Annotated in this window: 40 protein-coding genes and 1 pseudogene (1 of these 41 running past the window's edge); 25 read left to right on the top strand and 16 right to left on the bottom strand. The window is 72.1% G+C overall.

The window, feature by feature from the left end; genetic code table 11:
- The 12 genes from AB0H21_RS19470 to AB0H21_RS19525 all read left to right on the top strand — a co-directional run.
- A partial coding sequence (locus AB0H21_RS19470) for an SDR family NAD(P)-dependent oxidoreductase (RefSeq protein ID WP_358518120.1) occupies positions 1–4,014 on the top strand: 4,014 nt, incomplete at its 5' end.
- 33 nt (positions 4,015–4,047) lie between these two features.
- Positions 4,048–11,409 (top strand): beta-ketoacyl synthase N-terminal-like domain-containing protein, encoded by a 7,362-nt coding sequence (locus tag AB0H21_RS19475; RefSeq protein WP_358518123.1) that lies wholly within the window; start codon positions 4,048–4,050, stop codon positions 11,407–11,409.
- Positions 11,410–11,414: 5 nt separating this feature from the next.
- On the top strand, positions 11,415–13,016 hold the full coding sequence (locus tag AB0H21_RS19480) for a PfaD family polyunsaturated fatty acid/polyketide biosynthesis protein (protein ID WP_358518125.1): 1,602 nt from the start codon (positions 11,415–11,417) through the stop codon (positions 13,014–13,016).
- Positions 13,013–14,839, top strand: coding sequence for an acyl-CoA dehydrogenase (locus tag AB0H21_RS19485; protein WP_358518127.1), 1,827 nt, complete (start codon positions 13,013–13,015; stop codon positions 14,837–14,839). Before AB0H21_RS19480 ends, AB0H21_RS19485 begins: the two co-directional genes overlap by 4 nt.
- On the top strand, positions 14,836–16,605 hold the full coding sequence (locus tag AB0H21_RS19490; RefSeq protein WP_358518130.1) for an acyl-CoA dehydrogenase family protein: 1,770 nt from the start codon (positions 14,836–14,838) through the stop codon (positions 16,603–16,605). The genes AB0H21_RS19485 and AB0H21_RS19490 overlap by 4 nt, the downstream gene beginning before the upstream one ends.
- Entirely contained in the window at positions 16,605–17,384 is a 780-nt protein-coding gene (locus tag AB0H21_RS19495; RefSeq protein ID WP_358518133.1) for a 4'-phosphopantetheinyl transferase superfamily protein, read from the top strand. Before AB0H21_RS19490 ends, AB0H21_RS19495 begins: the two co-directional genes overlap by 1 nt.
- The gene (locus AB0H21_RS19500; protein WP_358518136.1) at positions 17,381–18,853 is read left to right on the top strand and encodes a DHA2 family efflux MFS transporter permease subunit; all 1,473 of its coding nucleotides are present in this window, start codon (positions 17,381–17,383) and stop codon (positions 18,851–18,853) included. Before AB0H21_RS19495 ends, AB0H21_RS19500 begins: the two co-directional genes overlap by 4 nt.
- Positions 18,854–18,949: 96 nt before the next feature.
- Entirely contained in the window at positions 18,950–19,501 is a 552-nt protein-coding gene (locus AB0H21_RS19505; protein ID WP_358518138.1) for a DUF4188 domain-containing protein, read from the top strand.
- Between the two features lie 40 nt (positions 19,502–19,541).
- Positions 19,542–21,275 carry an acetyl-CoA carboxylase carboxyltransferase subunit alpha gene (locus tag AB0H21_RS19510; RefSeq protein WP_358518140.1) on the top strand — a complete coding sequence of 578 codons (1,734 nt, stop codon included), beginning with the start codon at positions 19,542–19,544 and terminating at the stop codon, positions 21,273–21,275.
- Positions 21,276–21,277: 2 nt separating this feature from the next.
- Positions 21,278–21,808, top strand: a complete 531-nt coding sequence (gene accB / locus AB0H21_RS19515) for an acetyl-CoA carboxylase biotin carboxyl carrier protein (RefSeq protein ID WP_358518144.1) — start codon at positions 21,278–21,280, stop codon at positions 21,806–21,808.
- Positions 21,809–21,818: 10 nt separating this feature from the next.
- Complete coding sequence (gene accC, locus AB0H21_RS19520) at positions 21,819–23,183, top strand: acetyl-CoA carboxylase biotin carboxylase subunit (protein ID WP_358518146.1); 1,365 nt, start codon at positions 21,819–21,821, stop codon at positions 23,181–23,183.
- Between the two features lie 113 nt (positions 23,184–23,296).
- Positions 23,297–23,470, top strand: coding sequence for a hypothetical protein (locus AB0H21_RS19525; RefSeq protein WP_358518148.1), 174 nt, complete (start codon positions 23,297–23,299; stop codon positions 23,468–23,470).
- A 125-nt stretch (positions 23,471–23,595) separates the two neighbouring features.
- On the opposite strand, the gene AB0H21_RS19530 is transcribed toward AB0H21_RS19525, so the two are convergent.
- Complete coding sequence (locus AB0H21_RS19530) at positions 23,596–25,245, bottom strand: hypothetical protein (protein ID WP_358518151.1); 1,650 nt, start codon at positions 25,243–25,245, stop codon at positions 23,596–23,598.
- Between the two features lie 124 nt (positions 25,246–25,369).
- Positions 25,370–26,722 carry a glutamine synthetase family protein gene (locus tag AB0H21_RS19535; protein WP_358518154.1) on the bottom strand — a complete coding sequence of 451 codons (1,353 nt, stop codon included), beginning with the start codon at positions 26,720–26,722 and terminating at the stop codon, positions 25,370–25,372.
- A gap of 389 nt (positions 26,723–27,111) precedes the next feature.
- Between AB0H21_RS19535 and AB0H21_RS19540 the strand changes: the two genes are divergently transcribed.
- On the top strand, positions 27,112–27,480 hold the full coding sequence (locus AB0H21_RS19540; RefSeq protein ID WP_358518156.1) for a hypothetical protein: 369 nt from the start codon (positions 27,112–27,114) through the stop codon (positions 27,478–27,480).
- A gap of 279 nt (positions 27,481–27,759) precedes the next feature.
- Positions 27,760–28,683: a DUF4429 domain-containing protein gene (locus AB0H21_RS19545; RefSeq protein WP_358518159.1), complete on the top strand. Its 924-nt coding sequence runs from the start codon at positions 27,760–27,762 to the stop codon at positions 28,681–28,683.
- 98 nt (positions 28,684–28,781) lie between these two features.
- On the opposite strand, the gene AB0H21_RS19550 is transcribed toward AB0H21_RS19545, so the two are convergent.
- The 9 genes from AB0H21_RS19550 to AB0H21_RS19590 all read right to left on the bottom strand — a co-directional run bounded on the left by AB0H21_RS19550 (position 28,782) and on the right by AB0H21_RS19590 (position 39,522).
- Positions 28,782–29,585, bottom strand: coding sequence for a polysaccharide deacetylase family protein (locus AB0H21_RS19550; RefSeq protein ID WP_358518162.1), 804 nt, complete (start codon positions 29,583–29,585; stop codon positions 28,782–28,784).
- 228 nt (positions 29,586–29,813) lie between these two features.
- Positions 29,814–30,506: an ATP-binding cassette domain-containing protein gene (locus tag AB0H21_RS19555; RefSeq protein WP_358518165.1), complete on the bottom strand. Its 693-nt coding sequence runs from the start codon at positions 30,504–30,506 to the stop codon at positions 29,814–29,816.
- Entirely contained in the window at positions 30,506–32,347 is a 1,842-nt protein-coding gene (locus AB0H21_RS19560) for a dipeptide/oligopeptide/nickel ABC transporter permease/ATP-binding protein (protein ID WP_358518167.1), read from the bottom strand. The genes AB0H21_RS19555 and AB0H21_RS19560 overlap by 1 nt, the downstream gene beginning before the upstream one ends.
- A complete protein-coding gene (locus tag AB0H21_RS19565) occupies positions 32,347–33,345 on the bottom strand; it encodes an ABC transporter permease (RefSeq protein WP_358518170.1) in 999 nt (332 codons plus the stop codon). The genes AB0H21_RS19560 and AB0H21_RS19565 overlap by 1 nt, the downstream gene beginning before the upstream one ends.
- The gene (locus AB0H21_RS19570) at positions 33,346–34,932 is read right to left on the bottom strand and encodes an ABC transporter substrate-binding protein (RefSeq protein ID WP_358518173.1); all 1,587 of its coding nucleotides are present in this window, start codon (positions 34,930–34,932) and stop codon (positions 33,346–33,348) included.
- A 94-nt stretch (positions 34,933–35,026) separates the two neighbouring features.
- Positions 35,027–36,610 carry a helix-turn-helix domain-containing protein gene (locus AB0H21_RS19575; RefSeq protein WP_358518176.1) on the bottom strand — a complete coding sequence of 528 codons (1,584 nt, stop codon included), beginning with the start codon at positions 36,608–36,610 and terminating at the stop codon, positions 35,027–35,029.
- A 111-nt stretch (positions 36,611–36,721) separates the two neighbouring features.
- The gene (locus AB0H21_RS19580; protein ID WP_358518179.1) at positions 36,722–38,047 is read right to left on the bottom strand and encodes a serine hydrolase; all 1,326 of its coding nucleotides are present in this window, start codon (positions 38,045–38,047) and stop codon (positions 36,722–36,724) included.
- Positions 37,996–38,421: a prolyl oligopeptidase family serine peptidase gene (locus AB0H21_RS19585; RefSeq protein WP_358518182.1), complete on the bottom strand. Its 426-nt coding sequence runs from the start codon at positions 38,419–38,421 to the stop codon at positions 37,996–37,998. Before AB0H21_RS19585 ends, AB0H21_RS19580 begins: the two co-directional genes overlap by 52 nt.
- 309 nt (positions 38,422–38,730) lie before the next feature.
- On the bottom strand, positions 38,731–39,522 hold the full coding sequence (locus AB0H21_RS19590; RefSeq protein ID WP_358518185.1) for a CPBP family intramembrane glutamic endopeptidase: 792 nt from the start codon (positions 39,520–39,522) through the stop codon (positions 38,731–38,733).
- A gap of 187 nt (positions 39,523–39,709) precedes the next feature.
- On the opposite strand from AB0H21_RS19590, the gene AB0H21_RS19595 reads away from it, so the two are divergent.
- Both AB0H21_RS19595 and AB0H21_RS19600 read left to right on the top strand, forming a co-directional pair.
- A complete protein-coding gene (locus tag AB0H21_RS19595) occupies positions 39,710–40,024 on the top strand; it encodes a hypothetical protein (protein WP_358518188.1) in 315 nt (104 codons plus the stop codon).
- Between the two features lie 206 nt (positions 40,025–40,230).
- Complete coding sequence (locus AB0H21_RS19600; RefSeq protein ID WP_358518190.1) at positions 40,231–40,581, top strand: hypothetical protein; 351 nt, start codon at positions 40,231–40,233, stop codon at positions 40,579–40,581.
- 25 nt (positions 40,582–40,606) lie between these two features.
- On the opposite strand, the gene AB0H21_RS19605 is transcribed toward AB0H21_RS19600, so the two are convergent.
- Both AB0H21_RS19605 and AB0H21_RS19610 read right to left on the bottom strand, forming a co-directional pair.
- Positions 40,607–43,504 carry a BTAD domain-containing putative transcriptional regulator gene (locus AB0H21_RS19605; RefSeq protein WP_358518193.1) on the bottom strand — a complete coding sequence of 966 codons (2,898 nt, stop codon included), beginning with the start codon at positions 43,502–43,504 and terminating at the stop codon, positions 40,607–40,609.
- Between the two features lie 521 nt (positions 43,505–44,025).
- A complete protein-coding gene (locus tag AB0H21_RS19610; protein WP_358518195.1) occupies positions 44,026–44,937 on the bottom strand; it encodes a hypothetical protein in 912 nt (303 codons plus the stop codon).
- A gap of 487 nt (positions 44,938–45,424) precedes the next feature.
- On the opposite strand from AB0H21_RS19610, the gene AB0H21_RS19615 reads away from it, so the two are divergent.
- Positions 45,425–45,799, top strand: coding sequence for an RICIN domain-containing protein (locus AB0H21_RS19615; RefSeq protein WP_358518197.1), 375 nt, complete (start codon positions 45,425–45,427; stop codon positions 45,797–45,799).
- Here AB0H21_RS19615 and AB0H21_RS19620 read toward each other — a convergent pair.
- Entirely contained in the window at positions 45,796–46,215 is a 420-nt protein-coding gene (locus tag AB0H21_RS19620) for a hypothetical protein (RefSeq protein ID WP_358518200.1), read from the bottom strand. The genes AB0H21_RS19615 and AB0H21_RS19620 overlap by 4 nt on opposite strands.
- A gap of 216 nt (positions 46,216–46,431) precedes the next feature.
- On the opposite strand from AB0H21_RS19620, the gene AB0H21_RS19625 reads away from it, so the two are divergent.
- The 3 genes from AB0H21_RS19625 to AB0H21_RS19635 all read left to right on the top strand — a co-directional run bounded on the left by AB0H21_RS19625 (position 46,432) and on the right by AB0H21_RS19635 (position 51,886).
- On the top strand, positions 46,432–46,653 hold the full coding sequence (locus AB0H21_RS19625; RefSeq protein ID WP_358518203.1) for a hypothetical protein: 222 nt from the start codon (positions 46,432–46,434) through the stop codon (positions 46,651–46,653).
- Positions 46,654–46,954: 301 nt separating this feature from the next.
- On the top strand, positions 46,955–49,036 hold the full coding sequence (locus AB0H21_RS19630; RefSeq protein ID WP_358518206.1) for an alkaline phosphatase family protein: 2,082 nt from the start codon (positions 46,955–46,957) through the stop codon (positions 49,034–49,036).
- Positions 49,037–49,042: 6 nt separating this feature from the next.
- Positions 49,043–51,886 (top strand): InlB B-repeat-containing protein, encoded by a 2,844-nt coding sequence (locus AB0H21_RS19635; protein ID WP_358518209.1) that lies wholly within the window; start codon positions 49,043–49,045, stop codon positions 51,884–51,886.
- A 137-nt stretch (positions 51,887–52,023) separates the two neighbouring features.
- Here AB0H21_RS19635 and AB0H21_RS19640 read toward each other — a convergent pair.
- Positions 52,024–52,295 (bottom strand): annotated as a pseudogene (locus tag AB0H21_RS19640) (transposase); the annotation flags it as partial.
- A gap of 112 nt (positions 52,296–52,407) precedes the next feature.
- Between AB0H21_RS19640 and AB0H21_RS19645 the strand changes: the two are divergent.
- Positions 52,408–52,752 carry a hypothetical protein gene (locus tag AB0H21_RS19645; protein ID WP_358519028.1) on the top strand — a complete coding sequence of 115 codons (345 nt, stop codon included), beginning with the start codon at positions 52,408–52,410 and terminating at the stop codon, positions 52,750–52,752.
- On the opposite strand, the gene AB0H21_RS19650 is transcribed toward AB0H21_RS19645, so the two are convergent.
- The gene (locus tag AB0H21_RS19650) at positions 52,637–53,587 is read right to left on the bottom strand and encodes an ATP-binding protein (RefSeq protein ID WP_358518211.1); all 951 of its coding nucleotides are present in this window, start codon (positions 53,585–53,587) and stop codon (positions 52,637–52,639) included. The genes AB0H21_RS19645 and AB0H21_RS19650 overlap by 116 nt on opposite strands.
- A 296-nt stretch (positions 53,588–53,883) precedes the next feature.
- Here AB0H21_RS19650 and AB0H21_RS19655 point away from each other — a divergent pair, with 296 nt between their 5' ends.
- From AB0H21_RS19655 to AB0H21_RS19670, 4 genes are all read left to right on the top strand, one after another.
- Positions 53,884–54,096: a hypothetical protein gene (locus AB0H21_RS19655; protein WP_358518214.1), complete on the top strand. Its 213-nt coding sequence runs from the start codon at positions 53,884–53,886 to the stop codon at positions 54,094–54,096.
- Between the two features lie 295 nt (positions 54,097–54,391).
- On the top strand, positions 54,392–55,432 hold the full coding sequence (locus tag AB0H21_RS19660) for a YcaO-like family protein (protein ID WP_358518216.1): 1,041 nt from the start codon (positions 54,392–54,394) through the stop codon (positions 55,430–55,432).
- Between the two features lie 9 nt (positions 55,433–55,441).
- Complete coding sequence (locus AB0H21_RS19665; protein WP_358518219.1) at positions 55,442–56,665, top strand: hypothetical protein; 1,224 nt, start codon at positions 55,442–55,444, stop codon at positions 56,663–56,665.
- Positions 56,666–56,679: 14 nt separating this feature from the next.
- Positions 56,680–57,671, top strand: partial view of a cupin domain-containing protein gene (locus AB0H21_RS19670; RefSeq protein WP_358518221.1) — the 5' portion only. Its footprint extends 349 nt past the window's final position; 992 of the gene's 1,341 nt are visible here — the first part of the coding sequence; the start codon lies at positions 56,680–56,682; its stop codon lies off the right edge, out of view.

Raw genomic sequence — 57,671 nt, forward strand, 5'->3', positions numbered from 1 at the left:
GGGCACAGCACGAACGGGCACAGCACGAACGGGCACAGCACGAACGGGCACAGCACGAACGGGCACAGCACGAACGGGCACAGCACGAACGGGCACAGCACGAACGGGCACGGCAACGGCCACGCGAACGGCCACAACGGCAACGGCCACGGCACCAACGGGCACGGCGCCAACGGGCACAACGGCAACGGGCAGCTCGTCCCGAGCGTCGGCGCCATCGCGGCCAGCCACCTCGCCATGCACGGCGAGTACCTGCACAGCCAGCTCCGCCTCTCCGAGCGGCTCACCAACCTCGTCGAGGAGGGCAGCCGCCAGGACGCCGGGCCGTCCGAGAACATGATCGCCGGCATCACCGCCGTCACCGAGCACAGCCTCGCCATCGGGCAGAGCCACGTCTGGGCCAGCGAGGTCCTGCGCAGCTTCGCCCAGCTCGAGAACACCATGATCGCTCCCGGCCGTACGGTCGGCGGCGACGGCCCGGCGCCGAGCCTGCCCCAGGCAGTCGCGCCGTCCTACGAGATGCGGGCCATCGGCACCCTGACCCGCCCGGGCTGGACCGAGGAGACGGAGGCCGGTTTCGCGGTCACCCCCGCCGCTCCGGCGACCTTCGCGGGTCCCACCCAGGCGCCCGCTCCCGTCCCCGCGCCGGCCCCCGTCGCTCCGGCGCCCGTCGCCGAGCCCGCCGTCACGGTCGCCGTCGCCGTCGCCCCCCCGGCTCCGGCTCCGGTCCAGGCTCCGGTCCAGGCCGCCCCGGCCGGGAACGACGCGGACACCGTCCGGACCACCCTGCTCACCATCGTCGCCGAGAAGACCGGCTACCCCACCGACATGCTCGACCCGTCGATGGACGTCGAAGCCGACCTCGGCATCGACTCCATCAAGCGCGTCGAGATCATGGGCGCCCTGCGGGAATCCTTCCCCGGCTCCCCGTCGGTCAGCCCCGAGCGCCTCGCCGAACTGCGAACGCTCGACGACATCATCGGTTTCGTCGCCGGAGCCGCCGTCGCCGCCCCGGCCCCCGCGCCCGTCGCCGCCCCTGCTCCGGCTCCGGCTCCGGCTCCGGCTCCGGTCCAGGCTCCCGTCCAGGCCGCCCCGGCCGGGAACGACGCCGAGACCGTCCGGACCACCCTGCTCACCATCGTCGCCGAGAAGACCGGCTACCCCACCGACATGCTCGACCCGTCGATGGACGTCGAAGCCGACCTCGGCATCGACTCCATCAAGCGCGTCGAGATCATGGGCGCCCTGCGGGAATCCTTCCCCGGCTCGCCGTCGGTCAGCCCGGAGCGCCTCGCCGAACTGCGGACGCTCGACGACATCATCGGTTTCGTCGCCGGAGCCGCCGCCGCCCCGGCCCCCGCGCCCGTCGCCGCCCCTGCTCCGGCTCCGGCTCCGGCTCCGGTCCAGGCTCCCGTCCAGGCCGCCCCGGCCGGGAACGACGCCGAGACCGTCAGGACCACCCTGCTCACCATCGTCGCCGAGAAGACCGGCTACCCCACCGACATGCTCGACCCGTCGATGGACGTCGAAGCCGACCTCGGCATCGACTCCATCAAGCGCGTCGAGATCATGGGCGCCCTGCGGGAATCCTTCCCCGGCTCCCCGTCGGTCAGCCCCGAGCGCCTCGCCGAACTGCGAACGCTCGACGACATCATCGGTTTCGTCGCCGGATCGGCTTCCGCGCCGAACGGGGCGGAGGTGGTGAACGGCCCAAAAGCTGAAACCCTGCCGCGGATCGACCGCTGGCAGGCCGGGCTGACCCTCCTGCCGGTCGCCGGCCGGCAGGAGAACGCCTACCGTCACGCTCCGGTCGCCCTGGTGGCCGGGGCGGGCGGCCCGCTCGCCGACGCGATCACCGGCGCCCTCCACGGGGCCGGGTGGCGCACCGCCGAGCCCGGCGCCGCCCTCGACGAGGGGCTGGACCTGGTGCTGTACGTGACCCCCGAGCAGGTGGACGGCACCGCCACCGCCCTCACCGCGCTGCGCGACGCGGCCATGCTGGCCCGCGACACCCAGCGCGCGCTGGAGGCGTCGGCCAAGAACGGCCGCGCCGCCTTCGTGACCGTGTCCCGCCTGGACGGACGCCTCGGCGTCACCCCGTCCGGCGGCGCCACGGACGAGGCGGGCCTGGCGTCCGTCACGGTCGGCGGTGTCTCCGGTCTGGTGAAGACCCTGGCCGTCGAGGCTCCCACGGTGTTCTGCCGGGCGATCGACGTCGCCGCCGAGCTGCCGTACGACCGGGTGGGCGAGATCGTCCTGTCCGAGCTGTACGACGCCCGGGTCGCGCTGCGGGAGGTGGGCCACACCTCCGACGGCGCCCGCTGGACGACCACCCTGAGCGAGAGCGTCCCCGCCGGTGAGGCGCGGATCGCCCCGCCCGGCGTGGACGACCTGCTCGTGGTGACCGGCGGCGGTCGCGGCGTCACCGCCGCGTGCGTGATCGACCTCGCCAAGCGGCACCGCACGGGCCTGCTGCTGCTCGGCCGCACCCCGCTGGTGGACGAGCCGGCGTGGGCGCGGGACGTGCCGCTGGACAAGCTGAAGCCGGCCATCGCCGCGGCCCTCAAGGCCGAGGGGCTGAAGGTGACCCCGCGCGACATCGAGCCCCGCTTCCGGGAGCTCAAGGCGCAGCGGGAGATCCGCCAGACCCTGGCGGAGGTGACCGGGGCCGGGGCGCACGCGACGTACGTGCCAGCCGACGTCACCGACCCGGCGGCGCTGCGGACGGCGCTGGCCCCCTACCGCGACCGCGTCGTCGGTGTGGTGCACGGCGCCGGCGTCCTGGCCGACCAGCTCATCGTGGACAAGCGTCCGCAGGACGTGGACCGCGTGCTCGGCACCAAGCTCGCCGGCCTGGCCGGTGTGCTCGCCGCGCTGGACCCCGCCAGGCTGCGCCACGTCGTGCTCTTCTCCTCGGTCGCCGGATTCTTCGGCAACCAGGGGCAGGCCGACTACGCCATGGCCAACGAGGCGCTCAACCGGATCGCGGCCCGGCTGCGGGGGGCCAACCCCGGCGCCCGGGTCACCTCGATCAACTGGGGCGCCTGGGACGGCGGCATGGTCACTCCGGAGCTCGCCCGGCTCTTCAAGGAGCGCGGCGTGGACCTGATCCCGCTGCGCACCGGGGCGCGGATGTTCGCCGAGCAGTTCGACGCCGAGCGTTCGGCCGACCTGGTCTGCGTCATCGGGCCGGACAAGCCGCTGTCGGAGGCCGAGCCGCCCGCGCTGCCCGCCACCGGGGTCACCGTGACCCGGGACCTCGGCGCGGTGGCCGGGGAGCCGGTCCTCGCCGACCACCGGATCGGGGAGCACGCGGTGCTGCCCGCGACGGCGGCCCTCGGCGGGATCCTCGCCGCGGCGCAGGAGGTGACCGGAACGCCGTCGGGCGGCGCGCGGGACTTCACCGTCCTCAAGGGCGTCGTCTTCGACGCCGGCGCGCCCGGCACGCTGCGGTTCACCCTGACGCCGCACGCGACCGGCACCAAGGTCGAGGTGCACGACGAGAACGGCCGTCCCCGCTACCGGGGGGTCGTGGAGGCCGCGGGCCCCGCGCCGGCACGGCTGACCGGGCTGCCCGGTCTCGACGGCGGCGAGCCCTGCACCGCGTACGAGGACGGCACCCTGTTCCACGGCGACGGCCTGCGCGGCCTGAGCCGGGTGCTGGACCCGGGCCGGCGCATGGTCCTGCGGGCCGAGCTGCCCGCCACCTCGTTCGCCGCCGGGGCGTACGGCACCGGCCACTACGACCCCGTCCTGGCCGACCTGCTCCTGCAGGCCGTCCTGGTCTGGGTGCGCCGGCACACCGGCCAGGCCAGCCTTCCCGCCGGCATCGGCCACGCCGAGGCGCACGCGCCGATCCCCGCGGGCGAGCCCTTCCTCATCGTGGTCGACGAGGTGACCGTCAGCGGCCCCATGGTGCGCTGCACGGTCAGCGCCTGCGACGGCGACGGACGGGTCTACCTCCGGTTCGCCGGGGTCCAGGCGATCTGCCGCGACAGCGGCGGCGCGCAGTAACCACGCACCGACACACCCCGCGGATGGAGAGTCATGTCCACGCCAGAGCATGTTGCGGATCCCACTGGACAGGAACCCGTAGCGATAGTCGGGATCGCCTGCCTGCTGCCAGGCGCCGACACCCCCGAGCAGTTCTGGGCCAATCTGCGGTCCGGGGTGGATCTGCGTCGCCCCGGTGGCCGCGAGATGTTCGGCACGGACGAGACCGTCCCCGGCGGGTGGGGTGACCCGGACCACCGGGTCACCGCCACCCGGGGCGGGTTCGTCACCGAGCCGCCCATCGACCTGACCGGCCTGCGCATCCCGGCGGAGACGCTGCACGGGCTGGACAAGGTCGTCCGGTGGCCGCTGCACACCGTCCGCCGCGCGCTGGCCGACGCCGGCATCGCCGAGGACTCGGCGGTCCTGGCGCGGACCGGCGTGATCCTGGGCAACTACGCCTTCCCCACCGAGACGTCGGTGCGCTCCTGCGTGCCGCTGGTCCGGCGGGCGGTGAGCGCCGGGCTCCGCCGTGCGGGCCTGGAGCTCCCCGGCCCCTTGACCGACGCGGCCGAGGCGGCCGGAGGGGAGGAACCGGCCGAGCTGTGGCCGTTCGGCCTTCCGGCCACGGTGGTGGCGGACGCCTTCGGTCTCGGCGGCGCCCGGCTGACGCTGGACGCCGCCTGCTCCTCCGCGCTCTACTCGCTGGCCCTGGCCCGCAGGTACCTGTCGACGGGCCGGGCCGACGTGATGCTGGCGGGCGCGGTGTGCGCGCCGGACCCGCTGCTGATCCACCTGTCCTTCTCCGACCTCAAGGCCTTCCCCGCCGACGGGATGAGCCAGCCGTTCGACGGCCGCTCGCAGGGCATCGTGACCGGCCAGGGCGCCGGGATCTTCGTCCTGAAGCGGCTGTCGGACGCCCGGCGCGACGGCGACCGGATCCACGCGGTGCTCGGCCCGATCGGGCTGAGCAACGACGGCGCGGGCGGGCACCTGCTCACCCCGCGCAAGGACGGCCAGGTCGAGGCGTACCACCGGGTCTACACCGACCACGGCATCGACCCGGCCGAGGTCGACTACATCGAGTGCCACGCCACCGGCACGCCGCTCGGCGACTCGACCGAGCTGCGCGGCCTCGCGGAGTTCTTCGACGGGCGGGGCGGCGTGCCGCCGCTGGGCTCGGTGAAGGCCAACGTGGGCCACCTGCTGACCGTGGCGGGCTTCACCAGCATGCTGAAGGCGATCCTGGCGCTGCGGCACGGGACGGTCCCGGCGACGCCGGGCGTCGGCGAGCCGCTGCGTCCCGCCGAGGCGCTGACGGCGGCCGACCGGGTCGTGCTGACCGAGCGTCCCTGGCCGGCGCCCCGGGTCGCGCGTGACCCGGAGCACCGGGTGGCCGCGGTGTCCGCGTTCGGCTTCGGCGGCACCAACGCCCACGCGATCCTCACCACCGATCAGGCCGCGGACGTCCTCCCCTCGGGGCAGACCACGGACACCACCATGGGCGCGGACCCGGCGGACGGGCGGATGGCGCTGGTCGGGCTGGGCCTGCGGGCCGGGCCGCTGGCCGGCGTCCCGGACTGGCAGCGCGCGGCCCGCACGGGCACGCCCGCCCTGGTCGACCGTCCCGAGCACCGCTGGTACGGCCTGGCCGACGCGGAGCCCGCGCCGGTCACCGCCGAGCAGGCCGAGCGGGCGGGGTACGCGGACACGATCGACGTGGACGCGCGCACCTACCGCATCCCGCCGGGCGAGCTCGGCCACGCCAACCCGCAGCACCTGCTGCTGTTCGAGGCGGCCGAGCAGGCGCTCGCCGACGCGGGGTACGCCGCGCGGCCGTCCGGGCGGCGCGCGAGCCGGCTTCCCGAGCGCCGCGTCGCGGTGGTCGTCTCAATGGAGCTGGAGCCGCGCACCCACACCCACCGCGCCCGGTTCGACATCGGCGCCCACGTGCGGGCCGAGGTCGAGAGGGCCGGGGTGAAGCTGGGCGAGGAGGCCCTGGCCAAGCTGGAGACCGCCGTGCGCGGCGCCGTGCACGACCCGATCGGCGCCAACGAGGTCCTCAGCTACATCGGCAACATCATGGCCAGCCGCATCTCGTCCTCCCGCAACCTGACCGGCCCGTCGTTCACGGTCGCGGCCGACGCCACGGGCGGCGCCCGCGCGCTGGAGGTCGCCTCGCTGCTGCTGCTCGACCCGACCATCGAGGCGGTCCTGGTCGGCGGCGTGGACCTGGCGGCGGGAATCGAGAACGTCGCCGCCCGCACGGCGCTGGCCGAGCTGACCGGCGGGCTGCCGCCCGTGCCCGGCGACGCCGCCGCGGCGGTCGTGGTCACCCGCCCGGGTGACGCGGGCGACCGCACGGTGTACGCGACCATCGAGGCGATGGCGGTGCGCTCCGACGCCGCCGGTCCGGGTGCCGCGCTGGCCGCGGCGGCGGGCGCGAGCCTGTCGGCCGCCGGTCTCGGCGCCGGCGACGTGGACTACCTGGAGCTGGCCTCGGCGTCCCCCGCCGAGGTGGCCGCCGAGCTTGCCGGGGCGTACCCGGCGGGCGAGGACGGCGAGGGCTGCCTGGTGGGCGGCGCCGCCGCGCTCGCCGGCGACAGCCAGCAGGCCTCCGTGCTGACCGCGCTGGTCAGCGCGGCCGGCTGGCTGCACCGGGCGGAGTTTCCCGCGACGCCGGAGCCGCTGCGCGAGGTGCTGGACGGCCTGCCGCCGACCCGGCTGGAGGTCTCCGGCGAGCCGATGCCGTTCCTGCGCCGCAAGCGGGACCGGCCCCGGATCGCCGCCGTCGCCGCCTGGGACGGCCGGAGGCTCGCGGGCGGCAACGCCGCCGCCCACATCGTCCTGGCCGGCGCCGCCACGCGCGGCGAGACCGTCGAGACCGACTGGCGCGAGGCCCCCGGGCACCTGATGCTCGCGATCAGCGCCGACGACGCGGGCACCATGACCGACCTGGTCCGCCAGTACCGCTCGGCGCTCGACCACGGGCGCGACCCGTGGGAGCTGGTCCGCGAGGCGGCACCGCGCAGCGGGTCCCGGCGCTACACGGCGGTGCTGGTCGCCCCCGACGGGGACCGGCTGCGCCGCGAGCTGGACGCCGCCGAGCGCGACCTGCCGGGCGTGCTCGCGGGCGGCGGCGAGTGGGCGACCCCGGCGGGCAGCTACTGCACCGGCCGCCCGGTCGGCGATGGGCGCGTGGCCTTCGTCTACCCCGGCGCCTTCACCGGCTACCCGGGAATGGACCGCGACCTGTTCCGCCTCTTCCCCGGCCTGCTCGAACGCTTCGAGCAGGAGGCCGACCGCCCGCGCGACCGGTTCAAGCACCGCTGGCTGTACCCGCGCGGCTCCCGGCCGTTGCAACGGCGCGACCTGATGCGGCACGAGGAGCGCCTGATCGACGAGATCCCGGTGCTGCTCGCCGCCGGCACCAACACGGCGGTGCTGCGCACCCAGCTCCTGCGCGACGTGCTCGGGATCACCCCGGACGGCGGGTTCGGTTACAGCCTCGGGGAGAGCAGCATGCTCTTCGCGATGGACGTCTGGGCCTCCGCGGCCCGCGACGACGCCAAACTGGCCGCCACGCCCCTGTTCCGCGACCGCCTGCGCGGCCCCAAGCACATGGTCCGCGAGACGTGGGGCCTGCCCGAGGGCACCCCGGACTCCGCCGTCTGGGCGAGCTACCTTCTGCTCGCCGGGCCCGAGGCGGTGGGCGAGGCCATGAAGGGCCTGGACCGGGTCTTCCTCACCCACATCAACACCCCGAACGAGGTGGTCGTCGGCGGCGACCCGGAGCAGGTCCGCGAGCTGATCCGGCGGACCGGCTGCCAGGCCGCCAAAGCCCCGGCCAACCACGTCATGCACTGCCCGATGGTCGACCCGGGCCTGGCCGAGCTGGCCGAGCTCAACCGCTACACGCCCGGCGCGCCCGACCCGCGCCTGGAACTGCTCTCCGCCTTCGACTACGACACCGTCGACCCGTCCGACCTGGAGACGGTGGCCGAGCGCATCGCCTGGACGCTGCGCAGCACCATCGACTTCTCGCAGCTCACCCGGGTCGCCCACGACCGCGGCTTCCGTTTCTTCATCGAGATGGGCCCCGGCGCGACCTGCACCCGCTGGATCGGCGAGACCCTCGCCGACAGCCCGCACGTGGCCGTGTCGGTGGACCGCCGGCACACCTCGGTGAGCGGCGCGCTGGCGCAGGCGCTGGCGCGGCTGGCCAGCCACGGCCTGCCGGTCGACCTGGGACGCCTGCTGGGCGCCGCCGAGCACGCGGGCACGGCGTCCGCCGAGCGGAAGCTGATCCGCACGGTGCAGTGCGGCGGCGAGTCGATCGTCGAGCGCGTCGCCCGCCAGGCAGCCCCCGTCCTCGCGCCGGCCGAGCCGGACGCGGCCATCGCCGTCACGGACGGCCCCAAGGAGGTGACCACCGTCATGGCCGACCCCATCGAATACCGGCCCGAGGACATGACCGTCTGGGACATCGAAGCCGAGGAAGTCATCACGCTGGACGGCGACCCGTTCGTCTTCCTGCCCGACACCACCGGCCACGCCGAACTGCACCACACCGGCTACGACCAGGCGGGACCCCAGGGCGCCACGCCCGCACGTCCCGCCGGAGCGGCCGGGTCCGCCCCGGGCGCGCCGTCGCCGCGCCAGCACGGCGCCGGCCTGCCGGTACGCCGGGTTCGTCCCCTTCGCGGGGCGAGTCAGCGGCCGCGCCGCCTCGCCGGCCCGGCGACCGACGCCCTGTCCGGCAACGTGGCCTCGATGGCCGACTGGGTCGCCGAGGCGCACCGCGCCGCGATACGCGCCCACCACGCGATCCTGGACGGCGCCGTCGCGCGGCTGGAGCAGGCCTCGTCCGGCGGCACCGTGACGGCCTTCCCTGCTCCCCCCTCCGGTGGCCAGACGCCGCCGGCCCAGCCCCAGCCGACCCAGCCCCAGCCGACCCAGCCTCAGCCCGTTGCGAACCAGCCGGTTGCGAACCAGCCGGGCGATAACCGTCCGATCATGGACGAGAAGGACCTGCTGGAGTTCGCCTCTGGCAAGATCGCCAACGTCTTCGGACCGGCGTTCGCCGAGGTCGACACGTACCCGGCCCGGACCCGCCTGCCCGAGCCGCCGTACCACTTCGTCACCCGGGTGACCGCCCTGAAGGGCGAGACGGGCGTGTTCGAGCCGTCGTCCATCACCACCGAGTACGACGTGCCCACCGGCGCCTGGTACAGCGTCGACGGGCTGGTCCCCTGCGCGGTGACCATCGAGGCCGGCCAGTGCGACCTGCTGCTGATCAGCTACCTCGGCATCGACCTGAAGCACAAGGGCGACCGCGTCTACCGCCTGCTGGACAGCACGCTGGTCTTCCACGGCCCGCTGCCCCGCGAGGGCCAGACGCTGCGCTACGACATCACCATCAAGCGCTTCGTCTGGAACGGTGACGCGCTGCTGTTCTTCTTCGGCTACAAGTGCTACGCCGACGGGGAGCTGATCCTGGAGCTGCTGGACGCCTGCGCCGGCTACTTCACCCAGGCCGAGCTGGACAACCCGCTCGGCGTGGTGCTCTCGGAGGGGGACAAGGCCCGGCGCGCGGCGCTGGAGAAGACCTGGTTCAAGCCGCTGGCCCGCACCGACCGCACGTCGCTGACCTCCAAGGACCTGGCGCTGCTCGCGGAGGGACGCCGCGGCGAGGTCTTCGGCCCGACCTACGACCAGGGCGACGCGAACCGCTCCCTGCGCCTGCCCGGCGAGATGCTGCGCATGATCGACGAGATCCCGTCGATCGACCGCCTGGGCGGCCCGTGCGGGCTCGGCGAGCTGAGCGCGGTCAAGAACCTGGAGCCGGACGGCTGGTACTTCACCTGCCACTTCCCCGGCGACCCGGTGCTGGCCGGCTCGCTGGTCGCCGAGGGCGGGGTGCAGCTCCTCCAGACGTACGCGATGTACCTGGGCATGCACCTGGTCCTGCCGGACGCCGAGTTCCAGTCGGTGCCCGGGCTGCGCACGGAGGTCAAGGTGCGCGGCCAGATCACCCCAGGTACCCGGAACATCCGCTACCAGGCGGAGATCATCGGGCTGACCCTGCTCCCCCGGCCCACCGTGATCGCCGACCTGACCGTCTACGACGGCGACAAGCCGATCGTGTCGATGCGCAACTTCGGCGTGCAGCTCCGGGAGAAGCCGGGCACGCGGTACCGTCCGGGCCCCGGCGGCGTGCCGGAGTACCTCGGCCGGCACAACGCCAAGGGCGAGATCGCGTTCATCAACGAGCTGCACCTCGCGCACGCGGCCAAGGGCGACCTCGGCACCGCGATGGGCCCCGAGTTCGACGTCTACCGCGACCGCCGGGCGCCGCACATCCCCAACGGCGACTTCCAGTTCGTCGACCGGATCATGGCGCTGGAGGGCACCCGCGGCAAGCTGACCGCCGGGTCGAAGATGGAGACCGAGTACGACTCTCCGCCGGAGGCCTGGTACTACTCCGACAGCCCGACCGGCAACATGCCGAACTGCGTGCTCATGGAGACCTCGCTGCAGGCCGCGATCCTGTGCGGGTACTACCTGGGCGCCACGCTGGCGAGCCCGCAGGACGAGTTCGCGATCCGCAACCTCGACGGCAAGGCCGCCCTGGTCAAGGACGTCGACCTGCGGGGCAAGACCATCCGGCAGAAGACGACCATGCTGTCCAGCCAGGCGGTCATCGGGGCGACGCTGCAGAACTTCCGCTACGAGCTGTTCGCCGACGACGAGCTGTTCTACGCCGGCGAGTCGCTGTTCGGGTACTTCACCGAGGCGGCGCTGAGCAACCAGGTCGGCCTGGACGCCGGCAAGTACGTCGCGCCGTGGCTGGAGGAGCAGACCGCCCTGGACCCGGCCCGGGTTCGCCGCCTGGCGCTCCCGTCGAGCGACCCGCGCCGCGCGCCGAGGGACGCCGACGGCCTGCGCCTCGGCGACGGGCACCTGGGCAGCCTGGTGGACGAGATCACGCTGGTCGCCGACGGCGGCGCGCACGGCAAGGGCTACCTGCTCGGCCGCCGCGTCATCGACCCGGCCGAGTGGTACTTCAGCTGCCACTTCCACCGCGACCCGGTGATGCCCGGATCGCTCGGCGTGGAGGCGGTGATCCAGGGGCTCCAGACCTTCGTGATGGAGACCGGCCTCGCCGACGGCATCCCGGACGCCCGGTTCGCCGCCCCCGTGGACGTCGCCATGGGCTGGAAGTACCGCGGCCAGATCCTGCGCGAGGACAAGGAGATGACCTTCGACCTGCACGTGAAGGAGATCCGCCGGGAGGACGACCGCCTGGTCGTCATCGCCGACGCCAGCGTGTGGAAGCCCGGGCTGCGCATCTACGAGCTCACCGATGTGGCCATCGAGGTCCGCGCCGGCGGCACCGCCGGCCGGGAGGAGTGAACGCAATGACCGTCACCGTCCAGCCGACCGGCGCCGGCCTTCTCCCCGGCCCGCGCCCGGTCCGCACCGACCCCGCCGGAATCTACGAGGCACTGTCCCGGCTCGAGGAACCCGTCTTCGTGGTCCGGAGCGGCTCCGGGATCGGCGTCAGCAACACCCGTCCCCAGGGCACCGCGGCGGTCGTCGCCGCGGTCGGGCCCCTCACGCCCGAGCGCCTCGGCGACGCGGGCTTCCGGGCCCGGCACGGCCTGCGCTACGCCTACATGGGCGGCGCGATGGCCGGCGGCATCGCCTCGGAGGACCTGGTGATCGAGCTGGCCAAGGCCGGCTACCTGGGCTCCTTCGGCGCCGCCGGGCTGCTGCCCGAGCGCATCGAGCGGGCGCTGGACCGCTTCGCCATGGAGATCCCGGCCCTTCCGTACGCCGTCAACCTGATCCACGCCCCCAGCGAGGAGGGCCTGGAGCGCAATGGTGTGGAGCTGTTCCTGAGGTACGGGGTGCGCTGCGTGGAGGCGTCCGCCTTCATGGACCTCACCCCGCACATCGTCCGCTACCGGGTCGCGGGGCTCACCCGCGACCGCCAGGGCCGTCCGGTCGCGGTGAACCGGGTGATCGCCAAGGTCTCCCGGCCCGAGGTCGCCGAGCGGTTCCTGCGCCCGGCCCCCGAGACGATGGTCGCGGACCTGCTGGCCCGCGGCCTGGTCACCGCCGAGCAGGCGGAGCTGGCCCGGGTGGTGCCGATGGCCGACGACATCACCGTCGAGGGCGACTCGGGCGGGCACACCGACCGGCGTCCGCTGGTCGCGCTGTTCCCGGTCATCGCGGCGCTGCGCGACGAGGCGCAGCGCCGGTGGGGGTACCCGGTGCGGCTCGGCGCCGCGGGCGGGCTCGGCACGCCCGCGTCCATCGCCGCCGCGTACGGCCTCGGCGCCGACTACGTCGTGATCGGCTCGGTCCACCAGGCGTGCCTGGAGTCGGGCACCTCGGACCCGGTGCGCAGGATGCTCGCGGCGGCCGGGGTGGCCGACTGCGACATGGCCCCGGCGGCCGACATGTTCGAGCTCGGCGTGGACCTGCAGGTTCTGCGCAAGGGCAGCATGTTCCCGATGCGGGCCCGCCGCCTGTACGAGCTGTACAAGCAGTACGACGGCGTCGAGGCGCTGCCGGCCGACGAGCGGCGCAAGCTGGAGACCCAGATCTTCCGCCGCCCGCTGGACGACATCTGGGCCGACGTGCAGGAGTACTTCACCCGGCGCGACCCCGAGCAGCTCGAGCGCGCCGGCCGGGAGCCGCGCCGCAAGATGGCCCTCATCTTCCGCTGGTACCTCGGGATGGCGTCGCGGTGGGCGAGCGTCGGCGAGGCCGACCGGGGCGCCGACTACCAGATCTGGTGCGGTCCGGCGATGGGCGCGTTCAACGCCTGGACCGCCGGGACGCCCCTGTCGGCGGTCGAGAACCGGACGGTGGCCCGGGTGGCGTCCGAGCTGATGCGCGGCGCGGCCTTCACCGGTCGCGTCCAGCAGCTCGCGCTCGGCGGCGTCCGCCTGCCCGCCGCAGTCCGCTCCTACCGGCCGGTGCCGCTGGTCAGGGAGGACGTGGCGGCGTGAACGGCGTACTTCGCACGGAGCCGCTGCCCCGCTTCCGGGCGGCGTCCGAACTGGACCGGTCGCTCGGCGACCCGGCCTCCGAGGAGAACCCGTACGGCTTCGCGGGCGCGCTCGCCCGCGACCAGGCGGCGGCGTTCCCGTCCGACCTGGCCGCCGCGGCGGGACCGCTGCTGCGCCTGTCCTACGTGCCGGCGGCCGACGGCGGCACCATGGAGGCCGCGGACGAGACGCTGGTCACCGTCCGGACGGCGGCCCGCAGGGACCTGGCCGTGATGCCGGCGACCATGTTCAGCATCACCGCCGCCACGTGCGTCCTGCTGGCCGGTGACGCCGGCCAGCGGGCGCGGGTGGTGGAGCTGCTGCGCCGGCGCGGCGCGGTGGGCTTCGCGCTCACCGAGGACGGCCACGGCGGCGACCTGCTGGCCAACGAGTGCCGGCTGGAGCCCGACGGCGAGGGCGGGTACCGGCTGTTCGGCCGCAAGTGGCTGGTGGGCCTCGGCGACCGGGCCGGCGCCCTGGTGGTGTGCGCCCGCACCGGGCGGCGCGGGCCGGGGGCGTTCACGCTGGTCCTGCTGGAAGGCCCGGTGGTCGAGGAGTGCCGCACCGCGATCCGCCCGAGCAGCGGGATGCGCGGCATCGGCCTGGCCGGGTTCGAGTTCGACGGCGTCCCGGTGCCGGCGAGCGCCCTGGTCGGCCGCGAGGGACGCGGCCTGGACATCGCGATGCGGGCCATGCAGTACGTGCGGGTGATGAGCACCGGGGCGAACCTGGCCGCATCCGACACGGCGCTGCGCATGGCGATGGACTTCGCCGCCCGCCGCCGCGTCGGCGACCGGCCGCTCGTCGGCCTGCCTCCGGCGCGGCGCGAGATCGCCACCGCGGTCACCGCGCTGCTGGCCGTCGAGGCCGGCGCGCTCGGCGCGGCCCGGGCGCTGCACCTGGCCCCCGAGGCGCAGGCCCTGTGGTCCAGCGTGGTCAAGCACGTGTCGATCGACGCGGCGGAGGAGGTCTTCGCGCGTAGCGGCGACCTGCTGGGCACCCAGGGGTTGCTGCGCAGGGGTGCGACCGCCGCGTTCGACACCTTCCGCCGGGACAACGCGGTGGTGCGGCACATCGACACCGGCCCGCTGGCCAACCTGCGCCTGGTCACGACGTCGCTCACCCAGGCGGCACTGTCCCGTCCGGCGCAGGGCGGCCGGGAGGGCGCCGCGGACCCCGCGGTCGCCGCCGGGCTGTTCGACCTCTCCGCGGCCCCGCCGCCCGCCCGGCTGGACGGGCTGACGGTGGCCGGGCGCGGCGAGCCCGTGACCGGCGGCCTGCCCGAGGTCGCCGACCTGGTCCGCGCGGAGCTGACCGCCACCGGAGGCCCGCTCGCCGACGCGGCGGACCAGGCGGTGGCGCGGCTGCTCGCGGCCCTGGCGGCGCAGTCGGACCGGGTGCGCGGCCTTGTCGGTGGAAAGCTGCTCGCCGACCGGGCCGAGGGGGCGCCCGACCTGCTGGAGGAGGCCGAGCGGTTCTGCTTCCTGCACGCCGCCGCGAGCTGCGTCCACCTGTGGTGGGCCAACCGGGAGCTGCCCCTGCTCGGCGGGGACCCGGGCGACCCGACGTGGCTGGCCGCCACGGTCGGCGTCCTGCTGGCCCGCGCGGACGGCAGGTGGCGCCTGCCCGCCTCCCTGGCCGAGCCGATGGCCGAGGTGGCGGAGCGGCTGCACCGCGAGGGCCTGCTGATGTCCGTCACCGCGCTGCCACTCGCCGAGCACGACCGTCCCGAGAAGGCGAACGAGCCCCAGACCGCGAACGAGAAGGAAGGGGAGGCGCCGTGACCGTCAAGGAGCAGGTCGCGGTGGCCGAGGAGCTGGAGCGCTATCTCGGCGACCCGCACGATCCGGCGAGCCCGATGTCGTTCGCCAAGATCCTCGATCTGGACGAGCGCGAGGAGTTCCCGTACGAGCTGGTGGGCCTGCTGCAGAGCTGGCAGGTGCACCAGTACTGCCTGCCGTCGGCCTTCGGCGGGCGGGCGGGCGACGTCGAGGTGGGCTTCAACCTGCTGCGGCTGGTGGCCCGCCGCGACCCGACCACGGCGACCGCGCTGATGCTCACCAACCTGGCGTTCATGCCGACGTGGATCGCCGGCACCGACGAGCAGAAGCGGCACTTCGTCGGGGCGATCAACCGCGGCACCCGGATGGCGTGGGGGCTGTCCGAACGCGACCACGGCAGCGACGTGCTGAGCAACGAGATGCGCGCCGAGAAGGTCGACGGCGGCTACCTGCTGACCGGCGAGAAGTGGCTGATCGGCAACGCGACCGTCGCGGACGTGGTGAGCGTGCAGGCGCGCACCAGCGAGCGCGGCGGCCCCGGCGGCTGGTCGATCTTCGCGGTGGACAAGCGCCAGTGCCCGGCCGGCTCGGTGGCCCCCCTGCCCAACGAGCGGATCCACGGGCTGCGGGCGCTGGACATGAGCGGCATCCGCCTGGACGGGGTGTTCGTCCCGGACTCGGCCCGGCTGGGCGCGGAGGGGCAGGGCCTTGAGCTCGCCCTGAAGAGCGGCCAGGTCGCCCGGACCACGATCAACGGCATGGGGCTGGGCGCCGTCGACACCGCGATGCGGGTCACGCTGGACTTCGTCACCGAGCGGGTCATCTTCGGCCAGAAGGTGATCGACGTGCCCTACACCCGGCGCCAGCTCGCCGAGTCCTTCGCCGACATGATCGTCGCGGACGCGGTCACCACCGGGGCCGTGCGCGGGCTCCAGGCCAACCCGGGCCAGGCCAGCGTCTACTCGTCGGTGGTCAAGTACTACGTGCCGACCTCGCTGGAGCGCACGCTGTCCCAGCTGTCGGTGGTGCTCGGCGCCCGTCTGTACCTGCGGTCGCACCCGCACTACGGCATCTACCAGAAGATGCTGCGCGACGCGCTCGTGGCGATCTTCGCCGACGGCAACACCGTCGTGAACCTCAAGAACGTCGCGCTCCAGCTCGACGGCCTGCTCGGCACGGTCGGCGGCCCGGTGACGCCGGAGGCGGAGGCCCGCGTCGAGGCGCAGTACGACCTGGACGCGACGCTGCCCGAGTGGAACCCCGCCGACCAGCAGCTCTTCAGCCGGGGCGCCGACGACACCGTGCTCCTGCTGCCCGACACGGTCCGGCGGCTGCGGGCGCGGGCCGAGACCCACCCGGACGCGCGGCAGCGCGACTGGCTGTCCCGGGCCGCGGACGTCGCCGGGTCGCTCGTCCAGGAGCTGGAGCGCGTGCGCGCGGAGGTCCGGCGGCTGCGCGAGACGCACGGCAAGGGGTACGCCGGCACGGCCGAGCTGTTCCGCCTGGCCGAGCAGTACTGCGCGGTCCACGCCGCCGCCGCGACGGCGCACCTGTTCACCCGCTCGGCGGAGGCGCTCGCCGAACCGTTCCCGGACGGCGCGCTGCTGCTGATGTGCCTGGAGCGGGTCGCCCGGCAGTTCCGTCCCGCCCAGCCCGTCACCGACCAGGAGGTGGTCGACCGGGTGGTGGAGATCCTGCGCGATCTGCACTCCGGACGCCAGTTGTTCTCCTTCTGGCAGTTCCAGCTCAGCGCCTCGGGCGAGCGGTGATGAGCGCTCTCACCGCCCCCGCGCGGGACCTCCTGCCGGCCGCCGCCGCCGAGGCGGGCGTGTGGCTGCTGGCGGAGTCCCAGGTGGAGCCGCTGGCCGCCGCCGCACCGCCGGAGGGGGTCCTCTCCGGCGGCGAGCGGGAGCGGGTCGCGCGGCTGCGCGGCCCCGGCGCCCGCAGGCGCGGACTCGGCGCCCGGCTGCTGTCCCGGCTGTTGCTCGGCCGGTACGCCGGGGTGCGCCCGTCGTCGCTGAAGTTCGCCACCCGCTGGCACGGCCGGCCCGAGCTGTCGCCGAACCCGTGGAGCCTGCGGTTCAACCTGTCGCACACCGAGGGGTGGATCGCCTGCGTGGTCACCTTCGAGGCGCCGTGCGGCGTGGACGTCCAGCGGCCCGTCGACGAGGACGTACTGCACCACCTGGCGATGGCGGTGTCCGAGCCGGAGGCGGCGCGGCTGTCCGTCCTGCACTCCGGGCCGCGGGCGCGGGCGCTCGTGGACACCTGGACGGTGAAGGAGGCCTACACGAAGGCGCTCGGCGTCGGCCTGCGGTACGGCTTCGAGCACCTCACCGTCGACGGCCTGCCCGACGGGCCGGTCACGCTGCACGACGCGCGTGCCCGGCACACCGGGGACCGCCCCTGGCGGTTCCACCTCCAGCACCTGCCCACCGGCCACTCCCTGGCCGTCGCCGTCCGCCGGCCGGGGCCGGCGCCTTATCCGATCGTCGTCCGGCACTTCATGGATTCGCCTGACATCTCCTTGGAAGGGGTAGCCCTGTGAACCCACGTCGTGGGCTCGCCGCCACAGTCGTGGCCAGTTCGGTACCTATGTTCCTGGTGGCGCTCAACAACCTGGTCGTCACCAACGCGCTGCCCGAGATCGGCCGCGATCTCGGGGGCGGCCTCGACGATCTGCAGTGGGTCGTCAACGCCTACGTGCTCGCGTTCGCGGGCCTGCAGCTCACCGCCGCGGCCCTCGGTGACCGGCTCGGCCGCCGCAGGCTCTTCGTGATCGGCATCCTGGTCTTCGTCGCGGCGTCTGCGGCCTGCGCCCTCGCCACGACCACCCCGGCGCTGATCGCCGCCCGCGTGGCCCAGGGCATCGGCGCGGCCGCGGTCTTCCCGCTCTCCCTCACCCTGCTCGCCGCCGGAGTCTCCGAGAAGCGCAGGAACCTGGCCGTCGGCCTCTGGGGCGCCGTCTCCGGCACCGCCGTCGCCGTGGGCCCGCTGGTCGGCGGCGCCGTCACCGAGGGCCTGAGCTGGCAGTGGATCTTCTGGGTCAACGTCCCGATCGGCCTCGCGGCCATCGGCCTCGTCTTCCGGGTGCTCGGCGAGAGCAAGGGGACGGGCCGCGGCCTGGACCTGCCCGGCATGGTGCTCGGCGGCGCCGCCATCACCACGGCGGTCTGGGCGATCGTCGAGGCGCACGGCCGCGGCTGGACCGACTCGGTCATCCTGGGCGCGTTCGGCGCCGCCGCCGTGCTGCTGGTCCTGTTCGTCCTGTGGGAGCGGCGCACCGCCGACCCGCTGCTGCCGCTGACCTTCTACCGCACCCGCCCGTTCGTCTTCAGCAACCTCGTGTCGCTGGCGATGTACTTCGGGGTGTTCGGCTCGATCTTCCTGCTCGTGCAGTACCTCCAGGGGCCGCTCGGCTACTCGCCCATGGAGGCGGGCGTGCGCACCCTGCCCTGGACGCTGATGCCGATGTTCCTGGCCCCGGTGGCCGGCATGCTCACCAGCCGGATCGGCGGCGGCCCGCTGATGGCCGCCGGGCTCGGCCTCCAGGCCATCGCCCTGTTCTGGATCGGCACGCTGGCCGACGTGGACCTCGCCTACACCTCGCTGATCCCGGCCATGGTGGTCGCGGGCATCGGCATGGGCCTGACCTTCGCGCCGAACTCGGCGGTGGTGCTGGCCTCGGTGAAACCCGAGGAACACGGCAAGGCGTCCGGCGCCAACAGCACGATCCGGGAGATCGGCGGCGCGCTCGGCGTCGCGGTCCTGGCGACGGTGTTCCAGGACAACGGCGGCGTGGTGGGCCCGTCCCCCGCGGGGCCGACGGCCTTCTTCGACGGCCTGGTGCCGGCCCTGTACGTCGGCGCGGCCGTGGTCGCGGCGGGCGCCCTGGCCGGGGCCCTGATCCCGCGCCTGAAGCGCGCCGCCAAGCCCGAGACCGAGGGCACCGCCGTCCAGCGGGACGAGGCCCCGGCCTACAGCGGCGCGGGCGAGCACACCCAGGTCACGGTCTGACCGCGGCGCGGCCCCGGTGGCGCCGACCGGCTCGGATCCGGCGCCACCGGGCCCGCCCGGCCTGACACAGACCGGACACAGAGAGGAACAACCGCCATGGCCGACTCCCCAGCGGTCGACATGTACCGGGTCAACATGTACCGGCTCACCGTCGCGGGCCCTCCGGGGACGCCGCGCGAGACCACCCCGGTGAACGGGCGGCACGCCGCCGGCACCGACGGTGACGTCACCCTCTTCCTGATCGGCCTCCGGCTCAACCGGTGGCGCTCGATCGGCGCGGGCCTGCGCGTCGTGCGCGCGATGCTGCGCCTGCTCGCCGGTCTCCAGGGCGACCACGAGTCCGGCTACCGGGGGCACCGCATCCTGTTCGGCCCGTCCCCGCGCGAGGTGATGGTCCTGCAGTACTGGGCCGGCGAGGACCGGCTGCGGGCCTTCGCCACCGATCCGGGACACCGGCATCGCGAGGCCTGGCGGATGTTCGAGCAGATGGCCCGCTCCGGCGACGGCGTCGGACTGTGGCACGAGATCTACCGGGTGCCCCCAGGCGGGGCGTCCAGCTTCTACCGGGACACTCCGCCGGTCGGCTTGGCCGCGGTGGCGGGTCTCACCCCCAAACCGCGCGGGCGGCGGGTCGAGGCGCACACCTGACCCGAGGAATCTTCGGACACCTAAGAACCCGGGAGCGAACATGACTTCGGTGCTGAGCCGGCCAGAGACCGATCGGTCCGGCGACGAGAACCAGTGGACCAAATGCCCTGCCTGCACATCTCTGCTCTACCTGCGCCGGTTGAAGCGCCAGGACTGGGTGTGCCCGGAGTGCACCCACCCCCTGCGCCTGACCGTGGACGACCGGCTGGCGTTGCTGCTCGACCCGGGCTCGTTCCGCCGCTTCGACGCGGACCTCGGGCCGATGGACGTCCTCGGTTTCACCGACTCCAAGCCCTACCCGCAGCGCATCGCGGAGGCCCAGAAGCGGACCGGCGCGCAGGAGTCGGTCATCTGGGGGACCGGCACGATCGAGGACATGCCCCTCGTCGTCGCGGTCATGGCGTTCGAGTTCATGGGCGGCAGCGTCGGGGGCGTCACCGGTGAGCTGATCGCCCGCGCCGCCCGGCACGCCCTCGCCGAGCGGCTGCCGCTCCTGCTGGTCACCGCCTCCGGCGGCGCCCGCATGCAGGAGGGCGCGATCTCGCTGATGCAGCTCGCCAAGACCAGCCAGGAGATCGGGCGGCTGCGCGAGGCCGGGCTGCTGTGCGTCAACCTGCTCACCGACCCGACCTACGGCGGCGCGACGGCCTCGTTCGCCGTCCTCGGCGACATCGTGCTCGCCGAGCCGTCGGCCCGGATCGGTTTCGCCGGGCCGGGCGTCATCAAGCAGACCATCCGCCAGGACCTGCCGAAGAACTTCCAGCGCGCGGAGTCGCTCCAGGCCTGCGGCATGGTGGACGAGGTGGTGCCGCGCGACCGGCTCCGTCCCACGCTCGGCCGGCTGCTGCGCCTGCACTCCGGCACGACGCGGACGCCGGAGACGAAGGAGACGCCGGAGACGCCGCCCGCCCGCTCGCACGAGGCGCCATACCTCACCGACCCCATCACCCTGGACCGCGTGCCCGCCACCGAGGTCGTACGCACCGCCCGCAACATCGACCGTCCCACCACGCTGGACTACTGCGGGCAGATCTTCGACGAGTTCTTCGAGCTGCACGGCGACCGCTCCTCCGCGGACGACAAGGCGATCGTCGGCGGGATCGGCCTGCTCGCCGGGCGTCCGGTGGTGGTGATCGGTCACCAGAAGGGGCACGAGACCCCCGAGCTGATCCGCCGCAACTTCGGCATGCCGCAGCCGTCGGGCTACCACAAGGCCCGGCGCCTGATGGACCACGCCGAGCGGTTCGGCATGCCGCTCGTCACCTTCGTGGACACCCCGGGCGCGTACCCGGGCGTCGAGGCCGAGGAGCGCGGCCAGGGCACGGCCATCGCCGAGTGCATCCTGCGCATGTCCCGCCTCCGCGTCCCGGTGCTCTCGGTCGTCACCGGGGAGGGCGGCAGCGGCGGCGCGCTCGCGCTGGCCACCGCCAACCGGCTGCTGATCCTCCAGAACGCCTACTTCTCGGTGATCAGCCCCGAGGGCTGCGCGACGATCCTGTTCGGCAACGCCGGGCAGGCCGACCGCGCCGCCACCGAACTGCGCATCACGCCCCGCGACCTGCTGGAGCTCGGCGTGGTCGACGGCGTGATCCCCGAGCCCTCGCAGGGCGCACACAGTGACTGGGCGGCCACGGGAACGGCCGTCCGTGAGGCGATTTTGGCCGGACTAGCCGAACTATCCCCGTTGACGGCCGACTCTCTCGTCAAGGATCGGTACAGCCGCCATACTCGCTTCGGTGATCCGGATCGTCAGCTCCCCATCGGCCGGTGGTGAGGATGAGCGAGGAGACAGTCGACGTGCACGAGCAATCGAACGGGGACGGATTAAACGGGGACGTGACGCTGGCCGACCTGCGGCATGAGGTGCGCCAGCTCATCTCGGACGTCGGCCGGCCCATCCGCCGGGTGAGCCTGCGGGCGGGCACGGCGGTCATCGAGGTCGAATGGGAATCCAGCGGCCTGGTCGCGGAGGCGCCCGCCCCCGCGCCCGCCGCGCCGGCGCGGGAGCAGCAGGCCCCCGCCGCACCGGCCGCGGAGGCCGAGCCGGCCGCCGACCGGCACCGCATCGTCGCGCCGCTGGTCGGCACCTTCTACGGCGCCCCCTCCCCGGGCGCGGAGCCGTTCGTCAGCGTCGGCGACGTCGTGCAGGCGGGCAAGCAGGTGGCCATCGTCGAGGCGATGAAGCTGATGAACGCGGTGACCGCGGACCGCGCGGGCACGGTCGTGTCGGTCGAGGTGAGCGACGGCGAGTTCGTCGAGTTCGGCCAGACGCTCATCGTGATCGAGCCCGCCGACGGTTCCGAGTAGGGGTGAGCAGATGTTCCGCAAGGTGCTCGTCGCCAACCGCGGCGAGATCGCGTTACGGGTGATCCGCGCCTGCAAGGAGCTCGGCATCCGCACGGTCGCCGTCTACTCGACCGCGGACGCCGACTCCCTGCCCGTGCGCCTGGCCGACGAGTCCGTCTGCATCGGCCCGCCCGCGTCCCGTCTCAGCTACCTCAACGTGCCGAACATCATCGGCGCCGCCCTCAAGACCGGCGCCGACGCGATCCACCCGGGGTACGGGTTCCTGTCGGAGGACCCGTACTTCGCGGAGATCTGCGCCGACAACGGGATCACCTTCGTCGGCCCGCCGCCGGAGGTCATGGAGCACCTCGGCGACAAGTCGACGGCGCGCAAGCTGATGCAGGACGCCGGGCTGCCCCTGCTGCCCGGCACGGTCAGCCCGATCGTCTCGGTCGAGGAGGCCCTCTCCCTGGCCGACGAGATCGGCTACCCCGTGGTGCTCAAGGCCTCCGCCGGGGGCGGCGGCCGGGGCATCACCGTCGTGCAGCGCCGTGAGGACCTGCCGGAGGCCGTGCGCGCGACCCGCGCCAACGCCCAGGCGCTCTTCAAGGACGCGGCGGTGTACCTGGAGAAGTACCTCACCGGCGCCCGCCACATCGAGGTGCAGGTGATGGCGGACGACTACGGCACCGTCGTGCACCTCGGCGAGCGCGACTGCTCGGTGCAACGGCGCAAGCAGAAGCTGATCGAGGAGTCGCCCTCCCCCGTCGTCGACGCGGACCTGCGGCGGCGCATCGGCCAGGCAGCCGTCGACGGCGCCCGCTTCGTCGGGTACCGGGGCGCGGGGACGATGGAGTTCCTGCTGGACGGTGAGGGCCGCTTCTGGTTCATGGAGATGAACGCCCGCATCCAGGTGGAGCACCCGGTCACCGAGATGGTGACCGGCGTGGACCTGGTCCGCGAGCAGCTGCGGGTCGCGGCCGGTGAGCCGATGTCCCTGACGCAGGACGCGATCGAGCTGCGCGGCCACGCGGTCGAGTGCCGGGTCAACGCCGAGAACGCGGGCGCCGGGTTCGCCCCGACGCCGGGACGGCTGGACCGCTTCGACGCGCCGGGCGGGCCGTGGGTGCGCCTGGACACCCACTGCCTGGCGGGCAGCCGGGTGCCGCCGTACTACGACTCCTTGATCGCCAAGCTGATAGTGTGGGGTCCCGACCGCGACGCCGCGCTCGACCGGATGGCACGGGCCCTCGACGAGTTCCAGATCGAAGGGCGCGGGGTGCACACCACGATCGAGCTGCACCGTCGGGTCCTCGAACACCCGGACTTCCGGGCCGGAAGCGTCACCACCCAGTTCCTCGACCAGTACTTGAGCACCAATGGCACGCCGCCATAGCCTGAATCATCCCCGTGAGCAGCACGGGCCTGTGGCTACGGGTTGGCGTCGGGAACTCCTCCGGAGCGGTTCGAGAGGCAGGAGGTTCCCGCAATGGCAGAAGGTGATTCCAGATGGACCGAGAGAAGTCGACCCGTGCCCACGACGGTGAGCTCGACGAGACCATGGAGTCCCTGCGAGAGTCGATCGGCAGGATGCCGCGCGATATGACCAAGCGGTTGATCGCCGACGTCGTCGGCACGCGCAACGGCCGCGAGAAGGGCTCCGGAGCCCCGGCCAAGCGCTAGAGCGTTCAGCACCACCCGCGGGTGCGGGCCGTCACGTCCCCACGGCTCGCGCCGGCGAGGCGGCGGATTCGGGGATCCGCCCACCTCAGAGCGGCGCCACTCCTGGCATGCGGGCGAGATCGACATCACAAGATTCCGGCGCGCGGGGCGAGGGCGTCGGCGGGGTTCGCACACGGTTCGGGGTCGCCCACGCCCCAGGTCTCGTACTGCGCCTGCCGCAGGGTGCACGGGTCGAACACCCAGCCGTGGGCGTAGAACCCCGGGTCCAGGTTTGTGCGGTGGACGAGGACCGCGTCGCAGGTCACCGTGAACGGGCCGTTCCCCGGCTCGGGTCCGTCCCCGCAGTACCCGACGACGTCCTGCAGCCACCGCCGGTAGTCCGTGCCGGACTCCAGGCCCGCGGTCGCCGGCGCGGACCGTCCCGGGGGCATGTACGCGCCCGCGTTGGGGCTGCCTTCGAGGTTGGAGAACTTCACCGGGTCGACCTCGTTGAACCGGAACACCGCCGGGTACTGCCGCGCGTACCGGTTGATCGAGGTGTACTTGCGCCAGTCGTTCAGCGTGTATCCGAGGTACCCGGGGTCGAAGGTGGACGGCGACATGTTGGTCACCCCGACGGCCAGGCGGGTGTTCCCGGCGATGCCGTCCTCGCTGAGGATCGCGTCCATCGCCGCAGAGGACCGCAGCGGGTCGTCGTCGGAGAGCCGTGAGACGTCCATCATGCCGACGAGCTGGGTGCGGGGGAACTGCGAGGCCATCGCGCGGAACGTGCCACGCCAGGCCGCCGCCTGCCGGAGCGGGTCGGCGTCGGGCGGCGTGCAGTCGGAGGACCAGTCGAAGTCCCCCGCGTCCAGGAAGCCGTCGCCGTTGGCGTCCCCCTGGTAGCGGCCGTCGCAGTCGATGATCGGCGGGTACCACATCTCGGGGTACCGGGGCGTGCCCGCGCCGCCGACGTAGATCGCGGCGAGGTTCGGGTGCTCGTCGAACTCCGCCGCCACCCGGGCGGTCGCGTTGTTGAACATGTCCCCGGCAAGCGTGTCCCACGGGGTGAAGCCGATGGACGCGCCGCCCGGGCCGTCCAGGTACCGCATCAGCGGCTCGGCGAACCCGTCCGCGGGATCCTGGACGTACCACAGGGGTGTGGCGTTCCCGCCCACCTCGATGATGACGACGACCGGCAGCGTCCGCCCGGGGGCGTGGGTCGCGGCGTAGGACAGGGCCGCCCTGATGCGCGAGGTGTCCAGGCTGCCCGGCCCGGACGGCTGGAGCTGCCGCCAGGCCAGCACCACCGCGATGCCCCGTACCCAGGACGGGATCTCGCCGCCGGACTCGATGTAGGCGTAGGCGCCGTCCATCGGCGTGTCCGCCCAGCCGCCGGTGACGTACACGCCGCGGGTGAGCGTCTTGACCGAGGTCACGGGCGGGTTGTGCGGGGTGAACCCGACCGGCGCGGACCTGAGGCCCGTCTCGTCCACCATCACCGCGGTGTACGGCACGCCGCCGCCGAGTTCCCGGGTGTCGACCACCTGCCGCAGCCGGCCGTCCTCGCAGGCGGGGGTGAGGCGGGGCGCGGGGGCGGTCGCGCGGGCGGGGATGAGCAGCAGCCGCGCGGGGCAGCCGTCCGCCCGCAGGGTGATGATCCCGGACACCTTGCCGTGGCCGCCGAAGTCGCTGAGAAAGGACAGGCCGGGGGCGCCGCACCTGTAGCCGAGCGCCTCGGCGAGCATCACGACGACCAGACCGAGCGCCCGCAGCTTCGTCAGCATCTGACTCATGCCCCTACTCAGGTTTTCGGCGTCCTGTGTCGGCCAAAAACTAAACTCCGATCGGTTGGATCGGGTGAATGCCGGTGGTACGGCGGAGGGACGGCGAGCGAAGTGATCAGCCCCGCCGGCGGGGTCAGTGCTTCCAGCGCAGGCGGGCGGCGACCTCCTCGGGGCTCGCGTCCGCGAACAGGGCGATCTCGCCGCGGCGGACGGCGGCGACGGTGTCGATCAGCGGCTCGCCGAGCGCGTCCTTCAGCACGGGGTCGGCCTCGAACGCCGCCACGGCCGCGCCGAGGGACGACGGCAGCGGCGTGACCCCCTCGACGGTGACGGGGTCGGCCTCGACCGGGTCGGGCAGCGTCTCGCCGGCGATGCCCGCGCGACCGGCGGCCAGCAGTGCGGCCAGGGCGAGGTACGGGTTGGCCGCCGCGTCGAAGCACTTGACCTCGACGTTGGCCGCCCGCGCGCGCTCGCCGATCGACCCGGTGACGAACCGCAGCGCGGCCTCGCGGTTCTCCAGCCCCCAGCAGGCGTACGCGCCGGCCCAGTGGGAGGGCACGAGCCGCAGGTAGCTCGCCACGGACGGCGCGCCCACGGCGAGCAGCGCGGGAAGGCGGGACAGGATGCCCGCCGCGAAGCCCTCGCCCTCGGCGGTCATGCCGTAGCGGCGGTCGCCGCCCGCCATCAGGTCGGCGCCGTCGCGCCAGAGGCTGAGGTGGACGTGCCCGCCGTTGCCCACGCCCCCGGCCAGCACCTTCGGCGAGAAGCTGGCGCGCAGGCCGTGGTCCAGGCTGACGGCGCGGATCGTCTCGCGGACCAGCACGGCGGTGTCGGCGGCCCCGACCGGGTCCTCGGCCGCGACCGAGACCTCGTACTGCCCGGCGGCGTACTCGGGGTGGATCTGCTCGACCACCGCCCCGGCCACCGCCAGCGCCTCGACGATGTCGCGCAGGTAGCCGGCGCGTTCGGTGAGCCGCGTCATGCCGTACGCGGGGCCGGCGCAGGCGGGGACGAACTCGTCGCCCGCTCCGACGGAGGCGGCCCACTCGACCTCGAACGCCGCCTTGACGGTGAACCCCTCGGCCGCCAGGCGTTCGGTCTCGCGGCGGGCGAGGTGGCGGCCGTCCAGCGGATGGGGGTCGCCCTGCTGGTCGTACCGGTCGGCGGGGGCCCACGCCCAGCCGGGAAGCGGGGTGAGCACGGCCAGGCGGTGCAGGTCCGGGTACAGGCGCAGGTCGCCGACGGGGCCGCCGGTGAAGCGGCCGGTGACGATCGAGTCGTCCACGAGGAAGGCGTCGAACACCGGCGAGGCGCCGATGCCCCAGGCGGCGGCGTGCTCCAGCCGCGCGAGGGGCACGGCCTTGACCCTGGTCAGGCCGCTGGTGTCCACCCACGTCACGGCGACCGCGGTGACGCCGCTCGCGGCGAGCCCTCCGGCGGCCTTCTGCGCGAGCTCACCCCGTCGCGTGCGCTCTGGCTGGTCCATGCCGCCATCTTCTCCCGCCGCGCCCGGCCGGCGTCGACACGTTCGGCGCGCCGCGCGGTGACCGATCGGGGCAGGTGCGGTGACGAAACTCACAATCCACCTGTGGGGCGGTGAATACCGGCATAGGGGCAGCTCGTGGGGGTCATTCAAGATCGATGAAATCGGCGCGAATTTTCACGATCGTTCTCCCCGCCAAATGTGGCTTTTACCCCGTACCGTTGGACCCGGGGGGTTTCCACTGCGCTAATCCGGGCAGTCCGGTCGAGTTCACGCCGACCGTTGACCGTCCGAATGGAAGGCCGTGCCCGCCGGGGGGACCGGGACACGCCTTCCGAGTGACGGCGGCAGACCTGGCCGAATGACGGATGGCACCACGGAAGAGAGTCGTGATGACGAACGAGATCGCCGACAACACCGGCAGCGCCGGTAGCGCGGACAGCGCCGCGGACAGCGCCGCCAACAAAGCGGCGGCGCGCACGCTGGCGGCGCGGCTGCCCGGATGGACCGTCTGGTACGGCGAGCACACCCGGCGCTTCTGGGCGATGCCACGCTCGGCCGTGCCCGCCGGGACGCGGATGCCCGAAGGCGGCACCATCGAGGAGCTGGAGGCCGCGGTCCACCACATGCTGGGGACGGCGCCGCGTACGGAAGGCGCGCCCGCGTCGTGGCCGGAGCCTCCGGCCCAGGACCCCCTCAGGGCCGCTCCGGGCCACCTGGACCCGCAGCTGCACCGTCAGCCGGTCGGCGCCAACGGCTGACGCGAGGCGACCCCACCCCGCGACGCCTGACGACGGGCGTCGCGGCCGGTTACGTACCGGACGACGGCCGAGGCGATCCAGCTCGCGATCGAGTACGACCCGCAGCCGCCGTTCGACGCCGGATCGGTCGCCAAAGCACCGCAAAAGGCACGAGACTTCCTCGCCTCGGGCGCGCTGCGTCGCCGTCCGGCATCCGGCTGAGGGTAGGGCCACCCGACGCCGGAAAAACGCGGGGTCTCCACGCGCCCGGAGGGGCGGGGTGGCTCGTAAGATCCCGGTATGGCGGAGGTTTTGGTGCGCGACGGGACGTGGGCGTTCGACGGCGACACCATCAGGATCGTCCCGTCCCGCGACCGGCACGTGCACAAGCTGCGGCAACTCGTGGGCGAGCGGTCGGTGCCGCTCATGGCCGTGGCGGGCATCGCCTACGAGCCCGGCCGCAAGGGGGGACGGCTGAGGTTGCGGCTGCGCGAGGGCGCCGACCCCTTCGAGCAGGCCGCGCGCGGGCGCATCCCCGACTCCGCCGACCCCTACCAGCTCGCCGTCGACCAGGACCGCACGGGCGTCGCCGAGTACTTCGCCGACGAGGTGCGCAACGCGCTGGTGATCGAGCGGGTGCCGGAGGGCCCCTGCGACCACTACCTGCTGCCCGGACCGGCGGTGCCGCTGACGGCCTCGGCGGGCGACGGCACCGCGACGTTCGACGGCGCGTCGATCCGCCTGGACTGGAACTGGACGACCGAGACGGGCAAGCGGTCGGCCGGCCCGCAGATCTTCTCGCTGAAGGACCTGGCCGGCGTGGACTGGACGCCCGCCGCCGGGCTGGAGAACGGGCACGTCCGCTTCCGCGTCGCCGGCGTGAACACCCGGATGCCGCCCAAGCACGACCCGTCGTGCCTGGTCCTGTGGGGCATGGACAAGGAGACGCGGACGTTCGCGATGCTGCTCGCGGCGATCGCCGCGCGGCTGCCGCACCCGCTGGCCCCCTCGGACGCGCCCGTGCACGACGCGGCCGCGGTGGAGGCCGTCCCGTCCGACGCTCCCGCGCCCGGACCGGCCGGGTCCGGCGACACGACCGCCGGCGGGAGCGACGCGGACGCGCTGCTGCGCCGTCTGCGCGAGCTGGGCGAGCTGCGCCGCGAGGGCGTGCTCACCGAGGAGGAGTTCACGACCGCGAAGCAGGCGCTGCTCCGCCGGTTGTGAGCGGCGTGACCGGTGTGCGCGTCAGCAGCTCGTGCAGCCGCTCGCCGAACGCCGCCTAGTCGGCGTGAACGGGCGCCGTCCGGGCCAGGGGGAACGCGTCAGAGCGCGACGAACGTGAGCCCGCGCCGCTTCAGCCGCGGGATCACCGTGCGCAGGGCCTTCAGCGTCTCCGAACGGTCGCCGCCGCCGTCGTGGCACAGCAGGATCGCGCCCGGCCGGCAGGCCAGCATGCTCTTGGTGATGTGCCGCGTGCCCGGACGCGACCAGTCGCGGGGGTCGACGTTCCAGTCGATCGGGATCATGCCGTGGTCGTCCGCCGTGTGGACCACCCGGCGCGACCACGAGCCGCCCGGCGAGCGGAAGAACCGCGCGGCGACGCCCGTGGCGTCCGAGATGCGCTCCTGCGCCTCCACGATCTCGGACGTGATGCGCTTGGCCGGCAGCCGGTTGAACGGGATCGGGTGGTGCATGGTGTGGTTGCAGAGCTGGTGCCCGGCCTGGACGATGCGCTCGGCCAGCCGCGGATACCGCTTCACCTGGATGCCGATGAGCGAGAACGTCGCCCGAACGTCGTGCTCGTCCAGCAGGTCGAGCATCTTCGGCGTCCACTCCGGGTGGGGGCCGTCGTCGATGGTGAGCGCGATGGCGTTGCCCGGCGCGGCGGGCGTGAGGTCGATCAGGCTGTGCACGGGCTGGTGGCGGGCCTTCAGGTGCGACGGCGTCCACTCCGAGGGCGGCTTGGCGGGGCGCGGGCGTTTCGCCGCGGGCTTGCGCGCCAAGGTGTGCCCGGCGACGGGCGGGACGGCGGGCGTCGTCACAGCGTCACCCACGATCAGGGAAGCGAGCGTCAGCGCACCGAGAGCCTGCAGGGCACGGCGACGGCCGAGCTCGCTATCCTCCACGGTCACACAGTACCCACCTATCGCGGGAATTGCCCTGACTGACAGGACCGGTCAGGGTAACCGTGAGGTAGAGGTCACTACGCCGGAGAGCAAGCATGGCTTGACGGTTTCCCGCCGCTCTCAGGAGCCCGCCGGACGGGCAGGGGCCGAACACGCCGGCGACCGGCCCCGGAACTCCAGGACCGGCCGCCGGCGCACATGCGGGCCGGGTGGCCGCCCGGCGCCGCCTCAGCTTCGGCCGAGGCGGGGAACCGCGTCGATGAGGGAGCGGGTGTAGTCGTCCTTGGGCGTGCCCACCACGTCCTCGGTCGGCCCCATCTCGACCAGCCTGCCCTGGTGCATCACCGCGACGACGTCGGAGACGTACCGGACCACGGCGAGGTTGTGGGAGATGAACAGCATCGAGAACCCCAGTTCCTCGCGCAGCGAGCGGACCAGGTTGAGCACCGCGCCCTGGACGGACACGTCCAGGGCCGAGGTGATCTCGTCGGCGACCAGCACCTCGGGCCGGGCGCAGAGCGCCCGTGCGATCGCCACCCGCTGGCGCTGGCCTCCGGACAGCTCGCGAGGGTAGCGCCCCGCCAGCGCGGCGGGCAGCGATACCAGCGACAGCAGCCGCTCCACCTCCGCCTGGCGGGCGGCCCTCGGCAGGCGCAGCCCCTCGGCCACCGACGCGCCCACGGTCATGCGCGGGTCGAGGGAGGCCTGGGGGTCCTGGAAGACCATCTGCACCCGCCGCTGATCGCATCCCTCGACGGCGCCGGTGTACGGCACAAGGCCGGCCACCGCCCTCGCGAGTGTGGACTTGCCCGACCCCGACTCCCCCACCAGGCCGACGATCACCCCGGAGGGGATCTCCAGTGTGACGTCGTCGACGGCGGTGAACGCGCCGAACCGTACGGTCAGGTTCTTGATGATCATCAAGCCTCCCAGCAGGCGACGCGGTGCGCCTTGCCGTGATCGACCAGGGGTGGGCGCTGCGCGCACCGGGCGGTGGCCAGCTCGCAGCGGGCCGCGAAGGCGCAGCCCCCGGCGGTCCCGTCTGCCTCGGCGATCTCGGCGGGCGACGGCTGGCGGCCCGGGATGCTCGCCAGCGGCCGTGACCTGTCGGTCTCCATGTCGGGCAGCGAGGCGACCAGCGCGCGGGTGTAGGGGTGCGCGGCTCCGGAGGCCAGCTCCTTCACGGGCAGTTCCTCGACCACGCGCCCCGCGTACATCACCACGACCCGGTCGCACAGCTCTCCGACCACGGCGATGTCATGGGAGATGAACAGGGTCGCCGCGCCGGTCTCGTCGGTCACCTCGCGCAGCAGCCGGAGTATCTGCCGCTGCACGGTCACGTCGAGGGCGGTGGTCGGCTCGTCGGCGATGATCAGCCGGGGCGAGCCCATCAGGCCCATCGCGATCACCACGCGCTGCCGCATGCCGCCGGACAGCTCGTGCGGGTGCTGGCGGGCCCTCTTGGCGGGCTCCGGGATGTGGACGTGCCCGAGCCGGTCCAGCGCTCTGCTCCTGGCCTCGGCACGGCTCGCGCCCTGGTGGACCGTCGCCACCTCGGCGAGCTGCCCGCCGACTTTCAGCGCCGGGTTGAGCGAGGCCATCGGGTCCTGGAAGACCATCGCCAGCGACGTTCCGAGCAGCTTGCGGCGCTCGGCCTCCGGCAGCTCGCGCACATCGGCTCCGCACAGCCGCAGCCGTCCCGCGCTCACCTCGCCCGGGTACGGGACCAGCCCGCCGATCGCCGAGGCGGTCAGGCTCTTCCCGCTGCCCGACTCGCCCACCAGGCCGACGATCTCGCCGGGGGCGATGGTCAGCGACAGGCCGCGCACCGGCGTCACGCCGCCGGGGAAGGCGACGGTCAGGTCCCGCACCTCCAGCACCGCCTCGGGGGCGGGTTCGCCGAGGCCGGTGGTATCGGGAGCGGCCCGGAGCCGGGCCTTGCGCGCCGGGGTCGGTTTGCGCGACGCCGCGTTCGCCAGGGCGTCCCCGAGCAGGTTGAACCCGATGCCCGCGAGGGCGACCGCGACGGCGGGGCCGAGGGCGACGGCCGGGGTGGCGTAGATCCGGCTGAAGCCGTCGAAGAGCAGCCGTCCCCAGTCGAACGACGGCGGCTGCACGCCGAGGCCGAGGAAGGACATCCCGGCGAGCGCGAGGAGCGCGCCGCCCAGCGCCTGGGTGAGGTTGAGTATCAGGGGTTCGGCGATGTTGGGCAGGATGTGCCGTGTCATGACGCGCCGGCGTGGGACGCGGAGCATGCGGGCGGCGGCCACGTAGTCGGCCTTGGCGACCGAGGCCGCGAGCGTCTGGGTGAGCCGGGCGAAGCCGGGGGCGATGGCGGCGCCGATGCCGAGCACCGCCCCTCGCGCGCCGAGCCCGGTGACCACCGCGATGAACATCGAGAGCAGCAGGCCGGGGAAGGCGACCAGCGCGTTGACCGTGCCGGTGATCAGGCGTCCCAAGCGGCGGGGCAGCACCGAGGGGAGCGCGCCGAGCACGGTGCCCGCCCCCGCGCCGATGAGCGTGGCCAGCAGGGCGAGGGTGAGCGAGAGCCGTCCCGCGACGAGCACCCGGGCGAGGATGTCGCGGCCCAGGTTGTCGGTGCCGAGCGGGTGCGCGGCCGATGCCCCCTGGAGGATGGCCGCGGAGTCGATGCGCTCGGCGGTGGCGCCCCAGATCGGCGGCCCGATGATCGCGAAGATCACCATGAGCGCGACCAGGACGGCCCCGGCGAGCCCGGCCGGGTTCCGCAGCGGGTGCCGCATCAGGTCTCCTTCAGCGCGGAGGTGGGGTCGAGCAGGCCGAGCAGCAGATCGACGAGGAGGTTCACCACCAGCACGATCGCGCCGTAGACGAGGATCACGCCCTGGGCGACCGGATAGTCCTTCTGGGTGATGGACTCCACGACCCGGAGCCCGAGGCCCGGCCAGGCGAAGACGTACTCCACCAGCACGCTCCCGGCGATCAGGCCGGTCAGCAGCAGCCCGCCCACGGTCAGGGTCGCGGTGAGCGTGTTGGGCAGCACGTGCCTGAGGTAGAGACGGGCGGTCGGCAGTCGCTTGGCACGCGCGAGCCTGATGTAGTCGGTGCCGAGCTCGCGCAGGGTTTCCACGCGGGAGATCCTGGCGATCATCGCCATGGGCGCGATGGCCAGGGCGGCGATCGGCAGGAGGTAGGACTCGGGCCCTGCCTTGCCCGCGGGCGGGAGCCAGCCGAGCCCGATCGCGAACACCGTCACCAGGGCGATCGAGTAGAGGAACTCCGGCACCGCGACGGTCGCGCCGGTCGCCGAGGTGAACGTCACCTCGGTGCCCCTGTTGCGGCCGTTCTCGGTGCGGATCGCGGCCCACATGCCGAGCGGCACCGCCGCGAGAAGTGCCACGACGGTCGCGCTCAGGGCGAGCGCGAGGGTGTTGGGCAGCCGGGCGGCGATGACGTCGCCGACCGGCTCCCCGCTGAGGAACGACGTGCCGAAGTCCCCGCCGAGCACGTGGCGGACGTAGGACACGAGCTGGGACAGGATCGGCTGGTCGAGCCCGAGCGCCTCGCGCCTGGCCTCGACCAGCTCGACCGGCGCGGCCGGGCCGAGCGAGGCGCGCACGGGGTCGCCGGGGATCAGGTGGATCATCCCGAAGGACGCGACGAGGAGCACGGCGAGCGAGATGGCGAACCGGACGACGCGCCGCAGCACGAGCCCGCCGCGCACCCGTCCGGCGAGCGCCCGCCGCGGGCCCGCGGCGGGCGGGCGGGTCGGCTCGGCCATTCAGCCTCCCTCGGCCAGCCGGATCGAGGTGGGCGCGAACAGGCCCGCCGTCATGTCGAACGTGGCGTTCTTGGCCGCGATCAGCGCGGTGTTCTCCACGACCGGGATCAGGTCGGCGTTTTCGAACAGCGCCGACTCCGACTCCAGCCAGAGCTTGCAGCCCTCCGCGGCCGGCTTGAGCGCGGCCTCGGCCACGAGCTTCTCGTAGCGGGCGTTGGCCAGGTGGGCGAAGTTGGCGCCCTTCGGCGCGGCCGGTCCCGACAGGAACCCGACGAGCTGGGAGGGCAGCGTGACACCGATCGGCAGCCAGACGACGTCCCAGTCCTGGGTGACGTTGAGCGACTCCGCCATCTTGGTGTCGATGACGCCGTTCAGCGTGACGTCTACGCCCGCCTTCTTCCACGCCGCCGCCAGGTACTCGGCCGCGGCCTGCACGCCCGCGCCTCTGGTGGTGGCGTACAGCAGGCGCAGGGTGAGCTTGTGACCGTCCTTGACGCGGACGCCGTCGGGACCGGCCTTCCAGCCGGCGGCGTCCAGCGCCGCGGACGCGGCGGCTTCGTCGAAGGCGGGGACGTGACCGGCGACGGTGTCGCCTTGGCAGGGCCGTGGTTCCTGCACCAGCCCGGTAGCGGGGCGGCCGGTGCCGCTCGAGGAGATCCCGGCGAGCTCCTTGAGGTTGACCGCCTGGGTGAGCGCCTTGCGCACCGCCGGGTCCTTGGCGGGACGGTCGTCGCCCTGATGGTAGAAGAACTGCCCGTTACCGGCAGATATGACGGTCTTGCCGATGCCCGGAAGGGCCTCCAGTCGCGCGCGGTCGGGGCCGTAGACGACCCCGCCGTTGAGGCCGCCGGAGATCAGCAGGTTGGCCGTGGTCTGCTCGTTCGGCACGACCTTCAGCACGACCTTGGCCGGCTGGCCGGGGTTCTTGGTGGTGGCGCCGCCGGGCCCCCAGGCGTAGTCCTCGCGCACCTGGAACGTGTAGTGGTCGCTCGGCACCGCCTCGGTGAGCTTGTAGGCCCCGGAGCCGGAGGTGCCGTGGGCCAGCACCGAGCGGTCCTTGACCCCTTTACCGCAGACGACGAAGATCACAGGCGCGCTCTCCAGGATGAAGCTGAACGGCTTCGGGGTGGACAGCGTCACCGTTCCCGCCGCCTCGTCCGCCTCGGCCTTCATCCCGATTGGGACGAACACGCCGTAGAGGGGCGACTTGGTGGCCGGGTCGGCGATGTGGTTGACGTTCTCGGCCACGTCGGCGGGGGTGAGCTTCGAGCCGTCGGAGCAGGTGACGTCCTTGCGAAGCGTGAAGGTGACCGAGTCGGGCTTGACGTCCCACTTCTCGGCCAGTCCGGGGACGATCTTCCCATCGGGCCCGTAGTGGACGAGGGTGTCGTAGGCCATCGACAGCACGGTGTTGGTGACCGACAGCACGCCCATGGCCGGGTCGAGCGCACCGGGGTCGGCGCCGATCGCGAAGGTGAAGGTGCCGCCTTCGGCGGGGCCGCCTGACCGGGTGCCCTCCGCACCTCCGCACGCGGCCGCGAACAGACTGAGGGCGCCGAGCATGGCCGCCGCTCCTGTGTTTCTCATCAAGACTCCAGGGAGCTGGGGTGATGCCCCACATTCGCCGGTTCCCGGCGATCCTTCTTCGTCCCCGCCGACGAAAAGTGGAGGGCTCATCGTGCTATCGCCCGAAGATCCGCATCTGGAGCATCGCGGCCAGCCGTGCGTCGGGGTCGGCCATGTCCAGGCCGCTGATCTCGATGAGCCGCTTCAACCGGTAGCGGAAGGTGTTGGAGTGGACGTGCACCGTCGCCGAGGCGGCGTTGACGTCGCCGAAGGCGTCCAGGTACGCCCGGAGGGTGGCGGCCAGCTCGCTGCCGTGCTCGGCGTCGTAGGCGAGCAGCCGCTCGTACGGCCCCGTGGGCGTCTGTTCCTCGGCCTGCACCAGGTCTGCGAGCTGAAGCAGCAGCGACTCGAAGTGGACGCCGGTGTATCCGGCGACCGCGCCGGACGCCTCGCGGGCGCGCAGCACCCGCAACGCGCGGTCGGCGTCGGCCCGGGACCTCGCCACCTCCGCCAGGTTGCGCGCCATCCGCCCCACGCCGATGTTGGCCGCGTGGCGGGGACCGACGCGGGTGAGGAAGCTTTCGGCGACCCACACGGCCCGCGCCTCCTCCTCTCCGCTCCCGTGCATGGGCAGGATGGCGTAGGCCACCGAGCCGACCACCGCGGCGGCCGCCTTGGGATGGATGGCGCCGACGTGCAGGGCGAGCGCGTCGCAGAACCGCTGCCCGTCGCTTTCCCTGCGTGCGGCGTCGAGGTCGCCGTCGCCGCTGAGCTGGGCGGCGAGCACGCAGAGCCGCTCGCTCGCGACGCCGAGCCTGCCCGCGGCCTCGGCGGCGTCCGCGCCGCCCGCGAGAACGGTCGACAGCAGGTCGGCCCGCAGCCGCCGCCGGGTGTCGGCTCCGGCCCGCTGCCGCAGCAGGTGCAGCGCGACGATCGCGGCGGCGTCGGCGAGCGCCTGCCGGCGCTGCGGGCTCAGCGGCTCCCGCACCGCGGCCCAGATGGAGCCGAGGATCTCGTCGCCCGAGCGCACGGCGACCGCCGCCCGGTTGAGGATGTCGTCGTTCAGCTCTATGTAGATCGGCTCTCGGCTCCGGTAGAGCTGCCGGAAGAAGCCGCGCTCCTCCAGCATCCGCCGGTACCGTACCGGCACCTGGCGGCGGAGCACGGTCTCGACCCTGCTCGCATCGGCCTCGTCCTGCCGCCCGGAGTACGCCAGCACCCGTGAGGACCGGTCCTCGATGGTGATCGGGGCGTCGAGCAGCGCGCACACGGCGTTGGCCAGCGCGAACAGGTCGTCGATCGGGGCCTCCCCCGAGCCTGTGACGTCGCCCTCGGCCAGCAGGGAGCGCAGCAGCGCGGCCACCTGCGCCCACGACGCGGCCCTGGTGAGGCCCAGCACCGCCACCCCGGTCTGGCGGACCTTCGCGCGGACGCGGTCGTCGGCGTCGAACGGCTGCTTGACGATGACGCCCGCCGCCGGGCCGGCCGCGTCGAGCAGAGCGCAGACCTGATCGGGGCGGTCGACCCCGACGGCGAGCAGGATGCCCCCCGCGGGCAGGAGCAGCTCGTCGAGGGGGTCGTAGATGTGTACGCCGGTGACCTCGGTGTCGAGTTCCCCGGGCGAGGCGGCCACGTCGAGCACGGTGCTCCCCAGGTCCTCAAGGATGCGCCGGAGGCTGGCACGCGGCCGATCGCTCATCTGCGTACGATACTGGACAGAGATTGACATTATTCGCTCAGGCGACCAATCGCCGCCGTGTCAGGCACTCGGCAGCGCCCGGCAGTCTGGTGCCCGCCCTCCTCCGGCTCCTCAGGCGATCTTGGGTGTGGCACGCACGCCGAGGTGGATGTACGGCGAGCCGTCGGCGAGCTCGTAGAAGACGGCAGACATCCACTGCGGCTCCCCCTCCGGGCGGCCGACGAAGGTGGTGTCGTCCACGGGAACGAGGTCGAACTCCACGGGCGGGTGCAACCCGGCGAGGGCGCCGGTGGCCTCGCTGAGAAGCGAGAGCCTGCCGTCGCGGACCGTCAGCGTCATCCGGCTGCCCGCCCGCTCGTACACCCCCGCGTACCGCTCGACGTCGGTCTCGAACGGCTCGGCGGGCGGTCCGAGCACGGGAGGCACGGCCAGGCCGATGAGCTGGTCGAAGAGCTCGGTGGCGACCGCGTGCTGGAAGGCGGCGGTGTGGCCGCCGTTGGCCAGCAGGCAGACCACCGTCTCGGTCTCGGGGACCATCCAGAGCATGGCGGCCTGGCCGATGGTGTTGCCGCCGTGAGAGACGACGCGGCGGCCCTGCCACTCGTCCAGGATCCAGCCGATGCCCCACTGCTTGCCCAGGGTGTGCGGGTTCGGGATGTCCACCTGGGGCTCCCACATCGCCCGGGGGTCGGCGAGCAGCCCGGTGCCGAGGTGGGCGCGGGCGAAGGCCACCACATCGGCGGGCCGGGCGCAGATCAGCCCGGCCGGGCCGCAGGAGCGCATCAGGCCCCAGGCGGGGGCGGGCCTGCCGTCGAGGTGCCCCATCGCGCCGCGGAAGCGCAGGACGTCCTCCGGCAGGGTCCAGGTGTGGGTCAGGCCGAGCGGCTCGATGATCTGCTCACGCAGCGCCGCGTCCCAGACCTTGCCGGTGAGGCGCTCCACGACGCGCCCGGCGATGATGAATCCCGAGTTGCAGTACGACTGGGTGACGCCGAGGGGGTGGTTCTGCGCGAGGTCGGCGCACGCCTGCACGTACTTCTCCACGCAGTCGTCACCCCTGCCGGTGTCGAGGAACAGGTCCCCGTCGATGCCGGAGGTGTGCGAGAGAAGGTGCCTGATCGTGACGGTCTTGGTCACCTCCGGGTCGGCGACCTTGAACTCCGGCAGCACCTCGACGACCGGGGTGTCGAGCGTCAGACGCCCCGCCTCGACCATGAGCATGATCTGGGTGGCCGTCCAGACCTTGCTGACCGAGCCGATCTGGAAGAGGGAGTCGGTGGTCACCTCCACCCCGGTGTCCACGTTGAGCACGCCGGCGGCGAACTCGTGCACCTCTCCCCCGTGCAGGAAGGCGAGGTTCGCGCCCGGAACCTCGTATTCGGCGATCAGCTCCGCGAGGCGGGCGTGCCACCGACCGGAATCCACTGCTCCAGCCACTCGACGATCCTTTCGTTGTAGTCCACCCGATGGGACGGGCGGCCGTTGAGAATGAACAGGTGGGACGCGCCCGGATAGCGGACCATCCGGACCGGCACGCCCTGCGCGCGCAACGCGGTGAACCACTGCTCGGCCTGGCCGACGGGGCACAGGTCGTCGTCCTCGCCGTGGAGGAGCAGCGTCGGCGTGGTCACCCGGGCCACGTGCGTCAGCGGGGACTGCCCCGCTATGTCGTCGCGGCACTCATACGTCTTCAGGAAGTGTCCGAGCTCGGAGGTGGCGACCGTGTAGGCCACGGTGCTCCCGTCGGGGCACAGCCGGGGGTCTCCTGGCACCGCGATCCGGTAGAGGTCGCTGAGGGAGAGGTGAGGCATGACCGAACACTAGGCACCGTCCGGCGCGGCAACTTCGGTCTCCGCGACGAATCCGATCCGATCCATTGTGCTTCCATACAACCCACGACCGACCGACGGAACGGGCGAACCCACCCCGCCGCGCCCCTCAGGACGTGAGGACGGCTCGCCGCGCCACCACCCGACCCACGGCCGATCCCACGCCGTCCTGGCCCTCAGCACGCGAGGACCGGCTTGGACGTGCTTTGCGCCACACCCCTCGCTCCTCTGCGCCGTCCGCCGCCCCCTCGCCCACGGGGCCTTTACGGCAAGCGGGAGAGACGACCGCCTTTACGGCAGCCAGGAGACACGGCCCCGCAGGATGCCATAGCCGACGAAGGCGACGGCGTCGATCAGTGTGTGCGCGACGACCAGCGGCATCGCCCGCCCCCACTTCTGGTACAGGCGCCCGAACAACAGCCCCATCGCGACGTTGCCGATGAAACCGCCGAAGCCCTGGTACAGGTGGTAGGACCCGCGGATCAGCGACGACACCGCGACCGCGTGCCACGGCCGCCAGCGCAGCTCGGCCAGCCGGTGCAGCAGGTATCCGGCGACGATCACCTCCTCCAGCACGCCGTTCTGCGCGGCGGCGAGCAGCAGGACGGGGACGCGCCACCACGTGTCGGGGAGCGCGTCCGGCACGACGTCGAGGTTGACGCCCGCGCCGAAGGCGATGAGGTAGAAGACCAGCCCGGTGCCGCCGACCACGGCCGCGAGGGCGGCGCCGCGCAGCGCGTCCCTGCCCGGTTCGCGGGCGTCCACGCCGATGGTCCGCAGCGACCCGGCGGAGCGGGCGAGCAGATAGGCGACAAGGGCGACGGGCGCCAGGTCGAGGGCGAGGTCGACGAGCTGGAGTGCGAGGTCGAACCACGGCCGGCCGGGGGCCCGCGTGCCGACGAGGACGGCCTGCTGCCCGCTCAGCGCCCGCGGGGCGGTCAGCGAGCCGATCAGGGACACCAGCGCGCGCAGGCCGCTGGCGCCCAGCGACACCGCGAAGACCACGATGATCTCCATGCGGATCAGCCGGGGCGAGAACGCCGGCGCGACGACGGCGGCCGGGGGCGGCGGAGAGGCGTGCATGCCCGCAGCGTAGCCGTGACCGCATAAGCCCATCGACAGCATCGACAGCACCATGATTCGAACGCATCTTCGAAGAAATGGCCATCTGCCGCTTGTCCGCGTTGCGAGGCGGCCGAGAAGTTGATACTGCTTGCGCTAGCGAGCCCGCCGATCGATCAATTGATCTTTTTGGTGGGAGGTGGGCCGCGTGGCGAGGTCGAAGCGGTACAAACTGGTGCGCGGGCTGGAGGACGCCTCCACGGTCGTCCGGGCGACGACCGGCCTGCTCCGGCACACGTCCAGCCTGCTGCGCCAGCTCGTGATGATCGTCGGCTGGCTGGTCCTGCTGGCGGGCTCGATCCGCCTGCTGCTCGACCCGCCGTCCACGCTGTCCCCCGAGCACTTCCTGGCTCCGCTGGCGGGCGCGGCGGCCGTCTTCCAGGGCGTGATCAGACCGCCCCTGGGGGCGGGAAAGTCACGGCGATGTGAACCGCCGGGAAACAATGGGGAATCGGAAGAATGACCTTTCCGGATTTATCCGTATATGGCAACATGCTGAATCACCCATTGGCGTCCGGCACGGTTGCCGACGGACGGCGCCGCGACATTCAGCGTAGCGGACAATGGGCGGCAAACCACCCGGATAAAGACTGCGGTGATATGCACCGATTTTCGGTTTATATCGGACCGAAGACGGCCGGAATTTCGGATGACCGAGGAGATGGACGCGTGAATGAGACCTCCCGCCCACCGGGGCCGGCGCCCGCCGGGCGGCACCGCACGGCGACGTACCGGCTCGTCGACCACGGGCTGGTGACGACGAGGTTCACCGTCACACCGTCCGAGGACGGGAGGTGGATCGAGCTCAGCGGGACCTGCCCAGGCTGCGAGGTCCGCGTCTCCTACGCGTGGCGTTACGCCGCCTCCCGCGAGCTGAGCATGCTCCCCCGGCCGGCGTCCCCCGCCGGGGCCCGGGAACTGGCGACGGCCTTCTGCGAGTGCGGGCACCCGCACGCGGAGCGGCCCGCCGGGGCCTGGGGGCAGGGGTGCGGGGCGTTCTGGCAGGTCGAGGTGCCGTGAACGCCCCACGGCGAGCGTGATGGGGTCATGAGCCCTTCGCCGACTTCAGCCGGGCGGCCGCGAAGATCTCGGCCTGTTCGTCCAGGGCCTTTCGCTCGTCGCGCGGGTTCCCGTTTCTGCGGGCCTCCTCCAGGCTTCTCGCGATGTGCTCGAACGCCTCGTCCATGTCTCCGAGCAGGCGGCTGCACCGGGCCAGGAAGGTGAGCGTACTCGCCCGTTCCGGATTCCACGCCATCAGCCTGTACATGCCGAGCGCGGCCTGGAGCAAAGTGCGGGCGGTCAGGGCGTCGCCCTGCGCGAGGTGGGCCACGCCGAGACCGCGAACAGCCTTCGCCTCGTGCAGGCCGTCGCCCACCTCGGCAGCCATCTCCCGGGCCCGCTTGAACAGCACCACGGCGTCTTCGATCCGGCCGAGATCGATGTACGCGTGCCCGACGACCATGAGGGCGTACCGTTCCCCGATCGCCGAGCCGGCGCGCCGGGCGACGGCGAGCTGCTGCAGGCCGTACTCGAGCGCCTCGGCGTAGAGATCCATTTCGATGTGGCGCGCGGCCAGGTTGCCGAGCGATCGAAGCTCGATGAACAGGTCGCCCAGCTCACGGCTCAGCTTCAACTCGGCGCGCATGTACGCGATCCCTTCCTCGTCGCGCTGGAGCTGCTGGCACGCCATGTAGAGCATGGACAGCGCGTGCGCCTCGTTGCGCCGATCGCCGAGCCGTCGCGTCACCGCCAGGGCCATACTCCCGGTCGACATCGATTCGTCCCGGTACCCGTTGGTGTAGAAGTGCCATTGCAACGCGAGGGTGAGGGCGGCCGCGAGGGCGGCGGTCACCTCGTCGGCGTCCCAGGTCTGGCCGATGAGCGCCAGCATGTTGGGCTGTTCATGGTGCAGCCAGCGCTCGGCCTCGGTCACGTCCGCGAGCGGCAGCGGAGCCTGCGGGAGGTCGGGCGTCGCCGCGTGCACGCGGTGCGGATGGACGAGCCGCGCGGCCGCGGTGGCGGTGGCGATGAACAGGCCCAGCACGCGGCGGACGGCCTCCGTCCGGCGTTCCGGGGGCTCGGTGCCGACGGCGCGTTCCTGCGCGTACAGCCTCACCAGGTCGTGCATGGTGTAACGGCCGGGGGCCGGGCTGTCGATGAGGTTGGCGTCGGCGAGCCGCTCGATCGCCTGCTCGGCCTCGCGGGCGGGCACGTCCAGCAGCGTGGCCACGGTCTCCACCCCGAGCTCGGGGACGCGGACGGTGCCCATCAGGCGGAACGCCGTGGCCGCCGCGCGGTCGATCGCCTGCGCGCTCTCGGCGAGCGCGGCGTAGCTGACCGCGATGCTGCCACGGACGCCGCCCTCACCGGTGTGCAGCTCGTCCAGGCGCCGACCCTCGTTGTGCAACCGCTCGATTAGGGTGTCGGCCGACCAGTTCGAGCGGCTCGCCAGCCGCGCGCCGGCGACGTGCAGGGCCAGCGGAAGCCGGTCGCACAGGAGGACCAGCCGCTGCACCGACTCCTCGGTGAACTCGACGCCCCCCGACCGGAACCGCCGGGTGAGCATCGTCGCGGCCTCCAGATGGGACATGCGGCCCAGGTTGACCTGCGACGCGGGCGCCAGGTAGGCGAGGCTCTCGCGCGAGGTGAGCAGCACGACCGACCCGGACGTCATCGGGACCACCGGGCCCACCTGGGCGACCGACGCGGCGTCGTCCAGGAGGATCAGCGCCCGCCTGCCGTGCAACAGGGTGCGCAGCGCCGCCGCGGCCTCGTCGACGTCCGAGGGCACCCTGCGGCCGGGCGTGCCGAACGCGCGCAGAATGCGGCCGAGCACCTCGGAGGTGTCGAGCCGCCGCACGCCCGGCATGGCGCCGCGCAGGTTCACGTACACCTGCCCGTCGGGGAACCGCCCGGCGACCATGTGGGCGACGCGCAGCGCCAGCGCCGACTTGCCCGACCCGGGAGGACCGCAGATGGCGACCACGGGGCTGGGGATCGCGTCGCCCGGAGGGTTCAGCCAGGACTCCAGCCGGCGGATCTCCTTCTGCCGGCCGACGAAGAAAGGGATGTCGGACGGCAGCTCCCTGGGGACGGTCACGACCTCTTCCTGCCCACCGGCCGGGGCGCCGGGACGGCCGTCCGCCGCGGCGCCCGCCGCCTCGGAGGTCTGCGCGGGAGGCTCGGGGAACAGGCCCGGGTCCCCGGCCAGGACGCGCCGGTGCAGCTCCTGGAGCGGGAAGCCGGGCTCGACTCCGAGCTCGTCCACGAGGCACGTCCTGAGCTGCTGGAACGTGCTCAGCGCTTCGGCCCGCCTGCCGTCGCGGGCCAGCGCGAGCATCATCTGGCCCCACGGCCGTTCCCTCAGGGGGTGGTCCTTCAACCACGGCCGTAATCGGCCGATCACCTCGGCGTGCATCCCGAGGGCCAGACGGGTTTCGATCCAGTCCTCGAAGGCGCCGACCCGTTCGTCCTCGACGTGGGTGACGGTCTCGGCGAGCCGTACGGTGACGGGAATGCCCTCGAACGCCCTGCCGTGCCACAGCTCCAGGGCCTGCTGGAACAGCGCCCCGGCCTCGCGGACGTCACCCGCCTTCACCGCCCCGCGGCCCCGCGCGACGAGATCGGCGAAGGTCAGCAGGTCGAGCTCCCCGGGCCCGACGACGATGCGGTAGCCGTCCCCGATGGTCTCGATCGGCGCGGACGCGGGATCGTCCGGGGACAGCAGCCTGCGCAGCGCCGAGACGTAGGTCTTAATGTTGCCCCGCGCGGAAGGGGGCGGCGCGTCGTCCCACAGGTGGCCGATGAGGTGGTCCGTCGTGACGACCCTGCCCGCGGCCGAGAGCAGCGCCGCGAGAACCTGACGGTGCTTCGGGCGGGGGACGGAAACCTCCTGGCCGGTGGAGCCGCGGACCCGCATGGGACCGAGAAGCCGGTATTCCACCGCAGCCTCCGCTTCGGTTAGGGGGGTCCGATCCTGACCAGGCGTCCTCCTCCTGTCAAGATCACCGGTTGCCGGGACCACATTGTGCCGCACGGGAGGTTCATTCTTCGTGAACCCGCCGTGAACCCGACTCTGGTGAACTGGTCACCAGATCGGCCAGACCGCTCCACAAGCGAGACGGCCGTTCACTCATCGTAATTCGAGCGTACTCGCCGGGTACGACAAAGCGTTCCACGTCCACGAGGAAGGAGACCGCTGAATGGGAACCGGCTCACGGCGTCGCCCGCCTCAGGTACGGCGGTCCTCGTAGAGGGAAACGCCGATTAATTCGCCCATTGCCAGCTTATGTCCGGGTTCGTGAGGCACGGGAGCTCATCGCGAACCTGGCGACGCGGGCGGCGATGGGTCACGGCCCCGCTCGGCGGATGCGGGGCGTGCGTACGGCGGCCCAAGCCTGCCCTGCTTGCGAACCTCTTGGGCCGCCGTACGCCACCACCTGCGCCACGGCGGGTGGCCGCGGCTCAGCTCGGGGCTCTCCCGTGCGCGAGGAGGGTCTTGACGGCGTTCACCGTGGCGTAGCCGCGCCATTCGAGGGCAGCCGCCGGGGACTGGGACGCGAAGTCCACGACCCACCCCCCGTCGCCCTGCTGGCCGGCGGCGAGGCGGCCGAGTTCGGCGGCGATGACGTCCGGGGCCAGGTAGCGGCGCAGCGGGCGGTCCGGCAGCGGCGAGATGTCCAGCGGGCGCAGCGCCTCGCCCTCCAGCCCGCCCTCGACCGGGAGGACGCCGTCCCGCGGGAGCCGGGCGGCGAGCCGTTCGAGATCCGCCCCGGCGCCCGGGCCGGCGTCCTGGCCCGAATCCTGGATCGCGTCGAGGAAGCCCAGGAGGTAGCGCAGCTCGTACGAACCTCCCGGCGGGCGTCCGGGGTCGGCGATCTCGCGCCGGCAGTAGCCGGTGACCCGCGCGAGCCATTCGTGGTCGCGCACCGCCGGGTCGTGCCGGGCGACACCATGGGCCGCCGCGGCGACGGCGGCGGTGATGTGCAGGGACGAGCTCTTGGGGTCCGCGCCGAGCCACCACGGGGCCGACCCCGCCGGCTCACCGATCGACAGCGCGAACGGCAGCCCACCGTCGGGCAGCGTCACCGAGCCGAGCCAGTCGCACAACGCCGTCGCCGGCTCCCCCACGGGCCGGCCGATCTCCTCCAGCACCTCGAACGCGTGCAGCGCCCCCGCGGGCTGGCTCTCGGAGGACCGCAGATCGGGCTCCAGGCCCCAGCCGTACCCGCCGTCATCGTTACGGTACGCCGCCAGCGCGGCAAGGAGCGCGCCCGCCGGCGCGCCCGGGGTGGTGATCGCCTCGAAACGGCGGCGGTCGATCATCCGCGCGTGCGTGACCATGAAGGCCGCCGCCTTGGTCAGGTCGAATTCCATATCCTCATGGTCCCGCCGCCCGACCCGCGATGCCTTGTACGAATCGGACACCTCCCCGGGCGGAGTACACCCACGCGAGGCCGCGTCCTCCCCCGCACCACGATGATCCGATAAGAAGTGCGACGACGGACCCCTGCGCCGGCAGGGGGTCCGTCCGTGTTTTGTGAATGTCACCCAACCGGTAATCTACGCTAACTAACATAACGCCCTCTGAGACTATCGCAGGCGGTAGCCCTGTCCTCAGGGGCGGTGACACCGCCGATGGACAAATGGCGGAGGCTTGTAGCCCTGTCCGGATGTGGCCATGGCTGGAAAGTGATTTCCCGCCCATGATCGGGTGTTATAGAGGCGAGCGGCGCAGCGTCGCCTCAATCATCGGTTCAAGAGGATCATATGGCCATTCCTGCTCGCGCCTACCTGATCTGTAAGAAGTCAGGGCTGGCGATCGACATCGAGGGCGAAAACCCCCAACGACGGTGCCCGCGCCGTGCAGTGGAATCCTACTGGAAACGCCAACCAGCGATTCGAACTCAGGCCCACCACCAGGACCAGCGTCAGACTCCCCGCTGATGGCGGTTACCATCTCGTCGCCGAACATTCCGGCAAGGTGCTGTCGGCCCATCCCAACTGGCCCGAAAGAGTGGTGCAGTTCGATCTCTACGCACCTGACAAATCCATGCGCTTCAACCTCAAGGAGGTCACGGAGGGGGGCTTCTACTGGATCGTCTCCCAGTATTCGGGCAAGGTGCTGGCCGTGAAGGACGCCTCCACCACTCCGGGCGCGCCGCTGGTGCAGGTGGATCTCGTGAATTATTACCCTGACGCCGACAGCCAACTGTGGCAAATCAAAGCCGTTCCCTAGCGCCAGAACGCGGCGGCGGACACGCCCTGGAACACCGCGGCGGTCTTGGCGGCGTCGAACGATCCGCGGACAGCTTCGGTCACCGCCGCTCGGGCCAGCCCGTGGCTGTGCCGCCCCACCGGTAACGACAGCTGGGCATCGGCCGGGTCGAGGTTGGGTGCGCCCGGGCTGCGCCAGGCGCACCGGGTGACGGTCATCGTCCCGAAGATCGTGGTCAGTTGCCGATGGTGCCCGCTCTCCACGCGGCGTCGCACCATCTGGTCGGCGCCGGCCAGGGCAGTGGTGCCCTGGCCGCGGGCGCACTCCACCGATTGCCGCTCGCGCTCCGCGCGCAGGTCCAGGTGGGCCTGCAACAGTTGGCGCAGCAGCTCACGCCCCTGCTCGGCGAGTACCTCCTCCAGCCGATCATGGGCCAACGCCTCGGTCGCGGGGTCGGCGAGCTGTCCGATCAGACAGTTGAAGGTGTTCTGCGCGGGCGCATGCTGAGATCACCTCACTGAGGAGTACCGGGTCCCCACCGACGAGGAGTGGCAGGAGTTCCTCGGACACTTCGAACGCCGGAAGGGACCGGGACCTGCGGCCGGGCCTTCGGCACCCCGTGCACCCATGAACACGCCTGCATCCGCTGCCCGATGCTTTGGCCCGACCCCTCCCAACGCGACCGGCTCGTCGAAATCCGCGACAACCTGCTGGCCCGCATCGCCGAAGCCGGACGAGAAGGTCGGCACGGCGAGGTCGAAGGCCTGCGGGTCAGCCTGGCCGGAGCAGAAGACAAACTCTCCCAGATCGATCGACGAACCACGACTCCTACACCCGTGGCCCTCGGCATGCCAACCACCGTTCGGGGAACCTGATCACACCCAAACCGGCCATCCAGGGCGAGAAGATCAAGTTCAGAGAATCCGTAACCTAGCCATCGGCACCTACCGGCTCGCCGGACGCGCCACATCGCCCACGCCCGCCATTGACCTGCACGACCGTGCGGATGTCTTCACCATCTACGGCATCTAGCCAACCATCACCAAACCTGACAAAAGGATCCTGGGGTGACATGGGGCGTGAAGGGGACGGTCCGGCTGTGTTCAGGTGGTGTTTCGGTCCGATTGATTGCGTGAGGGTCGCCAGATTCCTGTCCGTCCAGAGGAGACCCCATCGATGGCCACCGACCGAACCACCCCTTCACATGAGCCTGCGCCAGGCGACAGCGCCGGGCAGGTCATCGGCGTCACCCGGCGCCGCGTCCTGCAGGGCGCGGGCCTCGCCGCCGGCGCCCTGGCCCTCGGCGGGCTCGCCGGGCCGGCCAGCCGGGCATTCGCCGACAGGTCGGACGAGTATGTCCTGCCCACGGGCTTCCACGGCGACATGTCCGACCTCAAGCACGTCGTGATCCTGATGCAGGAGAACCGGTCCTTCGACCACTACTTCGGCCAGTTCCCCGGCGTCCGCGGCTTCGGCGACAAGCAGGCGCTCACCTTCCAGGACGGCACGAACGTCTTCCAGCAGAAGGACAGCACCGGGAAGATCGTCACGCCGAAGGTCGACGACGGTCCCTGGGGCAACGACCACGGGCCGTGGGGTGACGTCGACCACCGCAAGTGGGACCTGTGGGTGCGGCACAACGGCGCCAGCTGCATGAACTACCACTCCGGCGGCTACATGAGCTTCTACCACTCGATGGCCGCGCAGTACACGATCTGCGACCAGAACTTCTGCTCCGAGTTTGGGCCGACCGACCCCAACCGCAAGTACCTGTGGAGTGGTACCGCCAACACCGAGACCGGCAACACGGACGAGTCCAACTACAGCCGTCCGTGGATCACCGTGCCCGAGCAGCTCCAGGAGGTCGGTATCGACTGGCGCCTTTACTCGGACAACAGCGGCAACGGGCGGCAGGGCTACATCAGCACCTGGGTCGGCGACTACGGCGACAACGAACTGAAGTACTTCAAGGGGTTCGACCCGAAAGGGCTCAGCCCCGACGACCCGAAGCTGCAACCCGGCACCGGCCTGATCTGGCGCGGCAACTGCACGTACTACTCCGGCATGTCCTCGCCGAACAACGACTCCGAGCAGAACCTCGACGTCGTCCTGAAGGACTTCCATGACGCGTGCCAGCCGGGTGCGGAGTTCCCGCTGCCCGCAGTCTCCTGGATCGTTGCGCCGTACGGCTGGAGTGAGCACCCGTCCGCCGACACCCTGCACGGCGAGCGCTACGTCAAGCGGGTGATCGACATCCTGCAGGGCAACCCCGAGATCTGGAACCACACGCTCTTCATCCTCAACTACGACGAGAACGACGGGAAGTTCGACCACGTGCTGCCGCCGTGGCCTGAGGCGGGTACGGCGGGCGAGTACGCCGGCTCCTACCCGCTCGGCTTCGGTCCGCGCGTGCCGATGCTGCTCGTCTCGCCATGGACTCGCGGCGGCTACGTCGCCTCGGAGGTCTTCGACCACGTCTCGTCGATCATGTTCCTGGAGAAGTGGGCCGCCTACCTCGGCAAGCCGTTCACCTGCCCCAACATCACCAAGTGGCGGCGTTCGATCGCCGGCGACCTGACCAGCGCGCTCGACTTCGCGCATCCGCAGGTCGACCCGGTGACCTTCCCGAATCCGGTCGACGAGCAGCCGGTGTCGGTCCCTGCCGACCACATGAAGCCGCGGCCGCTCTCGTTCCACCCGCACGCCACGCTGTCCGAGGACCGTGTCACGGGCAAGGTCACCGCCACCATGACTCTGGCCGGCGGTCCCGACGGCAAGGCCGTGAGCTTCCAGGCCTTCCCGGACAAGTACCGGGCGTTCTCCAGTACGCCGTTCACCGTCAGTGCGAGCGCGCCGCGCGAGTACACCTGGGACAGCTCGACGACGGACGGCAGGTACGCGTTCTCTATCTACTGCAACGACGGATTCGTACGCTCGTTCGCCGGACAGCTCGTGCCCGCGGGACAGCAGGACCTCGGCATCCCGCGTGTCGACGTCGACCTGAAGATGGCCGAGAACGGCCAGGAGGGCAAGGTCAAGGTCACGCTGTACAACGACGGCACCGAGCCGGTGCGCTACGCGCTGAGCGCGCACGACTACCTCGGCGGCACCCAGGTCGTTCACCTCGATGGCGGCAAGTCCAAGGTCGTCCCCTGGCCGACGAAGGACGGGTACTACGACCTCGTCATCACCGCTGACACCGGCACTGGCTGGACCCAGCGGTACGCCGGCCGCGTCGCGACGATCGGAAAGCACTGATTCCCGATGATCCGCACGCTTCGCACCCGCGTCGCCGCCGCGATGACGGCGGTGGTCGCACTCCTCGTCGCACTTCTGGTCGCGGCGCCGGCCGCGCCGGCCGCGTCGGCGTCTACTACCGAGGCCACTCCGGCCCTGAGCACCCCGACCACGACTGTGGCCGCCGGTGCCCCGATCACCTTCAGCTACTCCGCCCCGGCCGACCGGGTCTCCCGCACCAACTGGATCGGCTTCTACAAGCCCGGTCAGAAGCCAGGTCAGGTCGGGTCGACGTACTGGGTGTACACGGCGACCAACAGCCAGACCGTGCCTGGTACGGCGATCGCCAGCGGCACCCTCCAGTTCCCAGGCGTGGCTGCTGGAACCTACGAGGTCTACTTCCTCTACAACGACGGCTACACGATTATCGGCTCGAAGATCACCATGACCGTGGTGAACGCCCCGCTCGCCACGTCACAGACGACCGCCGTGGTGGGTACGCCGGTATCCCTTTCCTACAAGGCGCCCGCCAATCAGCTGAGCACGAGCAACTGGGTCGGCTGGTACCGCGGCAAGACGACCTGCGGCGTGGAATCGACGTACTGGCAGTACACCCAGACCGGTACGCACAACTACCCGCCGGCCGGTTCGTCACCCATCGCCGGCGGCACGCTGACCTTCACCGGCATGACCGTCGGGTCGTACGCCGTCTGCCTGCTCTACAACGACGGGTACACGATCATCGGATCGCCCCTCGTCATCAACATCGTCTACCCGACCAACACGGTGAGCGTGACGTCCTCGGGCCACGGCACCGCCTCGGCATCGTCCAGCGCGGTGACGCCGGGCGACAAGGTCACGCTGACCGCGACACCTGACAGCGGCTACAAGTTCGCCGGTTGGCACGTGACCAGCCCGAGCGACCTGACGATCGCGGCCGACGGCACCTTCACCATGCCGAACGCGGCAGTGGCCGTGGAGGCCACGTTCGTCCCTGACTCGGCGACTGTCCACTTCGACGGCAACGGCGCCGACGGCGGGACCATGGCCGACCAGCCAGTCCAGTACGACGTTGCCGCGCCGCTGAGCGCCAATGGCTACACCCTGAGCGGCTCCGACTTCGCCGGCTGGGCCACCAGCCCTGTCGGGCCTGTCGTCTACGCCGATGGCGCTGACTTCACCGACCGCGTCCCGACCGATGGTGCGTCGATAACGCTGAACGCCCGCTGGCGCGCACACGGGCAGTACCTCGTATCGATCGATGACGCCGACCATGGAAGCGGTACGCCGTCGGTCCGCTCGGCCGCACCCGGTGACTCCGTCAAGCTCACGCCATCGGCCGCGACGGGCTACCACCTCAACGACTGGCAGGTGTCGACGCCGTCCGGTCTCACCATCGACGCTGCGGGCAGCTTCACCATGCCGACGGCCGAAGTCGTGGTCGTGCCGCGTTTCGAGGCCAACACGTACAAGGTCGTCTTTGACCGCAACAGCGCTGAGGCCGGTACGACGGACGCCAGTACGTTCACCTACGACACCGCGGCCGAGCTGGCGCCCAACGGTTTCGTCCGGGACAACTACCGCTTCGCCGGCTGGAGCACGACTCCGACCGGAGCGGTCGTGTACAGCGATCTGGCATCGGTGAAGAACCTGACCGCCGAGAACGGTGGAGTCGTCACTCTGTACGCCCAGTGGGTCAAGCTCTCGGTTCAGGCCGGCAATTGGCCGAGCCTGCCCAAGGGCTTCGTCGCCGATACGTTCAAGGTTCCGGCGGTGCCCACCTCTGGGGCCGTCAGCCAGCCGCTGCTGGGCTTGTGGAATGGCGCAGCGCCGACCTCGTTCACCAAGATCTCAGGTGATGCGTGGCTCGACGTGACCGCAGACGGCGCCGTCACCGGAACTGCGCCGGACCGCCGGCAGAAGAATGCCGGAGAGATCACGGTCTCGGCCACGAGCGGCGGTACGACCTCGACGATCCTGGTCGAGGTGCTGGTCGCGGCCCCCAACACGTCGCCGGACTTCAAGGCGGCAACGTGGAACGCCTGGAACGCGGGCAGCAACGTCACTGATGCGATTGGCAAGAACCTCGCTGTCATCGCCGCTCGCGGCGTCGGAGTCATCGGCTTCCAGGACGGCGGCTATGCGATGGCGCAGTCCGTCGGCGCCGCCCTGGGATGGTCCGTGCACGGAATTGGTGATTTCGGCATCGTGTCGTCGTACCCGATGACTCCCAGTACGACGACAGTCTTCCCGACCGCGTCGGCTCCGGCTGCCGCGGAGACGGTCAGCGTCGGCGGCAAGCCGGTACGGATCTGGGACGTCCACCTTGACGAGTCGAACTACGGTCCGTACGGCACCTGCTTCGACGGCGCCGACGTCGCGTCCGTAGTCGCCAAGGAGACGTCGACGACCCGGTACGCCCAGGCGCAGGCTGTCGCCAAGGCCATGGCCACCGACCTCCGGTCGGGTACGCCGCTCGTCCTGCTCGGCGACCTGGCGTCTCCGTCCGGGACCGACTGGACCACCGCCACGTCAGCGTCCCACTGCAAGGCGGGTACGGTCGATTGGCCGGTTCCCGCTGTGTTCCGCGCGGCGGGCCTGCTGGACTCCTACCGGACCGCGAACCCGGACCCGAGCGCCAAGCCCGGCATCACCTGGTCGCCGGTCATCAACACCAACGCCAACGGGAAGCCGGAGCCGCAGGACCGGATCGACTACGTCGACTACACCACCTCCGGCGGCCTGGAACTGATCTCCTCCGACACCCTCTTCGTCGGGCGCCCGTCGGCCACCAACCCGTCAGCCAACTCCTGGCCTAGCGACCACGCTGCAGTAGTAACCACTTTCCACCTCACCACCAAATCCCACTAACCACCAACCTCGAAGTGGGGGGCGTAGCCCGCGGGTACGCCCCCACTCCACCCGGGCGTGCCGATACCCGATCGACCGTCCAGCTGGGGCCAGAGGGTGGGGTTGTGGCAATCCCCTCGACTCGTAGAGGCTTCCATTTAGTGATCTTGCGCTTGGGCGATGACGTAGAGGTTGTGGACCACGGCGGCGCGGCGGAGGTCAAACAGGTTTTTGCGGGTGCCGCGGTAGCGGGCGCGGGGTCCTTGCCAGTAGGCCGATGTGGGCCAGGGCGTGCTCGACGGCGACGCGTTGGCGCAGTTGCGCACGCCCGGCCGGGGTGGCCTGACGCCCGCGGAGTTCGGCCAGGAGTGCCTCGTCGGGGTTGGATGGCGATGCTGCGCCCGGTGCTGCTTGTGGTGCACCGGATCCGCTGTCAATCCCCTCGAACCGTAGATGACTCGTTTTGCGAGCGTGACCCGGCACGCTCATCGGCCAGGACTCCATGCTCCCAAAGCACTTTTGGTGATCGGCTCACCTGGTCATTGCCCTGCGCCAAGGCCGTCGCCCGCGCCAGGGCGACCTTCCGCACCCGGCTGGCCTCGGGGGAGAAACCGGCTCGTAAACGCATGGCCACCCTCGGCGTGGTCTACGACGCCGAACCCGCACCCCGGCGGCCCCATGATGTGATCGCCGTCCCGGGCGGGCGAGGTGGGCACCGCCCGTCCCGCCCCCGGCCACGCGCGATGCGCAAGTGGCTGTGCGGCTCGATCATCAACGACCCCCACATGGTGATCGAGAAGATCCTCGACCACGCCGAAGCCCGTGACCCCACCCATGCCCGTCCCTGGGTCTGCTCGTCGACGGCTCCCGGCACCAGCTCGATCTGATCACCGTCGAGGCCGCCCGCCGCGGCATCGGCGTCCACATCGTCATCGATTTCGTCCACGTGCTGGAGAAACTGTGGGCCGCGGCATGGAACCTGCACCCACCCGCCGCCCCGGCCGCCGAGGACTGGGTCGCCGCCCAAGCCACCGCGTTACCCGCTCGGCGCCGCGACGGCATCGACGCCTGCATGCGCCATCTCATCGCCGACAGATTCGACCTCGCCGGAGCACGCTGGGGCCTGACCGGCACGTCATGGCGGTCGAGGTCCTTGAAGGCGTACGGCCGACTGACCCTCAACCGCGCTATCAGCGAGTCCAGGGCCACCGGATCGAGCATGGTGAGCCCGGTTCCTGGTACTCCCTGTTCGTCTTCGCGAGGTTGTCCACGCGAAGACAACATCACCTGGACCTCATAGCTGGACAACCGGCGGTCGCCATCACCGACCCGAATGAAGCTACCTCGCGTCATTCCCGCGCCCTTGTAAAAACACGGCCGTTGGCTCGGATCTACCTCCGGGACCTCGGCCACGATGATCTTCGAGCCCTCGAAGTCGTGGACGCGGGTCAGCGGTCGCAGGGCAGGCTCCATGTCGGTGGAACACAGGGAGGCCAGGTCCCCGGCGAGTTTCGCCGGGTCCCGCACACCCGTCGGGGCGAACCCCTTCGTCTCATCGAGGCCCAGGATGAGCACCCCACCATGGGTGTTGGCGAAGGCCGAGAGGGTCTCACGTGTGGTCTTCGGCAGTTCGGTGCGCGACGTCTTCACCTCGACATCGGCGATATCACCACCGAGCGTGCGTAGGTCCGCGACGATCTCGGCCAGTTCCCCATCCAGCATCGGTCTTCCTGCCCTGTCATTGGCGACATGCTAGCTAGCATGTCCGTACTAGCTAGCATGTCCCGCCCAGCCCCACCCCGACCAGGGAGAGGCGGAAGCTTCTACGCCCCCGAGCCGCCCGAGTTGGCGCGTGCGTGACCATGAAGGTCGCCGCCTTGGTCAGGTCGAATTCCATATCCTCATGGTCCCGCCGCCCTGCCTGCGATGGCTTGTACGAATCGGACGCCTCACCGGGCGGAGTACGTCCACGTGAGGACGCGTCCTCCCCGCAGCGCGGTGATCCGATAACGCGGGCGATGGCATTGACCTGGGAAGACCCGCGTTTTGCCCCTCAAAACCGGTTTTTACAGAAATACCTGCGATATGGCGAGATATGCGCAAACAGGATCCAGCAACGGGAAATTTGGGCCTTGAATTTCGAAAGTCATCCGGTCACCGCGGCCGCCGAGTTCGCGGTTCTCCTCGCCGAATTAGGTGGGCCGACGACTACCGATTCCGACAGGACGTGAACCGCTCAGTCTAGCAATCTGCGAGATGCGCCATACCTCCGAGCCCGCCAAGATTCCACGAACTGCGAGAGGAGGTGAACGCGTCCATGGAGATCAGCTGGGACCTGGGTCAGGTCGACGAGGAAGCCGCGGAGTTCGACGTGCTCGGCAACAAGTCTTACTGACGCGTAGGTCGTCCGCACACCCGTGACCTGGGAGCGGCCGATCGGAAGGACGTGGTGGGGTGGGTCGCCTGCGCAGGCACCCCACCTCGTCCGCACCTGGAGTGACGGTCGATGTTCGCCTAGGAGTAAGTATGACCCACCGGGGAGCGGTGCGGGCCGCCGGGCCCACGGTGCGCCCTCTGATCAATGGCGCCGTCCACGTCGCCTGGATGAGCGACGAGACAGGAATCAGCGGCGGAGCCTGCGACGACGACCCTGGCCGGGCGGCGCGGCGTGCGCTCGGCGAGTACGTCCAGCACGTGAGCCACGTGTCGGCGGCCGGTGTGCTGCCGCTGCTGGCGGATCCCGGCGCACTCCCCCGGGTCGAACCCGCCGCGTTGCTGGACGCCGGTTCTCCGCCCTGCCACTGGGTGGTCGGAACCGGCATGCGCGACGGCGCCGAGACGGCGGTGCCGGCCCAGGCGGTCTTCCTCGGCTGGGACCCGCCGCCGCCCGAGGAGCGGTGGTGCGTGCAGACGTCGGCCGGCACCGGCGCGGGCACGGACCGGCGGCGGGCACGGACGTCCGCGCTGCTGGAAGTGATCGAGCGGCACGTGCTGGCCCGCGGCTGGCGCACCGGTGACATCCAGTTCGAGGACCTGGACCACCTGCACGACTCCGTACTGCCCGCGGGACTGCTCGCCGGCCTGCGCGATCACGAGGTCGGCCTGCGCACCGTCCGCGTGGCCCGGCCGTACCCGGACATCGTGCTCGCTCTGCTCCACCGAACCGGCGGTACCGCCCTCACCTGCGGCGCCGCGGCGAGAGGCGACACCGCCGACGCCGTACGGCACGCGGTCTACGAGGCGGTGGCGGCCAGGCTCGCACTGGGCGCGCGCCCGTCGAGCAGCCTGCAGAGCCGCGACCGGGACCGAGGACACGCCGTGGCCGCGGCCGGCGCGGCGCACCTGGACTTCGTCGAAAGCCGGATCGCGGGGCGCGGCACCCTCCGACGGGCCCCGGCCGACCTGGCGGCACTGCTGGACGCGGCGGACTCCCTGTTCGGACGCCAGCCGGTCGAGGTGCGGCTGCCCTCCGCCGACGACCACGTCGTGTACCGCGTCGTGTGCCACGGCTCGGAGGTCTTCGAACCGCTCACCCCGCCTTCCCACCTGCCCTGCCCAGTGGTTTAGGAGCCCCACGTGCCTTCCTTCGCCTATCAGCGCGACGATTCCCGGTCATTCGGCGAGCTGTGGTTCCCGACGGCGGACGCGCTCGATACGGCCGAACTGGCTCGCCGCTGGACCGGGTGGCTCGACCTGCGCGATGCCGCCGACCCCGTCCCGCTGCGCTCCCGGCATGCCGTCCACCTCGCCCGGATGCTCACCGGCGAGGAGGAGGCGGTCGTGCCCAACTGGTTCAGCACGGTGTCCGTGACCAGTTCCCGCTACCAGGTCATCGTGCAGGCCAGAAGCCACCGGCACCTGTGCGACCAGCCCGCGGCGCTCCCCGAGGAGGTGCGCTCGCCGCGCTGGCAAGCCCTCGTCGAGGCACTGGAGCGCTGGGCCGACCTGCCGACGGCACGCCGGGTCGTCGTCGTCGCCCTGCTCACGCAACTCGGCTTCCACCGCCACGCCCTACGCCTGGTCGGTACCGTCGCCATCGACGCCGACCCGCTCCGCCAGCAGCTGGTCTACGAGGTGTCCCGTGCGGCCTACCAGCTCAACAGGAAGTCCCCCATCCCGTACGAGATCTTCGGCCGGCTGGCCCGCGACGCCGTCCGCCCGGCTCTGCGCACCCTCGCGGCCCTGCAACTGGTCTCCACCCGCGCCCGTGGCAGCGACCGGGAGGAGGCGGCCCGATGGCTCGCCGAGGCGGAGCGGTCCCTCGCCGGTCTCGGCGAGGAGCCGGGCTGGCTGGCGCACCTGGTGACCAGCCGCTACCACCGCGCCGCCGCGCTGCACGAGCTGTCCGGCCGCGACCGGGAGCCGGTGGTCGCGCACATGCGCGCCGCCCTGGAACACGACGACGCCCTGGCGCGGTCGGCCGAGAACCCGGTGCAGGCCCACTACCAGCGGGAGAACCGGGGGCTGGTACTGGAGGCCCACCTCAAGCTGGACACCCTGACCGGCACGGCGAGCGCGCCCGACGACGCCGTCGGGCAACTGCTCGCCCTTGACCCCGTCGATCCCGAGCCGCTCTACGCGATCGGCGCCTACCTCGCCGGGCGCGGCGACTGGGAGGCCGCGCTGGAGACGTTCCTGCGGGCCGCGGGCTCCGGCACGCTGCGCGGGGCGTCGGCGGCGAACGCGGCGGCCGTGTGCGCGGAGCGGCTGGGGCGGCCGGACGAGGCCGAGCACGCCCGCCGCCTCCTGCTGGACCTGGATCCGGCGGCACGCCTGCCGGTCCACCGGGCCGACGTCTGACCTCGGGGGTGAACATGGCGGAGACACGCAGGCTGCTCACGGTCGGCGAGCTGGACCCGCTGTCCGACCTGCCGGGGCCGAACCCCGGCGACACCGGCGACTCCGGTGCGGGCGGCCACGCGCTGGACCGCGTTCTCGGCACCATGACCGGTGAACGGTTCCTCGACCGGTACTGGGGCAGGGACTGCTACCACGACACCGGCGAGCCGGACCGCTTCCACCACCTGCTGCCCTGGGCCGAGCTCAACCGGCTGCTCGACGGCCACCGGGCCTGGCCGCTGCGGATGCAGGTGGCCAAGGCGAACAAGTCGCTGCCCCCGTCGTCCTACGTCGAGCCGATCCCGGGCCGAGGCGTCGGCAGGGAACCCGCGCTCCGCGTCAGCAGCACGAAACTGCACGCCCGGCTGCGCGAAGGCGCGACGCTGGTCTTCGGCTCGGTGGACGAGGCCGTTCCGGCGGTACGGGACCTCGCCGAAGCCCTCGAACACGACCTGCGCGCGGAGGTGTTCGTCAACCTCTACGCCTCCTGGGGTGAGGTCGGCGCCTTCGACCCGCACTGGGACGACCATGACGGGCTCATCCTGCAGGTCTATGGCCGCAAGGAATGGCAGCTGTTCGGCGTCGGCCGTCCTGTGCCGCTGCCCGGCGACGAGCCCCTCAACGAATGCCCCGCGACCCCCTTGCGGCAGTTCGAGCTGCGCGAGGGCGAGGCGTTGTACGTGCCGCGCGGCCACTGGCACGCCGTCCGGCCCGTCGGCGGCACGACCGTCCACCTCACCATCGGCTTCCGCCGTCCGGTGGTCGAGGACTTCCTGAAATGGGTGGTCGAGCGGCAGCGCCGCCTCGCGGAGGCGCGCTTCGACCTGCCGCTCACCGGTTGGGACGACGAAACGGCGGCCCGGCTGTCCGTGCTGCGGGAGGAGATCGGCGCCCTGCTCACCGAGGACGGGCTGCGCCGGTACGTCGCCGAACGGGACGGCCGCGCGCAGGCCAGGCCCCGGCACTC

The organism is Sphaerisporangium sp. NPDC051011 (assembly GCF_040653595.1).
Lineage (GTDB): Bacteria > Actinomycetota > Actinomycetes > Streptosporangiales > Streptosporangiaceae > Sphaerisporangium.

What these genes read in the sequence shown, in the direction of transcription:
- AB0H21_RS19475 (WP_358518123.1), top strand. Translation starts at nt 4,048, where the DNA reads ATGTCCACGCCAGAGCATGTTGCGGATCCCACTGGACAGGAACCCGTA.
- AB0H21_RS19480 (WP_358518125.1), top strand. Translation starts at nt 11,415, where the DNA reads ATGACCGTCACCGTCCAGCCGACCGGCGCCGGCCTTCTCCCCGGCCCG.
- AB0H21_RS19495 (WP_358518133.1), top strand. Translation starts at nt 16,605, where the DNA reads ATGAGCGCTCTCACCGCCCCCGCGCGGGACCTCCTGCCGGCCGCCGCC.
- AB0H21_RS19505 (WP_358518138.1), top strand. Translation starts at nt 18,950, where the DNA reads ATGGCCGACTCCCCAGCGGTCGACATGTACCGGGTCAACATGTACCGG.
- AB0H21_RS19510 (WP_358518140.1), top strand. Translation starts at nt 19,542, where the DNA reads ATGACTTCGGTGCTGAGCCGGCCAGAGACCGATCGGTCCGGCGACGAG.
- accB (WP_358518144.1), top strand. Translation starts at nt 21,278, where the DNA reads ATGAGCGAGGAGACAGTCGACGTGCACGAGCAATCGAACGGGGACGGA.
- accC (WP_358518146.1), top strand. Translation starts at nt 21,819, where the DNA reads ATGTTCCGCAAGGTGCTCGTCGCCAACCGCGGCGAGATCGCGTTACGG.
- AB0H21_RS19525 (WP_358518148.1), top strand. Translation starts at nt 23,297, where the DNA reads ATGGACCGAGAGAAGTCGACCCGTGCCCACGACGGTGAGCTCGACGAG.
- AB0H21_RS19530 (WP_358518151.1), bottom strand. Translation starts at nt 25,245, where the DNA reads ATGAGTCAGATGCTGACGAAGCTGCGGGCGCTCGGTCTGGTCGTCGTG.
- AB0H21_RS19535 (WP_358518154.1), bottom strand. Translation starts at nt 26,722, where the DNA reads ATGGACCAGCCAGAGCGCACGCGACGGGGTGAGCTCGCGCAGAAGGCC.
- AB0H21_RS19540 (WP_358518156.1), top strand. Translation starts at nt 27,112, where the DNA reads ATGACGAACGAGATCGCCGACAACACCGGCAGCGCCGGTAGCGCGGAC.
- AB0H21_RS19545 (WP_358518159.1), top strand. Translation starts at nt 27,760, where the DNA reads ATGGCGGAGGTTTTGGTGCGCGACGGGACGTGGGCGTTCGACGGCGAC.
- AB0H21_RS19555 (WP_358518165.1), bottom strand. Translation starts at nt 30,506, where the DNA reads ATGATCATCAAGAACCTGACCGTACGGTTCGGCGCGTTCACCGCCGTC.
- AB0H21_RS19560 (WP_358518167.1), bottom strand. Translation starts at nt 32,347, where the DNA reads ATGCGGCACCCGCTGCGGAACCCGGCCGGGCTCGCCGGGGCCGTCCTG.
- AB0H21_RS19565 (WP_358518170.1), bottom strand. Translation starts at nt 33,345, where the DNA reads ATGGCCGAGCCGACCCGCCCGCCCGCCGCGGGCCCGCGGCGGGCGCTC.
- AB0H21_RS19570 (WP_358518173.1), bottom strand. Translation starts at nt 34,932, where the DNA reads ATGAGAAACACAGGAGCGGCGGCCATGCTCGGCGCCCTCAGTCTGTTC.
- AB0H21_RS19575 (WP_358518176.1), bottom strand. Translation starts at nt 36,610, where the DNA reads ATGAGCGATCGGCCGCGTGCCAGCCTCCGGCGCATCCTTGAGGACCTG.
- AB0H21_RS19585 (WP_358518182.1), bottom strand. Translation starts at nt 38,421, where the DNA reads ATGCCTCACCTCTCCCTCAGCGACCTCTACCGGATCGCGGTGCCAGGA.
- AB0H21_RS19590 (WP_358518185.1), bottom strand. Translation starts at nt 39,522, where the DNA reads ATGCACGCCTCTCCGCCGCCCCCGGCCGCCGTCGTCGCGCCGGCGTTC.
- AB0H21_RS19610 (WP_358518195.1), bottom strand. Translation starts at nt 44,937, where the DNA reads ATGGAATTCGACCTGACCAAGGCGGCGGCCTTCATGGTCACGCACGCG.
- AB0H21_RS19625 (WP_358518203.1), top strand. Translation starts at nt 46,432, where the DNA reads ATGCTTTGGCCCGACCCCTCCCAACGCGACCGGCTCGTCGAAATCCGC.
- AB0H21_RS19630 (WP_358518206.1), top strand. Translation starts at nt 46,955, where the DNA reads ATGGCCACCGACCGAACCACCCCTTCACATGAGCCTGCGCCAGGCGAC.
- AB0H21_RS19635 (WP_358518209.1), top strand. Translation starts at nt 49,043, where the DNA reads ATGATCCGCACGCTTCGCACCCGCGTCGCCGCCGCGATGACGGCGGTG.
- AB0H21_RS19650 (WP_358518211.1), bottom strand. Translation starts at nt 53,587, where the DNA reads ATGCTGGATGGGGAACTGGCCGAGATCGTCGCGGACCTACGCACGCTC.
- AB0H21_RS19655 (WP_358518214.1), top strand. Translation starts at nt 53,884, where the DNA reads ATGGCATTGACCTGGGAAGACCCGCGTTTTGCCCCTCAAAACCGGTTT.
- AB0H21_RS19660 (WP_358518216.1), top strand. Translation starts at nt 54,392, where the DNA reads ATGACCCACCGGGGAGCGGTGCGGGCCGCCGGGCCCACGGTGCGCCCT.